Below are 57671 nucleotides of genomic sequence, written 5' to 3'. Positions count from 1 at the left end.
CGCTTCCGGCGTCAGGTTCGGTACGGCCCGTTCGGCGGGCACGATCACCTGATGCGCGGTGCCGTCCTGTTCGGGGTAGACGGTGCGCAGCGTCTCGTGCCTGCTCACCACATCCCCGACCGCCAGTTGCAGCGCTTCGACGTCCAGTTCGCCGGTGAGCCGCACGGCCACCGGGATGTTGTTCACCGCCGAGGCGGTGTCGAACTGGTTGAGGAACCACATGCGCTGCTGCGCCAGCGACAGCGGAATCCGCTCCGGACGCGGCCCGGCCACCAGCTCGCGACGGCCACCGGCGCCCGCGTGCTGCTCGGCCTTGGCGGCGAGTCCGGCCACGGTGGAGGCCTCGAACAACACCCGCACCGGGACACGAGCGTCCAACGCCGCGCCGATACGCGCCGCGACCTGCGTCGCCAGCAACGAGTTACCACCCAGCGCGAAGAAATCGTCATCCGCACCGACCCGCTCGACACCGAGCACCTCGGCGTACACCGACGCCACGATCTCCTCGATCGGAGTCGACGGCGCGCGGAAAGCCTGAACCTCGAACTCCGGTTCCGGCAACGCCTTGCGATCCAGCTTGCCGTTGACGTTCAACGGCAGAGCATCCAGCACCACGAACGCCGACGGCACCATGTACGACGGCAATCCGGCCGACAGTTCCGACTTCACCTGCGCCACATCGACACCGGCTTCGTCGGCAGCGACCAGGTAGGCCACCAGCCGGTCACCGGTCTTCGGATCCGACTTCGCGATCACCGCCGTCTGCGCGACCTCCGGCAGCGCCAGCAGCGCGGCCTCGATCTCACCCAGCTCGATTCGGAAACCACGGATCTTCACCTGGAAGTCCGTGCGTCCCCGGTATTCGAGTTCGCCCTTACCGTTCCAGGCGACCAAGTCACCCGTGCGATACATCCGCGCACCGGGCTGGAACGGGTTGGCCACGAACCGATCCGCGCTCAGATCCGCTCGACCGAAGTAGCCGCGCGCCAGCTGCGCACCGGCGAGGTACAGCTCACCGGAGACGCCGTCCGGCACCGGCCGCAAGCGGGAGTCGAGGACATAGACCTGGCTGTTCCACTCGGGAGCGCCGATCGACACCGACGTCTCGTCGGCGAGGGTGACCCGGTGGCTGGTGATCGACACCGCCGCCTCGGTCGGACCATAGAGGTTGAACAGTTCCGTGCGCGGGTTCTCCCGCAGGAACCGCTGCGCCACCGAACCCGGCAGAGCCTCACCGATGGCCAGCACCCGCCACAGCGAGTTCGGCATACCGGCCGTCAGCAGCGCGTCCAGCATCGACGGCACCACATGCAACGTGGTGACCCACTCGCGTGCCATCAACTCGTTCAGATACGCCGGATCCCGATGACCGTCGGGCGAAGCGATGACCAAACGGCCACCACACACCGCCGCCGACCAGAACTCCCACACCGACAAGTCGAACGTCGCCGCCGTCTTCAACAAAATCGCATCAGCCGCATCGAGACCGAACTCGACACTCTTCCACTGCAACTGATTCGCGATAGCGCCATGCGGAACAGCCACACCCTTCGGGCGACCCGTCGAACCAGACGTGAAAATCACATACGCCGTGTTCTCCGGACGCAACGGCCCAACCCGATCCGCATCCGTGATCGGGGTGGCATCGACCCCCGACAAATCCAGCTCATCGATGCGCACCACATCGGCCACATCGGTGCTGAATTCGGCGTCGGCATTGGTCAACACACACACCGGTGCCGCCGTCTCCAAGATGTAACTCGTCCGCTCGGCAGCCTGATCCGGATCCACCGGCACATACGCACCACCGGACTTCGCCACCGCGTACATCGCCACGACCAGATCCACCGACCGACGCAACGCCAGAGCAACCCGCGACTCCGGACGCACACCCATCGAGATCAGATGCCGCGCAACGCGGTTCACCCGGGCGTCGAGCGCGCCGTAGGTGATCGACTCGCCGTCCTCGGTGACGAGCGCGACTTCCTTCGGCCCGGCCGCCACCGTGGCGTCCAGCAGGGACACCAGCGTGGCCGAGGTGTCCACGGCCTGCTCGGTCGCGTTGCGCGCGGTGAGCAGCTGGGTCCGCTCGGTGGCGTCGAGCAGTTCGAGGTCGCCGACCGGAGTGCGCGGGGCGGCGACGATCTCGCCGAGCAGTCGCGCGAACCGGTCCACGAAGCCCTGCACCGTCGCGCGATCGAACATGTCGGTCGCGTAGGTGAAGAACCCGGTGATGCCCTCGGGAGCGCCCGCGTCGTCGTAGCGGTCGGTCGCGATGAGGTGCAGGTCGAACTGGGACAGCTCGGTGTCGATGTCCAGACCGGACACGCTCAGGCCGGGCAGTTCCAGCGCGGACTGCGCCAGGTTCTGGAACGACAGACCCACCTGGAACAGCGGGTGCCGGGCGGTCGAACGCACCGGGTTGAGCACCTCGACCAGGCGCTCGAACGGCACGTCGGCGTTGGCGAACGCCTGGATGTCGGTCTCGCGCTGGCGGGCCAGCAGGTCGGTGAACGCCTCGCCCGCCTCGACCCGGGTGCGGAACACCAGGGTGTTGACGAACATGCCGATCAGGTCGTCGAGCGCGGCTTCGCCACGGCCCGCCATCGGCGTGCCGATCGCGATGTCGTCGGTGCCCGACAGCCGGGCCAGCAGCACGGCCAGCGCGGTGTGCACGACCATGAACAGCGTCGCGCCCTCCGTACGGGCCAGCTCGATGAGCGCCTGGTGGGTCTGCGCGTCCACCCGCAGCTCGACCTTGCCGCCGGCGAAGGACTGCACCGCCGGACGCGGCCGGTCCGAGGGCAGGTCCAGCTGATCGGGCAGCTCGGCCAGCGCCTGGCGCCAGTAGGCGACCTGCTTGGCGGCCAGCGATTCCGGATCGTCCTCGTCACCGAGCAGTTCACGCTGCCAGATGCTGTAGTCCGCGTACTGGACCTCCAGCGGCGCCCAGTTCGGCGCCTCGCCCGCCGCGCGCGCGGCGTAGGCGATCATCAGGTCCCTGGTCAGCGGACCGACCGAGGAGCCGTCGCCGGAGATGTGGTGCACCACCATGGCCAGCACGTAGTCCACCGACCCGTCCGGCCCGGCCTGCGTGCCCTCTCCGGCGATCTGGAACAGCGCGACCTTCATCGGCACCTCGGTGGTGACGTCGAAGATCGTCGAGGTCAGCGCCACCACGGCGGACTCGATCTGCGACGGCGCGACCACCCGCACCTCCAGGCGCGGCACGGCCTGGGCGGGCGGCAGGATGACCTGCACCGGACCCGCCTCGGTCTGCGGGTAGACCGTCCGCAGGATCTCGTGGCGGCTCACCAGGTCCGCGATGGCGGCACGCAACGCGGCCACGTCCAGGGCGCCCGACAGCCGCACCGCGATCGGCACGTTGTAGGCCGCCGAGGCGGTGTCGAACCGGTTGAGGAACCACATGCGCTGCTGCGCCAGCGACAACGGAATGTGCTCCGGCCGCGGACCCGCCGTCAGTGCGCGGCGACCGCCCATGTCGGCGTGCTGCTCCACCCGCACCGCCAGCGCGGCCACGGTGGACGCCTCGAACAGCAGACGCACCGGCACCCGGGTGTCCAGCGCCTCGCCCAGCCGGGCGGCGACCTGCGTGGCCAGCAGCGAGTTGCCGCCCCAGGCGAAGAAGTCGTCGTCCAGGCCGAGCCGCTTGGACTCACCGTCGCGATCGGAGATCCGCAGCACTTCGGCGAAGGTGTTCGCCACGATCTGCTCGATCGGCGTGACCGGCGCGCGGAACACCGCCTTCTCGAAGGTGGGCCGCGGCAGCGCCTTGCGGTCCAGTTTGCCGTTGGCGTTGAGCGGCAACGCGTCCAGCTCGATCAGCATCGACGGCACCATGTACGACGGCAGCTCGGCCGACAGCGCGGATTGCAGCGCGCGCTTGTCGAGCGCGCCCGTCCGGGGCACCACATAGGCGACCAGCCGGTCGCCGATGCTGGGATCGTTGTGCGCGACGACGGCCGCCGCGCTCACCGAGTCCTGCCGCAGCAGCGCGGCCTCGATCTCGCCGAGTTCGATGCGGAAACCGCGGATCTTCACCTGGAAGTCGGTGCGGCCCCGGTAGTCCAGCTCGCCGGTGGCGTTCCAGGCCACCAGGTCGCCGGTGCGGTACATCCGGTCGCCCGACGCCCCGAACGGGTCGGCGACGAACCGGTCGGCGGTCAGATCGGGGCGGCCGAAGTAACCGCGCGCCAGCTGCGCACCGGCCAGATACAGCTCACCCGAGACGCCCACCGGCACCGGGCGCAGGCGGGAGTCGAGCACGTAGACCCGGCTGTTCCACTCCGGCGCGCCGATCGACACCGACGCCTCGTCGGCATCGGTGACCAGGTGGCTGGTGATCGACACCGCCGCCTCGGTCGGGCCGTAGAGGTTGTGCAGTTCGGCGGCGTTGTGCCTGCGCAACCGCTGGGCGGTGGCGGCGGGCAGCGCCTCACCGATGGCCAGCACCCGGCGCAGCGAGTCCGACAGGCGGCCACCGGATTCGGTGAGCAACGCGTCCAGCATGGACGGCACCACATGCAGGGTGGTGACGCCGGTGGCGCGCATCAGTTCGTTCAGGTAGGCCGGATCGCGGTGCCCGTCGGCGGCCGAGATCACCAGGCGGCCACCGGAAACCGCGGCCGACCAGAACTCCCAGACCGAGAGGTCGAAGGTCGCCGCCGTCTTCAGCAGCACCGCGTCCTCGGCGCCCAGCTCGAAGACGGAGGTCTCCCACTGCAACTGGTTGACGATCGCGGCGTGCGGGACCGCGACGCCCTTCGGCTGGCCGGTCGAACCCGAGGTGAAGATCACGTACGCGGTGTTCGCCGGGGTCAGCGCACCGGTGCGCTCGTCGGCGGTCACCGGAGCGGCGGTGTACTCGGTGAGGTCGAGCGTGTCGATCGGCACGACGTCGGCCGCGGCGGTGTGGAAGCCGTCCCGGCCGGTGGTCAGCACGCACACCGGCGCGGCGGTGCCGAGGATGTAATCGGTCCGCTCCGCGGGCTGGTCCGGATCGATCGGCACGTACGCGGCACCGGCCTTCGCGACCGCGTACATCGCGACCACGAGATCGGTGGAGCGGCGGATGGCCAGCGCGACGCGGTCCTCCGGGCCGACGCCGCGGCCGATCAGGTACCGCGCCAGGCGGTTGACCCGCGCGTCCAGCCCGGCGTAGGTCAGCTCCCTGCGGCCGGTGGGCTCGTCGGCGACCAGCGCCACGGCCGTGGGCGTCGCGGCCACCGTGGCGTCCAGCAGCGAGACCAGCGTCGCGGTGCGCGTGGATCCCGCGGAACGCGCCGCGAGCAGAGCGTCGAGATCGTATTCGGTGGCGTTCCAGGCCGTGAGGATGCGCTCGCTCTCCTCGGACGCGAGCAGATCGATCTCGCCCACCCGCACGGTGGCGTCGGTCAGCACGGCGTCGAGCACCCGCAGGAACCGGTCGGCGAAGCCCTGCACGGTGTCCTCGTCGAACAGGTCGGTGGCGTAACCGAATTCGGTGATGATCTCGGCGGGCGTGCCGTCCTCGGCGTACCGGTCATACAGCGTGACGTGCAGGTCGGTCTTGGCCAGCTGCGAATCGAAGTTGACCGCGCTCACGGTGAGGCCGGGCAGCTCGAAGGTGGTCTCGGCCAGGTTCTGGAACGACAGGCCCACCTGGAACAGCGGGTTGCGCGCGGTGGAGCGCACCGGGTTGAGCACCTCGACGAGACGCTCGAACGGCACGTCGGCGTTGGCGAACGCCTCCAGGTCGCGTTCCTTCACGTCGCCGAGCAGATCGGCGAACGAGTCACCAGCGTTCACTTCGGTTCGGAACACCAGGGTGTTGACGAACATGCCGATCAGGTCGTCGAGCTCGCGTTCACCGCGTCCGGCGATCGGGGTGCCGACGGCGATGTCGTCGGTGCCCGACAGCCGCGACAGCAGCACCGCCAGCGCCGCGTGCACCACCATGAACAGCGACGCGTTGTGCGCGCGCGCCAGCTCGTGCAGGCGGGCGTGCCGCTGCGGGTCGATCTCGAAGCGGATCGCCTTGCCCTGGAACGACTGCGCGGGCGGGCGTGGCCGGTCGGCGGGCAGCTCCAGCTGATCGGGCAGGTCGGCCAGCGCCGTGGTCCAGTACGCCACCTGACGGGCGGCCAGCGATTCCGGATCGTCCTCGGATCCGAGCACCGCGCGCTGCCACAGCGCGTAGTCGGCGTATTGCACCGGAAGCGGCTGCCACTGCGGCGCCTCGCCCTGCACGCGGGCCACGTAGGCGGCCATCACGTCACGGGCCAGCGGGCCCATCGACGAACCGTCGGCCGCGACGTGGTGCACGGTGAACGCCAGGACATGGTCATTGTCCGCGATACGGAACAGCGCCACCGCCAACGGCACCTCGACGGTAACGTCGAAGGTGGTCAGCGCGAAGCCGATGACCGCGCCGAGCAGATCCTCCTCGGCCACGTCGATCGGGGTGAGCGCCGCGGCGGAACGATCCGCCGGACGGATCACCTGGTGCGGCCCGTCCGCCGAGCGCGGGTAGGTGGTGCGCAGCACCTCGTGGCGGGCGAACACGTCGCCGATGGCCTGCTCCAGCGCGGCCACCTCCAGCGTGCCGAACAGCCGGACGGCCAGCGGGATGTTGTCCACCGCCGAGGTGGCCGTGTCGAACTGGTTGAGGAACCAGTACCGCTGCTGAGCGGGCGACAGCGGGATGCGCGCCGGGCGCTGCGCCGCCTCCAGGCGCGGCCGGTCCCGGCCGGACCCGGCGTTGTGCTCCACCCGGGCGGCAAGCGCCTGGACGGTGGACGCCTCGAACAGATCGCGCACCGCGAGCTTGGTGTCGAGCGCGGCGCCCAGCCGCGCGGTCACCTGGGTGGCCAGCAGCGAGTTGCCGCCGAGTTCGAAGAAGTCGTCGTCCAGGCCGACCCGCGCGACGCCGAGCACGTCGCCGAAGGTGCCCGCCACGATCTCCTCGATCGGGGTGGACGGGGCCCGGAATACCTTGGCCTCGAACACCGGCGCGGGAAGCGCCTTGCGGTCCAGCTTGCCGGAGGCGTTGAGCGGGAACTCGTCCAGCACGACGAACGCCGAGGGCACCATGTAGGCGGGCAGCTCGCCGCCGAGTTCCGCGCGCACGCCCTCGATGTCCACCGAACGACCGGCGGTCGCGATGACGTACGCGACCAACTGGTCGCCGAGCCGATCGTCCGAGCGCACCACGACCACGGCCTGGGCGATCGATTCCAGGGCCGTGAGCGCCGACTCGATCTCGCCGAGCTCGATGCGCAGACCGCGCAGCTTCACCTGGAAGTCGGTGCGGCCCAGGTACTCCAGCTCGCCCTTGTCCGTCCAGGTCACCAGGTCGCCGGTGCGGTACATCCGCTCGCCCGACGCCCCGAACGGGTCGGCCACGAAACGGTCGGAGGTCAGATCCGGACGCGCGACATAGCCGCGGGCCAGTTGCACACCCGCGAGGTACAGCTCACCCGCGACGCCCACCGGCACCGGGTGCAGCCGCGAATCCAGCACGTACACCTGCGTGTTGAACACCGGGGCGCCGATCGGCACCGACACCGTGTCGTCCTCGGTCACCTCGTGGTAGGTGACGTCGACCGCGGCCTCGGTCGGGCCGTACAGGTTGTGCAACCGCGCGCCGGTGAGTTCCTGCATCCGCTGCGCGGTGGCGGCGGGCAGCGCCTCACCGGAGGCGAAGACATTGCGCAGGCTGGTGCATTCGTCGGCGCGTTCCTCGGCCACGAACACCGACAGCATGGACGGCACGAAGTGCGCCGTGGTGACCTGCTCGCCGGTGATGACCTGCACGAGGTAGGCCGGGTCGCGATGACCGTCGGGCTTGGCCACCACGAGGCGGGCGCCGACCTGCAAGGGCCAGAAGAACTCCCACACCGACACGTCGAAGGTCGCGGGCGTCTTCTGCAACACCACATCGGTGTCGTCCAGGCCGTACTCGTCCTGCATCCACACCAGGCGGTTGACGATCGCGGCGTGCGAGACCGCCACACCCTTCGGGCGACCGGTCGAACCGGAGGTGAAGATCACGTACGCGGTGTTCGACGGACGCAACGGCGCGCGACGATCGGCGTCGATCAGCGGCTCGTCGGAGTACCCCGCCAGCGAGACCACATCGATCTCGACAGCCGGGGTCATGCCCGCGTCGAAACCGTCGCGCGCGGTGGTGAGCACGCACACCGGCTGCGCGGTGTCGAGCACGTAGCGGGTGCGGTCGGCCGGGTGGTCCGGGTCCAGCGGCACATACGCGCCACCGGCGACGCTCACCGCGTACATGCCGACCACCAGGTCGATCGAGCGGCGCATGCCCAGCGCGACCATCGAATCCGGGCCGACACCCAGCGAGATCAAGTGCCGAGCCAAGCGGTTCACCCGGCCGGCGAACTCGGCGTAGGACAGAGTCGTCCCCTCGAACGTCACCGCGGGCGCGTCCGGGGTGCGCGCCAGCTGCGCGGCGAACATCGACACCAGCGTGGCCGCCGGGTCCACCGGATGCGCCGTGTCGTTCCACCGCTCCAGCACCTCGGTGCGCTCGACGCTGTCGAGCAGCTCGACGTCGCCGATGGTCACGGACGCGTCCGCGGCGATCGCGGTCAGCATCCGCACCAGCCGCGACGCGACACCGGCGATGGTGTCGGCGTCGAACATGTCGGTCGCGTAGGCGAATTCGGCGGTCATGCCGTCGGCGGCGCCCCCGGCGTCGAACCGGTCGGCCAGGTTGAGGTGCAGGTCGAACTTCGCGGTCACCACGTCCAGCGGAACACCGGCCACTTCCAGGCCGGGCAGCTCGAAGGTGGCCTCCCCGGTGTTCTGGAACGACAGCATCACCTGGAACAGCGGGTGGCGCGCCTGCGAGCGCGCCGGGTTCAGGATCTCCACCAGCCGCTCGAACGGCAGGTCCGCGTGCGCGAACGCCGCGAGGTCGGTGTCCTTGGTGCGCGCCAGCAGTTCGGTGAACGGTTTCGCGGGGTCGACCGCGCTGCGCAGCACCAGAGTGTTGACGAACATGCCGATCGCGTCGTCGAGCACCGCTTCACCGCGGCCCGCGACCGCGGTGCCGATGGCGATGTCGTCGCTGCCGGACAACCGGGCCAGCAGGGCGGCGAACGCCGCGTGCACCACCATGAACAGGCTGGCGCCGTTCGCGCGGGCCAGCGCGTTCAGCTCGCGCAACAGCTGCGCGTCGAGCGAGAACTCGTACACGCCACCGCGGTTGGACGCCACCGCGGGACGCGAGCGGTCCGACGGCAGGTCCAGCTGATCCGGCAGTCCGGCCAGGGTGTCGGACCAGAACGCGACCTGCTGGGCGATCAGCGACGCGGGATCGCCTTCGGCGCCCAGCGTCTCGCGCTGCCACAGCGCGTAGTCGGCGTACTGCACCGGCAGCGGAGCCCAGGCGGGCGCCTCGCCGCGCGAACGCGCGGAGTAGGCCACCATCACGTCGCGCGCCAGCGGACGCACCGACCAGCCGTCACCGGAGATGTGGTGCACCACGAACACCAGCACGTGGGTGTCGGGCTGCGAGCCGTCCATCGAGCCCGCGATGCGGAACAGCTGGGCGCGCACCGGGACCTCGGCGGTGACGTCGAAGCCGGTCAGCACCAGTTCGCTGATCCGGTCGGAGATCTCGGCCTCGGACACCTCGATCGGGGCGAGATCGACGGCGTTGTGCCCGGCGGGCAGCACCACCTGTACGCCCTGGCCGTCGGCGGTCTCCGGGTAGACGGTGCGCAGCACCTCGTGCCGGTCGACCACGTCGGCGACGGCCTGGCGCAGCGCCTCGGTGTCCAGCGTTCCGGTGAGCCGGACCGCGAGCGGGATGTTGTTCACCGCGGTCTGGTTGTCGAAGCGGTTCAGGAACCACATGCGCTGCTGAGCCAGCGACAGCGGGATCTTGGACGGGCGCGGGCCCGCGACGAGCTCGCGGCGGCGGCCGGTGCCCTGGTGGGTCTCCACCCGGGCCGCCAGCGCGACCACGGTCGGCGCCTCGAACAGGGTGCGGACCGGGATCCGGGTGTCCAGCGCGGCGCCGAGCCTGGCCACCACCTGGGTGGCGATCAGCGAGTTGCCGCCCAGGTCGAAGAAGTCGTCGTCCAAGCCGACCGCGCGTTCGGCGCCGGCCTGCGTCAGGCCGAGCACCTCGGCGAAGACGTCGGCGACGATCTCCTCCACCGGAGTCGACGGTGCGCGGAATTCCCGTGCCTCGAAGACGGGCTCAGGCAGCGCGCGCCGATCCAGCTTGCCGTTCGGGTTCAGCGGCATGGCGTCGAGCACGACGATCGCGGCGGGCACCATGTACGACGGCAGGTGCGCGGACAGGTGAGCCCGCAACGCCTCGACATCCACCGTGGCGCCGTTCGCGGGCACCACGTAACCCACCAGCTGATCGCCGGTGTGCGCGTCGGAGCGCACCAGCGCGACCGACTGCGCGACCGATTCGTGGGCGGTCAGCGCGGTCTCGATCTCGCCGAGTTCGATGCGCAGACCGCGCAGCTTCACCTGGAAGTCGGTGCGGCCCAGGTACTCGATGGCGCCGGTGGCGTCCCGGGTGACCAGGTCGCCGGTGCGGTACATCCGGGCTCCGCCTTCGCCCCCGGACCCACCCCCCGCGTACGGGTTGGCCACGAACCGGTCGGCGGTCAGATCCGCGCGACCGAAGTAGCCGCGCGCCAGCTGATCACCCGCGAGGTACAGCTCGCCCGCGACATTCGGCGGCACCGGCTGCAGGCGCGCGTCCAGCACGTACGCCTGCGCGTTCCACACCGGAAGGCCGATCGGCACAGCGCCGTCCACCTCGTCGGCTACGGGTGCGTGGGTGGCGTGCACCGTGAACTCGGTGGGGCCGTACAGGTTGTACAGCGCCGCGTCGCTCACCCGCCGGATGGCGACGACCGCGTCGGCTGTGAACGCCTCACCGGCGACGAACAGCGTCCGCAGCGAGGCGAGCCCGTCCGCGTCGGCCGGGTCGATACCAGCCGCGAAGACGCTCAGCATGGACGGCACGAACGAGGTCATGGTGACCCGCTCGGCCGCGATCACCTCGGCGAGGTACTGCGGGTCGCGGTGCCCGTCCGGGCTCGCCACCACGATGCGCCCGCCGGTGCTCAGCGGGCCGAACAGCTCCCACACCGACACGTCGAAGGTGGCGGGGGTCTTGAACAGCACCACGTCGCCCGAGCCGATGCCGTATTCGCCCGTGATCCAGCGGATCTGGTTGACGACCGCCGAATGCGGCACGGCGACGCCCTTCGGACGTCCGGTCGAACCCGAGGTGAAGATCACGTACGCCGGGTGCTGCGGGCGCAGCGTCGCGATGCGCTCGGCGTCGGTGACGGGTGCGTCCGGGTAGCCGGACAGGTCCAGCTCATCGATGTTCAGCGTCGCGCGGCCCGCGCCGTCGAACGCGTCGCGCGCGGTGGTCAGCACGCAGACCGGGTCGGCCGAGTCGAGCACGTAGTGCACGCGGTCGGCGGGCTGGTCCAGGTCCAGCGGCACGTAGCCGCCGCCCGCGGCGTGCACCGCGTAGGCGGCCACGACCAGGTCCACCGAGCGGCGCATGCCCAGGGCGACCAGCGTCTCCGGGCCGACGCCCGCCTCGATGAGGCGGCGCGCGAGCCGCCGCGCGCGGGCGGCGAATTCGGCGTAGGTCAGAACCGTTCCGGTGGCCGGGTCGACCACGGCGACGGCGTCCGGCGTGGCCGCGGCTTGCGCGGCGAACTCCTCGACCAGCGTGGTCGCCGGGCCGAGGTCGCGGGCGGTGTCGTTCCAGCCGCGCAGCGCCTGCGCGGTCTCCTGCTCGTCCAGCAGCGCGATGTCGCCGATCGGCCGGTCCGGTTCGGCGGCGACGGCCTTCAGCAACCGGCCGAAGCGGCGGCCGAACTCGGCCATGGTGGCCGGGTCGAACAGGTCGGTGGCGTAGATCAGCTCGGCGGCGATACCCGCGCCGGTGCCGCTCGCGGTTTCGGCGTCGCGTTCGGACAGCACCAATTGCAGGTCGAACTTGGCGACGTCGATCGGCAGGTCGACACCGCTCACCGTCAGACCGGGCAGCTCCAGGCTGTTCTGGCCGGTGTTCTGGAACGACAGCATCACCTGGAACAGCGGGTGGCGCGCCTGCGAACGCGCCGGGTTCAGGATCTCCACCAGCCGCTCGAACGGCAGGTCGGCGTGCCCGAACGCGGCGATGTCGGTGGCGCGCACCGAACGCAGCAGCTCGGTGAACGACGCACCGGACGCGATCGGGGTCCGCAGCACCAGGGTGTTGACGAACATGCCGATCAGGTCGTCGAGCGCGCGCTCGCCGCGACCCGCGACCGGCGTGCCGATCGCGATATCGTCCTCGCCGGACAGCCGTGACAGCAGCACGGCCAGCGCGGTGTGCGCGACCATGAACAGCGTCGCGCCCCTGGTACGGGCGAGTTCGGTGAGCTGGGCGTGGGTCTGGGCGTCGATCTCGAAGACGTGCGTGGCGCCGCGACCGGAGGCGATCGCGGGGCGCGGCCGGTCGGCGGGCAGGTCCAGCTGCTCGGGCAGGCCGCGCAGGGTGTCCGACCAGAACGAGATCTGCTCGGAGATCACCGAATTCGGGTCGTCCTCGGCGCCGAGCACCTGGCGCTGCCACAGCGCGAAGTCGGCGTACTGCACCTCCAGCGGACGCCAGGCGGGCTCGCCGCCGTCGACGCGGGCGCCGTAGGCGGTCATCACGTCGCGGGTCAGCGGGCCCATGGAGAAACCGTCGGCCGAGATGTGGTGCACCACCAGGGCGAGCACGTGCTCGGTGGGGCTGATCTCGAAGAGCCGGGCACGGAACGGCACCTCGGCGGTGACGTCGAAGGCCGTGCCGATCAGCCGCGCGAGCTGCTCGGGCAGTTCGGCTTCGGTGACGTCGACCGGCGTGAGGTCGGGGATGACCTTCGCGGTGGCCACGGTCTGCTGGTACGCCGCGCCGTCCACCTCGGGGTAGAACGTGCGCAGCGACTCGTGGCGGGCCAGTACGTCGGCGACGGCGATCTGCAACGCCTGCCGGTCGAGCAGGCCGGACAGCCGTACCGCGGCCGGGATGTTGTCCACCGCCGAGTCGGGGTCGAAGCGGTTGAGGAACCACATGCGCTGCTGAGCCAGCGACAGCGGAACCAGCTCCGGTCGCTGCTGCGGCGCCAGCGGCGCACGGCCGCCCACGCCCGCCTTGGTCTCCGCGCGGGCCGCCAGCGCGACCACGGTGGACGCCTCGAACAGTTCGCGCACGCCGAGATCGGTGTCCAGCGCGGCCGACAGCCTCGCGGCGACCTGGGTGGCCGACAGCGAGTTGCCGCCGAGGGCGAAGAAGTCGTCGTCCAGGCCGACCCGCTCCAGGCCGAGCACGTCGGCGAAGGTCGCGGCGACGATCTCCTCGACCGGCGTGGTCGGGGCGCGGAACACCGCGGCCTCGAACACCGGCGCGGGCAATGCCTTGCGGTCGAGCTTGCCGGAGGCGTTGAGCGGGAACTCGTCGAGCACGATCACGACCGACGGCACCATGTACGCGGGCAACTGCCGCGCCAGGTCCTCGCGGACCAGGTCGGTGTCCAGCGCGGCGTCCGGCGCGGGGATGACGTAGGCGACGAGCTGGTCGCCCGCGTGCGCGTCCGAGCGCACCACGACGACCGCCTGTGCGACTTCCTCGAGGCCGGTCAGCGCCTGCTCGATCTCACCCAGCTCGATACGCAGACCACGCAACTTCACCTGGAAATCGGTACGACCCAGATACTCCAACTCCCCGTGCTCGGTCCACGCCACCAAGTCACCCGTGCGATACATCCGCGCACCAGGCTCCCCATACGGGTTGGCCACGAACCGGTCACTGGTCAGATCCGGGCGCGCGACATAGCCACGCGCGAGTTGGACGCCCGCGAGGTAGAGCTCACCCGCGACGCCCACCGGCACCGGACGCAGCCGGGCGTCCAGCACGAACACTTGGGTGTTGAACACCGGCGCACCGATCGGCACCGTCTCGGTATCGGCATCCACGACCTCATGGAAGGTGACGTCGACCGCCGCTTCGGTCGGGCCGTAGAGGTTGTGCAGCGCGGCACCGGTCAGCTCGCGCAAACGATGCGCGGGCTTGGGCGGCAACGCCTCACCCGAAGCGAACACCAACCGCAACGAACCACACCGCGCCGCAGCCGCATCCGCCACGAACACCGCCAACATCGACGGCACGAAGTGGGTAACCGTCACCTTCTCGGCGCTGATGATCTCCGCCAGATACGCCGGATCACGATGACCATCCGGCTTCGCCACCACCAGACGCGCACCGACCTGCAACGGCCAGAAGAACTCCCACACCGACACATCGAACGTCGCGGGCGTCTTCTGCAACACCACATCAGCAGCGGTCAACCCGTAAGCGGACTGCATCCACACCAAACGGTTCACGATCGCCGAATGCGAGACCGCAACACCCTTCGGACGACCCGTCGAACCCGACGTGAAGATCACATACGCCGTATTCGACGGACGCAGCGGCGCACGGCGATCCGCGTCGGTGACCGGAGCCTCCGACAGCCCCTTCAGATCCAGCAGGTCGATGCGCACCTGCGCGGTGTCGATGTCCAGATCGCTGCCGGAGGTCAGCACGCACACCGGATCGGCCGTGCCGAGGATGTATTCGGTGCGCTCGGCCGGGTGATCCGGGTCCAGCGGCACGTACGAGCCACCGGCGACGGCGACGGCGTACATGCCGACCACCAGATCGATCGAGCGCCGCATGCCCAGCGCCACATACGATTCCGCGCCGACGCCGCGCGCGATCAGCCAGCGCGCCAGCTGGTTCACCCGCCAGGAGAACTCGCGATATGTCAGCGTCGCACCGCGACTCGATGAGGGGTGGTGGTCGGGCGACGGGTGGGCCAGACTTGTCCCCTCGAACGTGATCGCGGTCGCGTCGGGAGTGCGTTCGACCTGGTCGTAGAACATCGACACCAGAGTCGCGCCGGTGTCGGTCGGGTGCGCGGTGTCGTTCCAACCGGACACCACGAGTTCGCGCTCGGCGGCGTCGAGCAGCTCGATGTCGCCGACCACCGCGTCGGGCGCGGCGGTGATCGCGGTGAGCACCCGGATCAGGCGGTCGGCGATGCGGCGCACCGTCTGCTCGTCGAACAGGTCGCGCAGGTAGCCCGCGCGCACCCGCAGCCGCGAGTCCAGCTGCGCGATCAGGGTCAGCGGGTAGTGCGTGGCGTCGGCCGCGTCCAGGCCGACCACCGCCATGCCGTCGATGTCCGCCGCCTGCGCCTGCAAGCCCGCCGCGTCCACGGGGTAGGACTCGAACACCACGAGCGTGTCGAACAGTCCGCCGATGCCCGCGACCGCCTGGATGTCGGCCAGGCCCACGTAGTGGTGGTCGAGCAGGTCGGCCTGCTCGCCCTGGGTGCGGACCAGCAGATCGCGCACGGACTCCGACGAGTCGAAGCGCACCCGCACCGGCACGGTGTTGATGAACAGACCGACCATCGCCTCCACGCCGGACAGCTGCGCGGGACGCCCGGAGACGGTGGTGCCGAACAGCACGTCGTCGCGGCTGGTCATCCGGCCGACGAGCATGCCCCACGCCGTCTGCAGCACGGTGTTCGGGGTGACGCCGAGCGAGCCGGCCAGCGCGGTCAGCCGCGCGGTGGTCGCCTCGTCCAGCTCGAAGAAGTACTCGCCGGACAGCGAGGTGATCTCGCGACCCGCGTCCGGCCGCGCCAGCAGGGTCGGCTCGCCGACGCCGCGCAGCGCGTGCGCCCACGCGGCCAGCGACGCCGCGTGGTCCTGCTGCCGGGTCCAGTCCAGGAAGTGCCGGTAGGAGCGCACGGCGGGCAGCGCGGCGGTATCCGCGTGCACGGCGTAGAGCATCAGCAGATCCCGCATGAGCAGCGGCATCGACCAGCCGTCGAGCAGGATGTGGTGGTTGGACACCACGAACTGCCAGCGGTCGGGCGCGACCTGGATCAGCGTGAAGCGGATCAGCGGCGGTGCGGCCAGGTCGAACCGCCGCATGCGGTCGGCCTCGATCAGGTCGTCGGCCGAACCGGATTCGATCCGGTCGTGCTCGGCCCACGCGACGCGCACGCTGTCCAGCACGATCTGCACCGGGTTGCCGTCGTGGTCGCTGACGAACGCGGTGCGCAGGTTCTCGTAGCGGTCCACCAAGGCCTGTGCGGCAGCGCGCAACCGGGCGGCGTCCACCCGGCCGGTGAGCGTCAGCACCGCCTGGGCGGTGTACACGTCCACCGAGCTCGCCGCGAGGCGGGCGTGGAACAGCAGACCGGCCTGCAGCGCCGACAGCGGCCAGACGTCGGCCAGTGTCGGGAAGCGCCGCTCCCAGACGTCGATATCCCTTTGCGTGCTGCGCACCAGCGTGAAGTCCGACGGAGTGTGCCCGCCCGCGCCCGCCGAATTGGCATGGCGCGCCACCGCTTCCAGCGCGGCGGTCCACAGCTCGCCGAACTCGCGCACATCGGCGGCCGACAGCAGGGTCGCCGGGTAGCCGATGTTGGCGGTCAGCTTGTCGCCGACCACGATCGCGTTGACGTCCAGCGGCGCCATCGCGGGCATGTCCGCGTCGTAGGCGCCGCCCAGCGCGCCGAGTTCCGGCGCGGGGATCCAGCCGAAGCCGCGCAGCGACTCCGGCACGTCACCCTCGGAGATCCGGCCGAGGTAGTTGAAGCTCACCTGGCCGGGCAGCTCGCGCGGCAGCTCGGCGGCGGTCTCGGCGTTCAGGTAGCGCAGCAAGCCGTAGCCGATGCCCTTGTCCGGCACCGAGAGCAGCTGCTCCTTGACCGCCTTGACGGCCGCGCCCAGCGCGGGCCCGCCGGTGAACGCGGCGTCGACATCGATGCCCGCCAGATCGAACCGGACCGGGTAGATCGCGGTGAACCAGCCGACGGTGCGCGACAGATCGGCACCCGCCACCACGTCTTCCTCGCGGCCGTGACCCTCCAGGCGGATCAGCAGCGAGTCCTCGCCCCGGGCGGCGACCCGTCGCGCCCGCCACTTCGCGGTGGCCAGCGCCAGCGCGGTGAGCAGACCGTCGTTCACGCCGCCGTGGAACAGCGCCGGAACGGTGGTGAGCAGGGCCTTCGTGACCTCGGCGGACACCTCGACCTGAAGTTTCTCGATGACGCCGGAAGTGTCGACGGCCGGATCCATCGGACGTTCGGTCAGCAGCGGATCGGGCGCGGCGACCACCGAACGCCAGTAGTCCAGCTCGGCCACCCGCTCGGGGCTGGCCGCCTCGCGCTCCAGCCCGTGCGCCCAGGCGCGCATCGAGGTGGCCGGAGCGACCAGCTCGGGCGTCTGCCCCGCGGTGCGCTGACCCCAGGCCGTCACGAAGTCCGGCACCAGGATGCGCCAGGAGACGCCGTCCACCACCAGGTGGTGAGCGACGACGATCAGGCGTCCGGCCCGTTCGGCGGAATCGGGTTCCAGCCAGACGAACCGGATGACCACGCCCGCGGCGGGATCGAGCCGGTCCAGCGACTCGTCCAGTGCGGCCGAGGCGATCGCGACCAACTCGGCATCGGTGGCGTTCGCGGCGAACTCGGTGCGGTCGATCAGCGCGTCCACCTCGACGGTGCCCGGCGCGGCGGTCTCGACGACCCAGTCGTCGCCGTCGCGGCGCAGGCTCGCGCGCAGCATGTCGTGCCGATCGATGACCGCGCCGACCGTCGCGGCGATGCCCGCCCGGTCGATGCCGACCGGCAGTTCCAGCGCCAGCGTCTGGTTGAACCGCCCGAACGAACCGCGCCGCTCCGCCATGAACCGCACCACCGGCGTCAACGGCATCGCGCCGATGCCGCCGCCGGGCGGCTCGGCCAGGGTGGTGGCCGACGCCTCGGCCGCCTCGGTGGTCTCGGCGACGGACGCCAGCCCGGCCACGGTGCGCTGCTCGAAGACGTGCCGCGGGGTGAACACCACGCCGCGCGCCTTGGCCCGCGAGACCAGCTGGATGGAGACGATGCTGTCGCCGCCGAGCGCGAAGAAGGAGTCGTCCACGCCGACCCGCTCCACGCCGAGCACCTCGGCGAACACCTCGGCGATGGTCTGCTCGACCGGGGTGCGGGCCGCGCGGAACACGACCTCGGTCGCGAACACCGGTTCCGGCAGCGCCTTGCGGTCCAGTTTGCCCACCGGGGTGAGCGGCACGTGGTCGATCACCATGATCGACGAGGGCACCATGTAGGCGGGCAGGCGATCCTCGACGTGCGCGGTCAGCGCGGCCACGTCGATCGAGTGTCCCTGCGCGGCGACGACGTACGACACCAGCGACACCGCGCCCGCGGCGCTCTTGTGGCCGACGGTGACCGCGAAGTCGACGGTCTCGTGCGAGGCCAGCGCTGCGTCGATCTCGCCGAGCTCGATGCGGAAACCGCGCACCTTCACCTGGAAGTCGGAGCGGCCTACGTATTCGACGACGAGCGAGTCGACTCCCCCAGCGGGCGCGGAGCCCGCGGAGTGCCCGACCCGGGTCCAGCGGACCACGTCACCGGTGCGGTACATCCGCGCGCCCGGCACGTACGGATTGGCGACGAACCGCTCCGCCGACAGTCCCGGCCGCGCGTGGTAGCCACGCGCCAGCTGGACGCCCGATAGATACAGCTCACCCGCGACACCCACTGGAACGGGCCGCAGCTGGGCGTCCAGGATCAGCGACTGCATGCCGCGGGTCGGGCCACCGATGGTGACCCGGTCGCCCGGCGCGAGCGCGTCGCTGATGTTGGTCATGATCGTGGTCTCGGTCGGGCCGTAGCCGTTGTGGAAGCGGCGGCCCGAACCGTCGGGCGCCCCACCCCACTTGGCGACCAGATCGGCGGGCACGGCTTCACCACCGGCCACGATCACCCGCATGCCGGCCAGCGCGGCCGAATCCAGCGAGGCGAGCACCGACGGGGTGATGAACGCGTGGGTGACCCGCTCGGCGCGGATCAGCTCGGACAGCTCCTCGCCGCCGTAGACGCCGGGCGGGCAGACCACCAGGGCGCCGCCGCGGCCGATCGCCAGCAGGAATTCCAGGATCGAGGCGTCGAAGCTGGGCGAGGCGAAATGCAGTGCGCGCGTGTCGGAATCGACGTCGTAGCGGGCGTTCTGCTCGTCGCGGAAGTTGGCAAGACCGGCGTGGGTGACCACGACGCCCTTGGGCACACCGGTGGAACCGGAGGTGTAGATGACGTACGCGGGATGCTCCGGCCGCACCGGGCGCACCCGGTCGGCGTCGGTGACCGGGGCGTCGTCGAATCCGTCGAGATCCAGTTCGTCGAGCACCAGCCATTCGACCGACTCGGGCAGCTCGGCGCGCACCGACGCCACGGTGAGACCGATCGGGGAGCCCGAATCGGTGACCATGTGCGCGATGCGGTCGGCCGGGTAGGCGGGGTCGATCGGCACGAACGCGCCGCCGGACTTGGACACCGCCCATTCGGCGAAGTACGACTCGTCCGAGCGCGGCACGGCGACCGCCACCAGGTCCTCGGTGCCGATGCCACGCTCGATCAGCAAGCGGGCCAGGCGGTTGGACCGCGCGTCCAGCTCGCCGTAGGACACACTTCTCCCCTGGAACACCACGGCGGGCGCCTCGGGATCGATGGCGGCGGCCTCGGCGATCAGGTCGGGCAGCGTCCGTGCGGGCGTAGCGGGCGCGCCGGTGCGCGCGACCAGGTCGGCCCGCTCGGCGGCGTCGAGCACGTCGATCGCGCCGACGGTGACCGACGCGTCGGCCGCCACCGCCGCGAGCACGCGTTCCCAGCGGTCCACGATGGCCGCCGCGGTGGACTCGTCGAACAGCTCGGTGGCGTAGGTGAGCGCCAAAGCCATGGCGCCAGAACCGGTGTCACCGCGTTCGGCGAGGGTGAATTGCAGGTCGAAGCGCGCGACGTTCTCTTCCAGGTCCAGCGCGGACACCGAAAGACCGGGCAGCTCCAGGGTGGTGCGCTCCAGGTTCTGGAACGCCAGCATCACCTGGAACAGCGGGTTGCGGGCCTGCGAGCGCTCCGGCGCGAGCAGTTCCACCAGCCGCTCGAACGGCACGTCGGCGTTGCCGTAGGCGTCCAGGTCGGTGCGGCGCACGCGGCCGAGCAGGTCGGCGAACGACTCTCCGGGATCGATGCCGGTCCGCAGCACGAGGGTGTTGACGAACATGCCGACCAGGTCGTCGAGCGCGGCCTCGCCACGGCCCGCGATCGGGGTGCCGACCGCGACGTCGTCGCTGCCGGACAGGCGCGACAGCAGCACCGCCAGCGCACCGTGCATCACCATGAACAGCGACGCGCCGCGCTGCCGCGCGACCTCCTCCAGCGCGGCGACCAGGTCGCCGGACAGCTCGCGGTGCAGCGTCGCGCCGCGGTGCGAGGCGACGGCCGGACGCGGGCGGTCGGTCGGTAGGGCCAGCTCGTCGGGGACGTCGTCGAGCGCGCGCCGCCAGTACGCGACCTGCTTCGCCAGCAGCGAGTCCGGATCCTCCTCGGAACCCAGGATCTCGCGCTGCCACACCGCGAAGTCGGCGTACTGCACCGCCAGCGGAGCCCAGCCGGGTGCGCTGCCGGTGCTGCGCGCGGTGTAGGCGGCCATCACGTCGCGGGTCAGCGGGCCCATCGAGAAGCCGTCGGCGGCGATGTGGTGCACCACCACGACGAGTACGTGCTCGTCCGGCCCGGCCGCGTACAGCCGGGTGCGCAGCGGAACCTCTTCGGCCACGTCGAATCCGGTGGTGACGAACTCGGTCACCGTCTCGATCAGCCGCTCCTGCCGCACCGGCACGGGGTGCAGATCCAGGACGATGTCCTCGGCGGGCACGATCACCTGGACCGGGGTGCCGCCGTGCTCGGGGTAGCGGGTGCGCAGCGATTCGTGCCTGCGCACCACGTCGGCGACCGCCAGGTGCAGCGCCTCGACGTCCAGCGCGCCGGTGAGCCGGATGGCGATCGGCAGGTTGTAGGCCGCCGAGGCGGTGTCGTACTTGTTCAGGAACCACATGCGCTGCTGCGCGAACGACAGCGGCACCAGTTCGCCCGCCGCACGCTCGCGCGCGACCAGCCGCTGTCTGGCGGCGCCGTCGGCGTGCGATTCCACCCGCGCGGCAAGCGCTTCCACGGTGGAGGCCTCGAACAGCGTGCGCACGGCGACGGTCGCGCCGAGCGCGGCGCCGATGCGCGCGACCACCCTGGTCGCGATCAGCGAGTTGCCACCCAGATCGAAGAAGTCGTCGTCCACGCCGACCCGCTCCAAGCCGAGCACGTCGGCGAACACCGCGGCCACGGTTTCCTGCACCGGGGTGACCGGCGCGCGGAAGGCGCGCGACTGCGCCGTCGGGGCGGGCAGCGCACGGCGGTCCAGCTTCCCGTTGACGGTCAGCGGGATCCACTCCAGCCGCACCACGGCCGAGGGCACCATGTAGGCGGGCAGCTGCTCGGCCGCGCCGTCGCGCACCGCGTCGAGCACCGGCTCGGCGCCGGGCTCGGACACCACGTAGGCGACGATCCGCTGATCGCCGGGCTGGTCCTCGCGCACGATGACCGCGGCCTGCGCGATACCGGGCTGGGCCAGGATCGCCGATTCGATCTCGCCGAGCTCGATGCGGAAGCCGCGCACCTTGACCTGGTCGTCGGCGCGGCCGAGGTATTCCAGCTCGCCGAACCGGTTCCAGCACGCCAGGTCGCCGGAGCGGTACAGTCGCCCGCCCGGCGCGTCGCCCATCGGGTCGGCGACGAAGCGGGTCGCCGACAGGTCGGGACGGCCGAGGTAGCCGCGAGCCAATTGCGGGCCCGCCACATACATCTCGCCCGCGACGCCGACCGGCACCGGACGCAGCCGGTTGTCGAGCACGTACACCCGCAGACCGGCGATGGCGCGGCCGACCACGCTGCCGGAGGCGGCGGCGATGGTCGCGGCGTCCAGCGCGCGGTAGGACACGTGCACCGTGGTCTCGGTGATGCCGTACATGTTGACCAGCAGCGGCCCGGCAGCGGACGCACCGGTGCCGTCGCCGTGGCGCGCCACCCAGTCCGACAGCCTGCGCAGTTCCAGCGCCTCGCCGCCGAACACCACGTAGCGCAGCGCCAGCGGCGCGGCGTCCGGCGTGGCGTTCCGGTCGGCCTCGGCCAGCTGGTAGAACGCGGACGGGGTCTGGTTGAGCACCGTGACGCGTTCGGCGCGCAGCAGTTCCAGGAACTGCTCCGGCGAGCGCGAGGTGTAGTAGTCGACCACCACGAGGGTGCCGCCGAACAGCAGCGGACCCCACAGCTCCCACACCGAGAAGTCGAACGCGTAGCTGTGGAACAGCGTCCAGACGTCGTCGGGCCCGAAACCGAAGTCACGGTCGGTGTTCGCGAACAAACGCACCACATTGCGGTGCGCGACCGCGACGCCCTTCGGGCGGCCGGTCGAGCCGGAGGTGTAGATCACGTACGCGACGTTGTCGGGGGTGAGCGCCGCGTTGCGGTCGGCGTCGGTGATCGGCGCGTCGTCGGCGTCCTCGATGTTGCCGGTCTCCACCGCGAACCCGTCCAGTACGACGGCGGGCAGCCCGGCGGGCACCTGGACCTGCACCGTGGAGTCGAGCACCACGCTGGTGGGCCGGGAGTCGGCGAGCACGTAGGCGATGCGCTCGGCCGGGTAGGTCGGGTCGACCGGGACGTAACCGGCGCCGGTCTTCACCACGGCCAGCAGCGCGACCACGAGGTCCAGCGACCGCGGCAGGATCACCGCGACCAGCGTCTCGGGCCCGGCGCCGTCGCTGATCAGCCTGCGCGCCAGCACATTCGCGCGCCGGTCCAGCTCGGCGTAGGTCAGCGTCTCCACGCCGAAGCGGGCCGCGATCCGGTTCGGGTGCGCGGCGACGGCCGCGTCGAACAACCCGACCAGCGTGAGGTCCGGATCGGCGAACGCGCCCGCGACGCTCTGGGCGCCGGAGGACACCCAGCGCTGCGACACGTCCAGCCGCTCGCCCTCGCCGAGCAGATCGATATCGCCGATGGCGACCCGCGGATCCTCGGCCACACCGCGCAGGATGCGCACGAAACGGTCGGCGAACGCGGCCACCGTCTCCGGGTCGAACAGTTCGGTGGCGTAGTTCCACGACAGCGTCAGCCCGCCCTCGGCGGACTCGCCGACGGTGAGCTGCGCGTCGAATTTCGATGTACCCGGGTCGAACTCGACGGCGGCGACGTCGAGGCCGCCGGGCAGCGCGACGGTGCCGAGATCGGCCGCCGAGGCGGCCTCGAAGGTCAGCGCGACCTGGAACAGCGGGTGGTGCGCCTGCGAGCGCACCGGGCTGAGCACATCGACCAGCCGCTCGAACGGCACGTCGGCGTTGGCGAAGGCGGCCAGATCGGTGCGGCGCACCTGGTCGAGCAACTCGTCGAAGCGAGCGCCCGGATCGACTTCGCTGCGCAGCACGAGCGTGTTGACGAACATGCCGACGACGTCGTCGAGCGCGCGTTCACCGCGGCCCGCGATCGGGGTGCCGATCGCGACATCGGTGCTGCCCGACAGCCGGCCCGCCCACACCGCCAGCGCGGCGTGCACCACCATGAACAGCGTCACGCCACGGGCGCGCGCCAGCTCCGACAGCGCTTCGTGCACTTGCGCGTCGACCGAGAAATCGTGCGTGCCACCGGCATTGGAGGCGCTCTCCGGCCGCGGCCGGTCGGCGGGCAGTTCGATCTGGTCGGGCAGGTCGCGCAGCTGTTCGGTCCAGTAGGCGATCTGCCGGGCCGCGACGGAATCCGCGTCGTCCTCGGCGCCGAGAACATCACGCTGCCACAGCGCGTAGTCGGCGTACTGCACCTCGAGCGGGGCCCAGGACGGCACCTCGCCGCGGGCGCGCTCGGTGTAGGCGAGCACGACATCGCGCAGCAGCGGCCGCAGCGAGAAGCCGTCCGCGCTGATGTGGTGCATGACCAGCACCGCCACGTGGTCGGTCGCCGACAACGCGAGCAGGCTCGCCCGGAACCCGATCTCGGCGGTCACGTCGAAACCGGCGCTCGCCAGCTCGACGATCCGCGCGGGCAGCTCGTCCGCCCCGACGGGTTCGGCGACCAGGTCGAACGCGACCTCGCTCACCGGCAGGACACGCTGGTAGCCGGTGCCCTCCACCTCGGGGTAGATCGTGCGCAGCGCCTCGTGCCGCGCGAGCACGTCGCCGATGGCCGCGCCGAGCGCGGCGATGTCCAGCTCGCCGGTCAGCCGCAGCGCGACCGGGATGTTGTTCACCGCGGTGCGGTTGTCGAACCGGTTGAGGAACCACATCCGCTGCTGCGCGAGCGAGAGCGGCACCAGCTCGGGGCGCTCCCGCGCGACCAGTGGCGTCCGGCCGCCCTCGCCGGCGGCCGATTCCACCTTCGCCGCCAGCGCGATCACGGTCGACGCCTCGAACAGCGCGCGCACCGGAACCTGGGTGTTCAGCGCCTCGCCGAGCCGCGCCGCCACCTGCGTGGCGACCAGCGAGTTGCCGCCCAGTTCGAAGAAGTCGTCGTCCAGGCCGACCCGCTCCACGCCGAGCACCTCGGCGAAGGTCTCGGCCACGATCTCCTGCACCGGCGTGGCGGGCGCGCGGAACACCTTGGCCTCGAAGACCGGGTCCGGCAGCGCCTTGCGGTCCAGCTTGCCGGAGGCGTTCAGCGGGAACTCGTCGAGCACCACGTAGGCCGCGGGCACCATGTACCCGGGCAGCCGCGCGCCGAGTTCGGCCTTGACCGATTCGACGTCGACCACCCGGTCCGGGTCGGTCACCAGGTACGCGACCAGCTGGTCACCGGTCCGCTCATCGGTGCGCACCACGACCACCGCCTGCGCCACCGACTCCAGTGCCGTCAGCGCCGACTCGATCTCGCCGAGCTCGATGCGCAGACCGCGCACCTTCACCTGGAAGTCGGTGCGGCCCAGGTACTCCAGTTCACCGTCTTCGGTCCAGGCCACCAGGTCGCCGGTGCGGTACATCCGCTCGGCGTCGCCGAACGGGTTGGCCACGAAACGCTCGGTGGTCAGGTCGGGGCGGCCGACATAGCCGTGCGCCAGCTGCGCGCCCGCGAGGTACAGCTCACCGGGCACGCCGACCGGAACCGGCCGCAGCCGCGAATCCAGCACGTACACCTGCGTGTTGAACACCGGGGCGCCGATCGGCACCGACACCGTGTCGTCCTCGGTCACCTCGTGGAAGGTGACGTCGACCGCGGCCTCGGTCGGGCCGTACAGGTTGTGCAACCGCGCGCCGGTCAGCTCGCGCAACCTCTGCGCGGTCACCGCGGGCAGCGCCTCACCGGAGGCGAACACGTTACGCAGGCTGACACATTCGGCCGCGCGCTCCTCGGCCACGAACACCGACAGCATCGACGGCACGAAGTGCACCGTGGTGACCTGCTCGTCGACGATCAGCCGCGCCAGGTACGCGGGATCGCGATGGCCGTCCGGCTTCGCCACCACCAACCGGGCACCGACCTGCAACGGCCAGAAGAACTCCCACACCGACACGTCGAACGTCGCGGGCGTCTTCTGCAACACCACATCGTAGGCCGCCAACCCGTATTCGGCGTGCATCCACACCAGGCGGTTGACGATCGCGGCGTGCGAGACCGCCACACCCTTCGGACGACCGGTCGAACCGGAGGTGAAGATCACGTACGCGGTGTTGGCCGGACGCAGCGGCTTGTGCCGGTCGGCGTCGGTCAGCGGGCCGTCGGCGAACTCCGACAGGTCGAGCTGATCGATGCGCACCTGCCTGGAGACGGTGGTCTCCAGGTCGGAGCCGGAGGTCAGCACACACACCGGGCGCGCGGTCTCCAGGATGTAGTCGATGCGCTCGGCCGGATGGTCCGGATCCAGCGGCACGTACGCGCCGCCCGCGGCGTTCACCGCGTACATGCCGACCACCAGGTCGATCGAGCGGCGCATGCCGAGGGCCACATACGATTCCGGCCCGACGCCGTTGATTTTGAGCCAGCGCGCCAACCGGTGCACCCGGCGGGCGAACTCGGCGTAGGACAGACTCGTCCCCTCGAACGTGACCGCAGGACTGTCCGGGGTGCGCGCGACCTGCGCCTCGAACAGCGAGACCAGCGTCGCGGCGGCGTCGCCGACCGGCGAGGTGAGCGCGGCGTCGACCGGGAACTCGGTGGCGTTCCACCGCTCGATCACCAAGGACCGCTCGGCGTCGTCCAGCAGATCGATATCGCCGACGGTGACCGACGGCTCGGCCGCGACCCCGCGCAGCACCCGCACGAAACGCTCGGCGAAAGTGCCGGCGAACACGCCGTCGAACAGATCGGTGGCGTAGACGAGTTCGGCGTCCATCGCCGCCTCGCCGCCGGGGACCTCGCTGAGCGTGAGCTGGAGGTCGAACTTCGCCGTCGGCTGGTCGATGCCCAGCTCGGAGACGGTGAGCCCGGGCAGCTCCAGCGCGGTGCGGCCGAGGTTCTGGAACGACAGCATCACCTGGAACAGCGGGTGGCGCGCCTGCGAGCGGGCCGGGTTGAGCACCTCGACCAGCCGCTCGAACGGCACGTCGGCGTGCGCGAACGCCTGCAGGTCGCGCTCGCGGACCCGGGCGAGCAGGTCGGCGAACGACTCGGCGGTGTCCACCTGTGCGCGCAGCACCAGGGTGTTGACGAACATGCCGACCAGATCGTCGAGCGCCTGCTCACCGCGACCGGCGACCGGGATGCCGACGGCGATGTCGTCGGAGCCGCTCAACCGTGCGAGCAGTGCGGCGAAGGCGCTGTGCACCACCATGAACAGCGTGCCGCCGTGCGTGTGCGCGACCCGGTTCAGGTCCTCGATGAGATCGCCCGGCACACGGAACCGGTAGGTGCCCGCGCCGTAGGAGGCGACGGCGGGCCGCGGACGACCGGCCAGGCGCAGTTCGTCGGGCAGACCGGCCAGCGTCTCGCGCCAGTAGTCGAGCTGCTCGGAGATCAGCGAGGTCGGGTCGTCCTCGGAGCCCAGCGTGTCGCGCTGCCACAGCGCGAAGTCCACGTACTGGACCGCCAGCGGCGGCCAGCCCGGCTGGGCCGCGGAGGTGCGCGCCACGTAGGCGGTCATCAGGTCGCGCACCAGCGGCCGCATGGAGAAGCCGTCGGCCGCGATGTGGTGCACCACGACGACCAGGACGTAGTCGTCCGGACCGAGCCGGTAGGCGCGCAGGCGCACCGGCGGCTGGCTGGTCACGTCGAAGCCGCGCTCGACGAATTCGTAGAGCACGCCGAGCAACTGCCCCTCGGCCACCTCGACCACGTCCAGCTCGGGGATGGCCCGGCCCGCGTTGAGCACCCGCTGGTAGGCCACGCCGTCACGCGACGGATAGATCGTGCGCAGCGATTCGTGTCGCGCGACCACGTCGGCGATCGCGCCGCGCAGCGCGTCCAGATCCAGCGCGCCTTCCAGCCGCACCGCGGCCGGGATGTTATAGGTGGCGGAGGCTGCGCCCGATGTGGTCGCTGCGCTCCCGATATCGAAGCGATTGAGGAACCACATGCGCTGCTGCGCGAGCGACAGCGGCGGGTGCTCGGGACGCACCTGTGCCGTGAGCGCTTGGCGCGCACCGCTTCCGGCGTGCGACTCGACCCGGGCGGCCAGCGTGGCCACGGTCGGAGCCTCGAACAGCACGCGCACGCCGACCTCGGTGTTCAGCGCCGCGCTGAGGCGGGCGACCACCTGGGTGGCCACCAGCGAGTTGCCGCCGAGTTCGAAGAAGTCGTCGTCCACGCCGACGCGCGGCACGCCGAGCAGGCCGGCGAAGATCTCCGCGACGATCTCCTCGATCGGCGTCGACGGCGCGCGGAAGATCCTGGCCTCGAACACCGGGGCGGGCAGCGCCCTGCGATCCAGCTTGCCGGAGGCGTTGACCGGGAAAGCGTCCAGCACGACCAGCGCGGCCGGGATCATGTAGCCCGGCAGTGCCGTGGCGAGCGCGGCCTTCACCTCGTCGATGTCGACGGCCACATACGGTTCGCAAACCAGGTAGCCCACCAGCTGATCGCCGGCGTGCGCGTCGGAGCGCAGCACGACCACCGACTGCGCGATCCCGGGCTGCGCCAGCAGCGCGGCCTCGATCTCGCCCAGCTCGATGCGCAGGCCGCGCAGCTTCACCTGGAAGTCGGTGCGGCCGAGATACTCGAGCTCACCGGCAGTGCCGGATCCGGCGCTCGCGCCGGTGGTCCAGGCCACCAGGTCGCCGGTGCGGTACATCCGGTCGCCCGGGGCGCCGTAGGGGTTGGCCACGAACCGGTCGGCGGTCAGGTCGGAGCGACCCAGGTAGCCGAGCGCCAGTTGCTCCCCCGCGAGATACAGCTCACCCGCGACACCCGGCGCGACCGGGTGCAGGCGGCTGTCGAGCACGAAGACGCGGGTGTTCCACACCGGGCGTCCGATCGGCACCGACACCGTGTCGGCTTCGGTCGCCTCGTGGTACGTCACGTCGACGGCGGCCTCGGTCGGGCCGTACAGGTTGTGTAGCCGGGCGCCGGTCAGCTCGCGCAAACGCTGTGCGGTCTGCGCGGGCAGCGCCTCACCGGAGGCGAAGACCTGCCGCAGCCGCGGCACGGGCAGCCCGTCGCCGTTCTCGTTGCCCAATGTGGAAACGAAGACCGAGAGCATCGACGGCACGAAATGCGCCGTGGTGATCTGCTCGTCGGCGATGATCCGGGACAGGTACACCGGGTCGCGATGCCCGTCCGGCTTCGCGACGACCAGCCTGGCCCCGGTCTGCAGCGGCCAGAAGAACTCCCACACCGACACGTCGAAGGTGGCGGGCGTCTTCTGCAGCACCGCGTCCTCGCGGCCGATCGGGTACTCGTGCTGCATCCACAGCAGCCGGTTGACGATCGCGGCGTGGCTGACCGCCACACCCTTCGGGCGACCGGTGGAACCCGACGTGAAGATCACGTACGCGGTGTTCTCCGGCCGCAGCGGGCGGGTGCGTTCGGCGTCGGTGATCGGCGCGCCGCTGGTCGCGGCGAAACCGGGCACGCCCTCGATGCCCTCCACCGACAGCGCGGTGACCTCCGGCTGCGGGTCCAGGCCGAAGCCGTCCGCCGAGCGGTAGAGGATCATCCGCGGACGCGCGGTCTCGACGATGTAGTTGACTCGGTCGGCGGGCTGATCCGGGTCCAGCGGCAGGTAGGCCGCGCCGGTCTGCACCACCGCGTACATCGCGACGACCAGTTCGGTGGAACGCCGCAGCGCCAGCGCCACCAGCGATTCCGGGCCGACGCCCGCGCCGATCAGCTGCCGGGCGATGCGGTTGGCCCGTTCCTGGAACTGGCGGTAGGTCAGCCGCTCGCCCTCGAAGTCCAACGCGATCGCGTCGGGCGTGGCCGCCGCCTGCGCGTCGAACAGCGAGACCAGCGTCGCGTGCTGGTCCACCGGGTGCCCGGTGTCGTTCCAATCGACCAGCACCCGCGCGCGTTCGTCGGACGCGAGCAGATCGATGTCGCCGATCGGCGCCTCCGGGTCGGCGGTCACGGCCGCGAGGATGCGGTCAAGGCGGCGGGCGAACGCCGCGACGGTCGGCTCGTCGAAAAGGTCCAGCGCGTAGGAGAACTCGGCCGACATGCCCGCCGAGTCGCCCTGTTCGTCCTGGGTCTCCGAGAGGGTCAGCTGCAGGTCGAACTTGGCCAGGCGGGCGTCGTAGTCGATGCCGTTGACCGAGAGGCCGGGCAGCTCGAGATTGGCCTGCCGGGTGTTCTGGAAGGTCAGCATCACCTGGAACAGCGGGTGACGCGCCTGCGAACGGGCCGGGTTGAGCACCTCGACCAGCCGCTCGAACGGCACGTCGGCGTGCGCGAACGCGTGCAGGTCGGTCTCGCGGGCGTGGGCGAGCAGATCGGCGAAGCTCGTCGCGCCGTCCACCTCGGTGCGCAGCACGAGGGTGTTGACGAACATGCCGATCAGGTCGTCCAGCGCGGCCTCGCCGCGACCGGCGACCGGGGTGCCGATCGCGATGTCGCTGGTGCCGCTGGCCCGGGCCAGCAACACCGCCAGTGCGCTGTGCAGGACCATGAACAACGACGCGTTGTGCCTGCGGCCCAGCTCGATCAGGGCGCGCTGGGTCTCGCCGGAGATCACGAACGGGTAGGTGCCGCCGCGGTAGGAGGCGACGGCCGGGCGCGGCCGGTCCGAGGGCAGCGTCAATTCGTCGGGCAGATCGGCCAGTTCGCGCGTCCAATAACGGATCTGGTTGGAGATCAGCGAACTCGGGTCGTCCTCGGAACCGAGCACCTCGCGCTGCCACAGCGCGTAGTCGGCGTACTGCACCGGCAGCGCCGACCAGGCCGGCGCCTCCCACGACGTGCGGGCGGCGTAGGCCACCATGACGTCGCGGGCCAGCGGGCCCATCGACCAGCCGTCGGCCGAGATGTGGTGCACCACCATGCCGAGCACGTACTCGGTCTCGCTGATCTCGAACAGCCGGGCGTGCAACGGCACTTCGTTGGTCACGTCGAACGCCATCGAGGCCAGCTCGACCAGGTGATCGATCAGATTGTGCTCGGTCACCGGCACCGGGGTCAGGTCCGGCACGATCTGCGCGGCGTCCAGCACCACCTGCACCGGGCCGGACTTGGTCTCCGGGAACACCGTTCGCAGCGACTCGTGCCGGTCGATCACATCGATGACCGCCACCTGCAACGCGGCGATGTCCAGATCACCGGACAGCCGGATCGCGACCGGGATGTTGTTGACCGCCGAGGAGGTGTCGAACCGGTTCAGGAACCACATGCGCTGCTGTGCCAGCGACAACGGCACCTGCTCCGGACGGTTCCTGGCGACCAGCGCCTTGCGCGCGCCGTCACCGGCGTGCGACTCCACCCGCGCGGCCAGCGCCGCGACGGTGGACGCCTCGAACAGCATGCGCACGGGCACCCTGGTGTCGAGCGCGATGCCGAGGCGGGAGGCGACCTGGGTGGCGATCAGCGAGTTGCCGCCGAGTTCGAAGAAGTCGTCGTCCACGCCGACGCGGGAGATGCCGAGCACCTCACCGAAGATCTGCGCGACGATCTCCTCGATCGGCGTGGTCGGAGCGCGGAATTCGCGCACCTCGAACACCGGGGCGGGCAGCGCCTTGCGGTCCAGCTTGCCGGAGGCGTTCAGCGGCAACGCCTCGAGCACCACGATCGCCGAGGGCACCATGTACGCGGGCAGCGTGCGGTGCAGGGCGTTCTTGATGTTGTCGATGTCGACCGGGCCACCGGTGCTGACCACATAGGCGACCAGCTGGTCGCCCGCGACGGTGTCCATCACCAGCACGACGGCCTGGTTGACGGCCGGGTGGTCCAGCAGTGCTGTCTCGATCTCGCCGAGTTCGATGCGCTGGCCGCGGAATTTCACCTGGAAGTCGGTGCGGCCGATGTACTCCAGCACGCCCGCGCTGCCCACCTCGGGATCGCGCGGCTGCACCCAGCGCACCAGGTCGCCGGTGCGGTACAGGCGGGAGCCGGGCGCGCCGAACGGGTCGGCGACGAAGCGTTCGGCGGACAGGTCGGGGCGGCCGTGGTAGCCGCGGGCGGTCTGCACGCCGCCGAGGTACAGCTCGCCGGGCACACCGACCGGAACGGGCGCGAGGCCCTCGTCCAGCACATAGGTCTGCGCGTTCCACACCGGGCGGCCGATCGGTACCGACGTGGGCGCGACCTCGTTGAGGTGCCAGGCGGTGGCGTGCACGGTGAACTCGGTGGGGCCGTACAGGTTGTGCACCGCGGCGGTGGAGAACTGCCGGAACGCGGTGACGGTCGCGGGCGGCAGCGCCTCACCGGCGACGAGAACCGCTCGCAGCGAGGCGCATTCGGCCGTGGACGCGGCACCGGCGAACACCGAGAGCATGGACGGCACGAACGAGGTCATGGTGACCCGGTGCCGTCCGATGATCTCCGAGAGGTAGATCGGATCGCGGTGGCCGTCGGGCGCGGCGATCAGCATGCGGGCGCCGACGGCCAGCGTGCCGAACAGCTCCCACACCGACACGTCGAAGGTGACCGGCGTCTTCTGCAGGATCACATCGGCGGGGCCGATCCGGTACTCGCCGGTGATCCAGGCGATCTGGTTGACCACCGACGCGTGGCTGACCGCGACGCCCTTGGGGCGGCCGGTGGAGCCGGAGGTGTACAGCACGTACGCGGTGTTGGTGGCACGCAGCGGCGCTCGGCGCTCGGCGTCGGTGACGGGTCCGTCGCCGAATTCGCTCAGGTCGAGCGTGTCCAGCGTCAGCACCGGGATGCCCGCGGCGGTGACGTTGTCGGCGGTGGTGGTGAGCACGCACACCGGCGAAGAGCTGTCGAGCACGTATTCGGTGCGCTCGGCCGGGTGGTCGGGATCGATCGGCACGTAGCCGCCGCCCGCGGTCAGCGTGGCGTAGATCGCCACCAGCATGTCCACCGACCGGCGGATACCGACGGCGACCAGCGTTTCCGGGCCGACGCCCGCGTCGATCAGCTTGCGCGCCAAGCGATTGACCCGCGTGGCGAACTCGGCGTAGGTGAGCTCGACCGGCAGGCCGAATTCGTCCGCGCCGCGCGAGCCGCCGTCGAACACGACGGCGGGGTCGTCGGGCCTGCCCCGCACCTGCTCCTCGAACAGCTCGAGCACGGTGGTGGCGGGCACGTCGTGACCGGTGTGGTTCCACTCGGTCAGCACCCGGGCGCGCTCGGCGTCGTCGAGGATCTCGATGTCGCGCACGGCGGTTCCCGGCGCGGCGACGGCCGCTTCCAGCACGCGCTGGTAGCGGCGGCCGAACTCGGCGACGGTCGGCGCGTCGAACAGGTCCGTGGCGAAGGAGATGACCGCGCCCATGCCCGCGGGCTCGCCGTCGGCGCCCCGCTCCTCGGTGACCGTCCACTGTAGGTCGAACTTGGCGATGTCGACCTCGAGCTCGTCGGCGGTGACCGAGAGGCCGGGCAGTTCCAGGGTCGCGTGCGACATCTCCTGGAACGACAGCATCACCTGGAACAGCGGGTGGCGCGCCTGCGAGCGGGTCGGGTTGAGCACCTCGACCAGGCGCTCGAAGGGCACGTCCGCGAACGCGAACGCGGCGAGGTCGGTTTCCCTGGTGCGGCCGAGGAATTCGGCGAACGGCTCGCTGCCGTCCACCTCCGAACGCAGCACGAGGGTGTTGACGAACATGCCGATCAGGTCGTCGAGGGCCTGCTCGCCACGTCCGGCGACCGGCGTGCCGATCGCGATGTCGCTGGTGCCGGACAACCTGGCCAGCAGCACCGCCAGCGAGGCGTGCATGACCATGAACAGGCTGACGCCCTGGGCGCGCGCCAGCGCGACCAGACGCCGGTGCAACTCGACGTCGATGTCGAAGCTCACCCGGCTGCCGTGGAAGCTCTGCACCGGCGGGCGCGGGCGGTCCGCGGGCAGGTCGAGCTGATCCGGCAGGCCCGCCAGAGCCCTGCGCCAGTAGGCGATCTCGCGTGCCGCCATCGACGCGGGGTCGGACTCCGCGCCGAGCAACTCGCGCTGCCACACGCTGAAGTCCTGGTACTGCACCGGCAGCGGCGCCCAGCTCGGCGCCTCGCCCGCGGTGCGGGACAGGTAGGCGGCGGCCACGTCGCGGGCCAGCGGGCCGAAGGAGAAGCCGTCGGCGGCGATGTGGTGCACGACGAACGCCACCGCGTAGTCGGCGACGCCGTTGCCGCGCCCGCCGGTGACCGCGAACACCCGCACCCGGATCGGCAGCTCGGTCGAGACGTCGAAGCCGCGCGCGGCGAATTCGGCCAGCGCGCCGTGCAATTCGGTCTCGTCGATCGGCTGCACCTCGATGCCGAGATCGACCTGGTCGACCGGGAGCACCTGCTGGTAGCCGCCGCCGTCGCCGGACTCGGGGAAGATCGTGCGCAGCGACTGCTGCCGCTCGACCACGTCCAGCAGCGCCGACTGCAACGCCGCCAGGTCCACCTGGCCGCGCAACCGCACCACGAACGGCAGGTTGTAGGTCGGCACGGTGGGGTCGAACTGGTTGATGAACCACATGCGCTGCTGCGCCAGCGACAGCGGCACCCGCTCGGGGAGCTGCTGGGCCACCAGCGGCGGACGCGATTCGCCTACGGGAGCGGCGTTCTCCGCACGCGCGGCGATACCGGCGACGGTCGGGGTCTCGAACAGCGCGCGCACGCCGATCTGGGTGCCGAACGCGGCGCCGATGCGCGCCACCACCTGGGTGGCGACCAGCGAGTTGCCGCCCAGCTCGAAGAAGTTGTCGTCGATGCCGATGCGCTCCTGGCTGAGCACGTCGGCGAAGATGCCCGCCACGATCTGCTCGGCCTGGGTGCGCGGGGCACGGAAATCACCGGCGTCGGCGCTGAACACCGGCTCCGGCAGGGCCTTGCGGTCCAGCTTGCCGCTGGTGTTCAGCGGGAAGGCGTCCAACACCATGATCGACGCGGGCACCATGTAGCTGGGCAGCTTCTCGGCGGCGAACCTGGTCAGCTCCACCGGTTCCACGGTGTGGCCGGGCGCGGGAACGACGTAGGCCACCAGCTGCTGGCCGGTGGCGGTGTCCACCACCAGCACCACGGCCTGGCTGACCGCGGGATGGGCGAGCAGATCGGTCTCGATCTCGCCCAACTCGATGCGCTGGCCGCGGAACTTCACCTGGAAGTCGGTGCGGCCGATGTATTCCAGCGTGCCCGCGTCGTTCCAGCGCACCAGGTCGCCGGTGCGGTACATCCGCTCGCCGCTGGTCGACAGCGGATTGGCCACGAAGCGATCCGACGTCAGGTCGGGACGGCCGCGGTAGCCGCGGGCGAGCTGGCGCCCGCCCAGGTACAGCTCACCCGGCGCGCCGATCGCGGCCGGGCGCAGCCGCGAATCCAGCACGTACACCTGGACGTTCCACTCCGGGATGCCGATCGGCACGGTGACCGTGTCGGCGGCCGTGGCCTCCCAGTAGGTCACCGAGACCGCGGCCTCGGTGGGGCCGTACAGGTTGTGCAGGCCCGCGTCGGTGATCGCGCGGAAACCCGCGGCGGTCTCCGGCGGCAGTGCCTCGCCGATCACGAAAACCGCACGCAGCGTGGCACATTGGGCCTGCGTGGCGTGCGCGACGAATACCGTGAGCATGGACGGGACGAAGTCGGTCACGGTGACTCCGTGCCGGGAGATCATCTCCGCCACGTACAGCGGGTCGCGATGCCCGTCCGGCGACGCGATGACCAGCTTCGCGCCCACCAGCAGCGGCAGGAAGTAGCCCCACAGCGACACGTCGAACGTGGTCGCGGTCTTCTGCAGGTACACGTCCGCCGCGGTCAGCCGGTACTCGTCGAGCATCCACAGCTGCTGGTTGACGATCGCGTGATGGGTGACCGCCACGCCCTTGGGGCGACCGGTCGAACCCGAGGTGTAGATGACGTAGGCGGTGTTGTCCGGCCGCAGCGGCGCGAGCCGGTCGGCGTCGGTGACCGGGTCCGGCGCGTACGCCGAGGTGTCCAGGGTGTCGATCTCTACCCGGCGCACCGCCTGCGGCAGTTCCAGCTCGTCGGCCGAGTGCGTCAGCACGCACACCGGCGCGGCGCTGTCGAGGATGTAGGCGGTGCGCTCGGCCGGATGATCCGGATCGATCGGCACGTACGCGCCACCGGCCTTCAGCACCGCGTGCATGCCGATCACCAGCTCCAGCGAGCGGCGCATGCCCAGCGCGACCAGCGACTCCGGGCCGACGCCGTCGGCGATCAGGAAGCGGGCCAGACGGTTTACCCGGGCGTCGAACTCCGCATATGTCAGCGTCGCGCCCTCGAAGTCGAGCGCGATGTTGTCCGGGGTCAGCGGGATCTGCGCGTCCAGCAGCGCCGCGAGCGTGGTCTCCGGGACGTCCTGCTCGGAGTCGTTCCACTCCAGCAGCGTCCGCTCGTGTTCGTCCGCGGTGGCGACCGGCAGGCTCCACACCCGCTCGTCCACGTCCGCCGTGAGGAAGCGGTCGAAGAACTCGAGGAAACGGCCGTGGTGACGGCGCGCCTCGTCCTCGGTGTAGAGGTTGGGGTTGGTCTCGAAGTCGATGTGCGAGCGGGTGCCCGCGACCGACTGGTAGAAGTTGACGCCCAGATCTTCGATGCTGCCGGTGGACAGCACGTGCATCTGACCAACGACCGACCCGAGCGCGATCTCGTCACCGAACAGCATGATGTTGACCCACGGCCCGAAGAACTCGGTGGTCACCACGCCGTCACCGGCCGCGTCGCGGCGGATGTCCTCGTGCCGGTAGCGCTGGTGGCGCAGCGCGCCGGAGACCTCGACCTGGACCTGCTTGAGCAGCTCCGACACCGTGGTGCCGTGGCCGACGTGCAGCCGCAGCGGCACGATGTTCGACGACACACCGCCGGAGCGGCGCATCGCGGCGGTGGTACGCGCGGTCACCGGCAGGCTGAGGATGACGTCCTCGACGCCGTTCCACTGCGCCAGGTACGCGGCGAAACCGGCCAGCAGCAGACCGGCGGGCGACGAATCGTGCCGCGCGACCGCCGCTTCCAGCTGGACGTTCTGCTCGTCCGACAACGCGGCGCTGGCGATCCCGTTGATCGCGGCCGGCGGCGCGGAACGGCCGGTCAGGCTGGTGCCTTCCTCCAGCCCGGCCACCCGCTGGGCCCAGTACTCCTTGTCGGAGGCGAAGCGGGTGCTGTCCCGGTAGGCGATCTCCTGCTCGTAGAGCGTGGGCAGATCGGTCGCTTTGGACGGCGCGGGTTCGGCGCCGGTGGCGTAGGCGGTGTACAGCTCGGCGATCCGGTTGACGTTCGTCATGGCGCCGAAGCCGTCGAGCGCGATGTGGTGCGAGCGGGAGTACCAGTACCAGTGATCGTCGGCCAGGCGCAGCGCCGCGGCCTTGATCAGGCGGTCGGTGGTCAGGTCCAGCGGGCGGCTGTACTCGGCGCGCATCCAGGCCAGCGCGGCGGCTTCCGGGTCGTCCTCGTCGCGCAGGTCGACGTACTCGACCCGGTCGTAGTCGGCGATCGAGTGGTCGACGAACTGCAACGGCTCGCCGTCGCGCTCGACGATGCGCAGGAAGCCGGAGCCGAGCTCATGCGAGGCATCGATGCTGGCCCGGTTGAGCAGCTCGACGTCCAGCTCGCCGCGCAGGTCGACATACTGCGCGATGTTGACCGGCACCTGCGGGTCCACATGCTGCGCGTACCAGATGCCCAGCTGAGCAGGTGACAACGGGAAGGCGCCGGACAGGCCGGGTTCCACCCCGGAACCAGCGTGTGCCCGTTCGCCACCAGTTTCGCCGTTTCCGCCGAAATCCAGCCGGTCCAACCGTAACCTCGCTTCCGGAACACCACGCAAGCGCTCCCCGACCACACCCGGAGGGGACGCGCACCTATCCGAGCGTGGCGCCTGCGTCTCCAGGTTGAGTTCTCACATCAAATCAGGCAAAAAATGTTCATTTGAACTATCTGTCCAACGGGCCGGGCTTGTTACATGGGCTCGACCGTGCCCAGCACCCACCGACCGGCTCCGCCGAGACCTTCTTTGCGAATCACCGGATCAATCTACCGTCGCCTCCGGCACCCGACCAACCATCGCTAATAGCCGTTGGACATCACCGCAGGCCCACGCGCCGCACGAGTTTGCCAGAGGGATGTTGCGGTTCTCACAGAGGTCACCGATGCGCCAGTCCGGCACTTTCGCGCCGAGCGAGGGCAGGCGCCTACGGCACCCGCCGTCATGGGAGCGACCGCTGCCGACCAAGATCACCGGGCCGGCACGGGCGCCCTCCGCGCCGAGCGCCACGGAGGCCGAGTCGAACCTTGCCCAGCCCGCTCGGGGCACGACTCGCGACTCGCCAACCGTTCCTCCGGGAACCGAATGCGATACCCGTAACGCCGCAGCTGGGTCACGGGCGGTTACCGAACCCCGCGGACCCACGCACTCGCGCGGGGTCGTAGAGATGGGATTCGGCGCACGACACCGCGGAGGTGAGCGCGCGGCCCACCAGGATCACCGCGGCCTGCCGCAGTCCGGCGGCCTCGACCTGGTCGGCGATGTCGGCCAGGGTGCCGCGCAGGACCACCTGCTCAGGTTGGCTGGCGCGGTAGACGACGGCGACCGGGCAGTCCGGTCCGTAGTCGGCGGCCAGTTCGGCGGCCAGGGGACGGATGCGGGTGATGGCCAAGTGCAGCGCGAGCGTGGCGCCGGTCGCGGCGAAGTTCGCCAGCGCTTCGGACTCGGGCATCGCGGTGGAGCGGGCCTGGGTGCGGGTCAGCACCACGGACTGCACCAGTTCAGGCACCGTCAGCTCCGCGCCGAGCACCGCCGCCGCGGCGGCATAGGCGGGCACGCCCGGCGTGACATCCCACGGCACCCCGTGCGCGTCGAGTCTGCGGGTCTGCTCGGTCAACGCCGAGTACAGCGACGGGTCGCCCGAGCACAAGCGGGCCACGTCCTGGCCCGCGCGATCCGCGCGCACCAAGCGCTCGATGATCTGGTCGAGGTCCAGGTGCTGCGTATCGACCAGTTCGGCGTCCGGCGCGCAGTGCGCCAGTACGCCGGGATCGAGATAGGTCCCCGCGTACAGGCACACCGGCGAAGCGCGCAGCAACTCGACCGCGCGCACCGTCAGCAGATCGGCCGCGCCCGGCCCGGCCCCGATGAAGTGCACGGTCATGCGCGCGAGTGTATTGACCGCCGCACACCGCCCACCCGGCGACCGACACCGAGCACCCAGCACCCAGCACCCAGCACCCAGCACCCAGCACCCAGCACCCAGCACCGAACACCGAACACCGAACACCGAACACCGAACACCGAAGCCTGCGGCCCGACAGCGGCAGCGTCCACAGCGAATCGGCTCGAGCACCGGGCGCGCTGGGACCGGCACGGTCGGCGAGCGGCGGCCCGCGGCCCGATCGTCATCGGGCGCACTCGGCGAAGTGGCCGCTATCCGTACTCGGAATCCGGTGTGGCGGAGGATGCGGCGGGGCGCAGGCAAGAACTGGGGTTCATCGCGCCACGGTGATGTTCACTCGATACCCCTGTCCGCCGGACAGTTGTGCCAGACGTTCGGAACGGCGACGCCCGACCGGCCGCTCAGGCGGTGGCGTCGAAGTGGGCGATCACCTTGTCGGGCCGGAGGCGGACGACGAGTTCGCCGGGGACGCCGTTGCGCTTGCCGAACTCCTCGGCGCGGTCGGCGCCCATGTAGCGGCCGCCGATCTCGGTGGCGGTGCGCAGGAGTTCGTCCGGGTCTTCCGAGAGCGTGACCGTGCCCCGCAACTGGACCGACGCGTAGGGCGGCTCCTCCAGGTCCACGCACACCGAGACTCGTCCGTCCCTGGCGAACGCCTTGCCTTTCGCGGTGGATCTGCCGGTGTTGAAGACCAGCTCGTCCCCGTCGATGACGAACCACACCGGCGTCACCATCGGACTGCCGTCGGCGGCCACGAACGCCACCTTGCCGGTACGGGTGCCATGGGACAGGAAGTCGCGCACTGCGGGATCGGAGAGAGAGGCCATCCGCTCACCTTAGGTCGCGGCCGACTAACGAGCACGCGACGAATCGCCGAGACGCTCACGCACGCCATCCCACGGCAGCGTTGTCAGTCGGTCCCGTCCAGCGGGCTGTAGGCGCGTAGTCCGTCATCGAGTGTCCAAATGGTAGCCGGAATTCGCGAACGCATCTCGAAACTTTGACGCTCGGCCAGCACGCACAAATCCCCCATTCCCACCTTATTCTGAGCGTGTGTCACGTAATCAGCCCCAGAATCGGCACCCTCGAGCAATTTCTCCAGAAACCCCCGGTTCCATGGCACGTCATGCAGCACCCAAGGAGACTTTCCCTCACATATCAATCTCAGAATATTTTCCAGTCGTTGCGCCGTTTGCCTACGAAGCCCGCCCTTGGGTATTTGCGCGATGAAGTTCCCAGTTTCTATCACAGCAGTGATTGGCAGAATAAACCGCTCATCCCGGGACATTCGATTCTTCAGCTCTTCCAGCACCAGCCCCGCAGCCTCGTCGCGCCCAGGTACAGGAACGAGATTGCAGAGAACACTGGTATCGATGAACACGACCTGACGCATCAACGGATACCCAGCAATCTCTCGAACTCGCCGAAGTCGCCCGCATCTTCGTCAGTTCCGCCGACCAGCTTCCCCCCGCTCACCGCGTCCCCGAGCGATCCTTCCGCAAGCGCTGTTGTGTACCCGGGTACATCCATCAACCGTGTCAGAAGGCTATAGCCCGTATTCGGGTCTCGATGGCAGACCACGACGTTTTCGTTGAGTGACCCTTCGGCGGCATCGAGGATCGCCGGGCTGTGTGTCGTCACGAGCACGCTTGTCCCCGGCGTATCGCTGCTCGTCCTGACTAGGTCGAGCACCCGTCGAGCCTGCGAAGGATGCAGGCCGTTTTCGAGCTCTTCGATGACGATGAGCACACCGCCACCGAGTTCTTCGTCTTCGGCCGACTCGGGGCGTGCTCGAACCAAAGAATCGACGTCCAAGCCGTATCGGGATGATAATAGCGCAGTCGCAATTGCGGTGAACCGCAAGAGGCCGTCACTCATCTCACGAGCGGGAGTCCGTTCGATCGTTCCTTCTTTCCCATGCTTTTCATCGAGCGCCAGCATGACGTCACCCAACTCCGACGAAACGAAACTTATACTCTGCACCCCGTCGTCGTCAGAAACGGATCGAACCAGACTCTGAACACGACCGAACGCGGCCGAATCGCGGTGCTGCAGCGTTCGCAGAGCGGCTGAGAGATTTTCACCCGTCCGCCGCAACTCCGCGTCTCTCTCAGGCACGAACCCACGCATGAGATGAGGTACGGGGTCGAGGTGAAAAATCCCCCTCAGCGCGAGTAACACCGCCTCCACTCCCCTGATGACAGAAAGTTCAGCGCCGTTCGTACCGGCAAGCGCCAGCGGGACCTGGCCGATAACCAACCGGCTGTCCCGAAAAGTATATGGGGTGTTCGGGCCGCGCTTACCGTTGTGCACCTCGGCCACGATCCCGGTGCCAGGCGCACCGGCTTCGCGGGTCTCGATAAGCGATCCGTAGCCGACCCTGCCGCTTCTCACCGCTTTCGCCGGACCGGACAGCTTCTCCGCTACCACACGTAAGTCGGGCCGGACCTCGACCGCGAGATCGTAGTCGTATCGATTGCCGTCGAGTTCGACAGAGCATCCGAGCTCGAAGCGCTGCGTCCCATGTGGCGGACAACCCGCCGATCCCCCCCTCACCGTTCCCCCCTCGCGCCTGCGTCCGTCCAGCGCATCCGCTAAGTCTTCGCCTTCGGCGAGACGTGCCAGCACCTCCAATCCGTCGAAGGCGTTCGACTTGCCGGAGCTGTTCCGGCCGATCAAAATCGTCGTGCCTTTCAGCGGCAAAGTCGCACCGCGAAACGACTTGAACGCGGTTAGGCGCAGCTCGATAAGGCGGGATGGCATCACTACGTCAGCATATGCGGCCAGGATTCGCTAGGGCCTCTACTTTCCGCCGAGTCCAGTTCCCCGCATACGCATTCGACCGCTCCGCCGATATCGTCGGTGACCAGGACCTGACACCCCACGCCGCCACGCATCCGTAACCAGCGACCGAACGCAGATCTCGATCAGCGGCCAGGGTGCTCCGGGGATACCCGATAAGCGACCACAGCGCAAGGCGATCAGCACACCCGACCCCTCCCCGGCTACCCACAGGCTTACGGAGCGACCTCGCCCTGGACCCCGAACGCGGCGCAGCCGTGAAGCGGCCTGATCGTCGCGGCAGGCGAACACGCGACCGCCGCCCTCCTGGTCACCCACGACCGCACCCATCCGCACCGGATGAGCGCGCCTACCGCATGGCCGACGGACGGCTCACCGCCGAATCCGCTCCGACCCAGCACGCGGCACTCGCGCCCGAACCGGACTGCCCGCACCTGACATTCCCGCCCGAGGATGCCCATCGGCGGCCACCCATTGGCAATTTAGTAAGCAAATGCATATCATCTACTAATGCTTACTAACTCTTCCGATCATCAAACCGACGACCGCTCCAGCGGGACCGGCGAACAGCCGTTTTCCGCTGGGACCGTGCTGATGCCCTGGCAAGCCGGGCCGCGACACGACACTCCGGGGCCGGTGTTCGTCAGCGTGACCGACTTTCTCGCCTCCTCCGAGGAGGACGTTCAAGAGATCTACAAGACAGGGATGCGGCTGGGCCGGACCTGGCCCGTGATGCACGGCGCGGTCGGCCTCTGGCTTTGGGGTAGGCCGTCGGAGGCGCGCGGCGGCTCGATCTCGGTGTGGGAAACCGAGCAGGACATGCGACGGTTCGTGCGCTGGCCGGTGCACACCGACATCATGCGGAAATGGCGCGGCCGGGTCCGCGTCGCCACCGACTCGTGGCAAGCCCCTGAATTCGACGTGCGGGAGGTGTGGGCACGGGCAAGCAACACGATCGACTTGCGCCCGCACCCACAGGCAGGATGACCAGTACAGCTGCCATGCGCCGATGGGCGAGGAGACCGAGCGCTCCGGAGAAATACTCCGCCGCTGGTGCGCGGATCAGGGCGGCAGCACCCTGGCATCGGCTGGGATCATGCCGAGTTCTCGTATCTTCTCCAGCCGTGCCACCGCGCCATTGATGGCGTTGTCGTGCAGACCGGCGTCGCCGAGCGCCGCCCGGAAGCGGTCCATATCGACCCCCTCGACTCCGCGCAGCACATCGTCCTCGAGTCGCACGCCCTTCTGCGCCATGGCGAAGTCGGAATCGATATTCACTTCCAGCGGTCGAGTCGACAGGGGAAATGATCGACCGTGATCTATGGCGACCACTTCGAGCTGCCCGTCGCGTTCGACGGTGCGGTAGTTGCCGGGATGACGATCGAGCGCCCCGATCACGTAGTCGAGCACCGCGACCTGCTGTTGCTGGACTTTCGGGTAGTCGCCGACCGCCCGCGCGGGTTTGGACTCGACGAACTGCTGGATCATGCCCGGCCCGGAGGCCCGGCCGTCGGGTCCGATGACACCGTCCGTCCGAGCGGTCGGCGGCACCCTGCCGAAACCGAGTAGTTCGTCGACTCGATATGCCGCGATCTCGCGACTCGTCAACGCACCGGGAGCATGCACGAAAGGTAGCCCCGCGTCGTACTCCTCACCATGGATCGGTTTGTAGATGTTCAATTCGCCGTCGTCCGAGCGCATCCTCCGTACTGTGGTGGAGCTTTTCGCCACGACTTCTCTCATCTCGCCGTCGAACCCGACATCCGTGGTCAGCCGGCGCGCACGCATGGCGGATTCGGCCGCACCGGGCTGGTAATCCCACGTTCGCTGCCGAGCCGCCCGCGCCGGATGCGCCTGTATCCGGGTGCGCGTTTCTTCCAGCAGATGCGACGATCGCTCGTCGGCCTCCCGGAATTCGCGAGCGCCGAGGTCCAGCGTGCTACCGGTGCGCCGATAGGTGCCCGCGGCCGTCCGCGTCCCCAGATCCAGGGTTCTGGTCAAGCGCCGGGTGATGTTGCGAAGTAAAGGGGTGACACTGTCTCTCACCGAGAGGGCGGCGCCGACGCGCCATCCGAGCCCGACGCCGGGCGCGCCGACCACGGGGTGCGAGCGCTGAGCCGCTTCGGCTCGTCCGGGCTTTCATCGACGACGCGGTAGTAACTCATCGCCCGCGACTCGAGCAGCGCACGCAAGAAGAGCGGGCCGTCGTCCGGCATGATCCGCGCGGGCCGGTCGAAGACCTCGACACCGCGCTCGTAGAGCCTTTCGGCCATCAGGCATCCGTCGCGATCGGCCACGGTGAGCGTCACGCCACCGCCGGGATCCAACCTGAATTCGGCTACTCGGCGCGCTTGCGGATAACCCACGTCATAGATTGCGACCAGAGTCGGCGTGCCCTCGGCCATGAACCCTCACCTTCACCCGCGACGAACCGCCCGGCAGCGGTCCGACATCCGACCGGCGAAAAGCTCCCGGATCGGAATGTCGACGTCTGATGAGGAATTTACTACTGGACGGTCTGTTCCTCGCGGCAAGGCCGCACAACCACGCCTCCGGATACACCGCGGTCCCAACTCGAGGTGACTGGATGGGTTCGGGCGGTGGTGCTGTGCCGTCGAATGCGGCGTCGACGGACTCGACGGCACGACGATCCTCACCACCCGATACCGCTATCAGGGGAGCCTTACCGACCGCCGTCACGCAGCGGCCGGCCGACTCCTCGCGCGGATCAGCGCTGCCAGGGAAGGCAGCCCGCGGCGCGCAGGCGGGTCGCCAAGCCGGAGCCGATCGTGGTGCTGGAACCGTTCCCCGCGGTAAGGGCAAGCAAGAGGTCGACGCCGAGTCCGGCGCCGAGCGAGCAGCCGAGCAAGTTGATGTCGACCGAGATGATCTCGTCCTTCGGCGCACCGGGCAGGTTCTCCTCGGCATGCGCTGAACTCGCTCCTATCACGACACCGGCGGCCAGTGCCGTGACGAGGACTCCTGCTTCGATGGATCGCACTCAATTCTCCTTGCACGCGTTTTCCCGGCGCAGTTTTGTTGCCGGGCAGTTGATCTCGTGTGTCGCGGGCGTCGACCGTCCGACGACCCGCTGTCGATTGTTGCCTGATCGAGAAGGGCGGAAAACACCGGATGTCACGTCGATCGTCGGCAAGGGAATCAGGAATGCGGTGGACGATACCCGGAATCGAGGGTGATCAGCGCACACACCGCCATGATCTCGTCCGCACGGAATTCCACATGGTTCAGCGCTGGAGTGAGCACCGCGACCGCGCCGACGCGACGCACCACGGTGAGCAGCGCCGCGAGCGACGCGGGCGCGGTCGGGCCGGCGACCAGCGTCCGCGCCAGATCGAAACCCGACGCCTTCGCCAGTGCCCGGATCTCCATTTCGTGCCTGCGCACGCGCCGCCCGGAGATGTCGCGGCGCAGGTATCCGACCACTTTCGGCTTCATGATCACCTCTCGTTCGATGGGAGCGCCCGCCGCCGGGGGCTTTCGCCACCGTTCGCGGCTCACCGCGTCCGGAGTGTCGTGCCGACACGACATCGCCCCGGCGGCGCGCGCCCCTAGAGCCTCGAGGAACGCGGAGCGCACGGCGACGCTGTCAAGCGCGCGAGACCAGGTGTGCGATATCTGCCGTTGCCCCTCCCCACCTGGGAACGTGTGCTTAAAGTTCGCTCATCACAGTGAATTTCGGGAACAGGGGGCCGGAAATGATCGACCACGAGATGGACGGCGTGTGGACAACGCCGCGATTCCGCGAGTTGCTCGCCGAAGGCCGGCCCGGACAAGCCCTCGCCCTCGTCCGCAAAGAAATGGGACTCTCCCAAGCCGACTTCGGAGCCCTCCTGCATTGGGACCGCACCCACGCGGGCCGGGTGGAACGCGGAGAAGTGGGGACCATCTTCGACATCCGCGAATTGGCCCGCGCCGCCGACGCACTGGGCATCCCCCGCTCCGCGCTGCTGCCGCTCTTGCTCGCGACACCCGATCCGGGGACCATCGACTACAGGGGCGGCGAAGGAGTCGATGACGTGGACCGCAGACAATTCGGCCTGGCAGCGACGATTACGGCAGTGGCGGGTGTCTCCATGCCGCCGACCGGGGCGGCTGAACCGATCCGAGTCGGCACCGGGCATGTCACTTATATCCGTGTGCTCACGCAACGGCTGTGGGAGCACGACAACCATCACGGAGGCGGCGGGGCCTTCGACTACGCATCGCGGCAATACGCTGCCGCGCGGCGGTTACTCGACTCCAAGTCATACGGCCACCGCACAGGTGCCGAATTACTGAGTGCCACGGGATGGCTGTCGAATACCGTCGCCTGGCTGGCTCGCGACTGTAATCAGCCGGGTACTGCTCGGCGGCACCTGACGGAATCGGTTCTGCTTGCCGAACAGTGCGGCGACAACGCCCTGTTGGCCGCCGCCCTCGGAGACCTCGCGAATCTGGCCGCCTCCTCCCGCGCCTCGTTCGCCGAGCCCGTACGCCTAGCCCGGCGCTCGGCCGAACTCGTCAGCAACATGCCGTCGGCTCGCATGAACGCCCTGAAAGCCGCTGAAGAGGCAACCGCGTACGCGGCCGTCGGTGACGAACAGGAATTCGACCGCGCGATGGCACGAGTCTGGCGCGAAGCCGATCGCGGTCTCGACAGCCCGGACGACCCGGCGTGGTTGGCGCACGTCAACGAGGCCGAGCTGCGCGCTCACGAGGCGCGCGGACTCCGCATGCTCGGACACCACGCGCGAGCGGCCGGGCTGTGCCAGGAGATCGTCGCCCACGATAGCTGTTTCCCGCGTGACGAAGCGTCGTACCGCACCTATCACGCCGCCGCCCTCGCCGGACTCGGCGACACCACCTCGGCGATCACCGAAGCCCACACGGCCCTCACCCTGCTGGAAGGCCCGGTCACCTCACCGCGCCTCCTGACCGAACTACGCCCCGTCCGCATAGCCGCCAACCGCACACCCGGCGACGACGCCGAACACTTCCGACTTCGATTCGACACCCTCGCCCGCACCGCATGACCCGTCGACCCGAACCGTTCCACGCCGGGCGTTTCAGCCACCGGCCGCAGCTCACAGCGCCGATCCTGAGCCGGGTCCTCGGCTTCGGCCACCCAGCACCTGAAATCGAGGTGACGGCGGCAAGCTTTCGGCCGCTGTTCGCGACGCTGGCAGGTCTCAGGCCGGTCGTCGTTGCACGACGTCGGAGATGACCGCTGCGACGAATTTTTCGACCGCTGCCGTAGTCGGTGGGCCGGGGTCGCGGTCGGTGAACAACAGGTGGGCGCCACCGACCAGGGAGAGGGTTAGTGAGTCGATGTCCGCGTCGGCTGCGATGCGGCCCCGTTCGCGCTCGTCGGTCAGATAGGCGGAGATCGCGGTGGTCGCCTCGGCGAGGATCGCCATGCCGCCGCCGGGCCTGGCTTGCCGCAGTCGGGCGCGCAGTTCGTCACGGAAGGTGATGAGCGGGATGATCGCCAGCGGCACGGGGCCGAACAGAATGGTCAGAGCGCTGGTCAGATTGGCGGCCACCGTGCCGGAGCCCGCGGAGGCGCGTAGCGCACCGGCCTGCGCTTCGAGCCGCGCGGCCCGATCGAGCACGAGATCGGTGAGGAAAGTATCGAAGTCGGTGAAGTGCCGGTGCAGAACGCCTTTGGCGCAGCCCGCCTCGTCGGTGACAGCCCGGCTGGTCAGCCCGTTCGGCCCGTCGCGCAGCAGCACGCGCTCGGCAGCGTCGAACAGTTGCTGCCGCGCGTCGCGAAGGTGCATCCCAGTCGGCACTCACAATCCTTTCGTGCGTCGATCCAGCGGCATTATTGCTCAGTGGGCGTATGCCCACTAAGGTGGGCGTATGCCCACAATGCCACAGGAGCAACCAGCACCGTCCCCAGCGCAGCCGGGACAGTTCCAGCAGATAGCCGTGTCGTTCGGCGTGGACACACAGCGCTACGACCAGGCCCGGCCCGCCTACCCGGACGCATTGGTGGCGCGAATCGTCGCCGACGCGCCGGGGGCGGACGTGCTCGACGTGGGCTGCGGTACCGGTATCGCCGGTCGCCAGTTCCAGGCGGCAGGGTGCACGGTGCTCGGCGTGGAACCCGATGCGCGGATGGCCGACTTCGCGCGAGCCCGCGGGCTGCGGGTCGAGGTGGCGACCTTCGAGGCGTGGCAGCCGGGCGACCGGATGTTCGACGCGGTCGTCGCCGCTCAGTCGTGGCATTGGGTGGACCCGGTCACCGGCGCAGCGAAGGCGGCAGGCGCGCTGCGTCCAGGGGGACGGCTGGCGATCTTCGGTCACGTGTACGAGCCACCCGCCGAGGTGGCGGAACCGTTCGCCGACGCCTACCGGCGGGTCGCGCCGGACTCCCCGTTCAGCGGCCAACCGGCTCGGCGTCCCCTCGAGCTCTACCAAGCGGGATACGCGAAATTCGCCGACCAGATCCGCGAGACCGAACAATTCGGCGATCCCGAACAGTGGCGATTCGACTGGCAGCAGTCCTATACGCGCGACCAATGGCTCGAGCTGCTCCCCACCACAGGCGGCCTCACCCGACTGGGTGCTGATCAGCTGGCCGAGATACTGGACGCGGTCGGCAACGCCATCGACTCCCTGGGCGGATCCTTCACGATGGACTACACCACTCTGGCCGCGACCGCCATTCGCGCAGGCACTCCCTGACATTCGCGCTCGGCACCGCGCGAAGCCGCTTCGCGGCTCGGGCCGGCTTCAGGATTCCGGGGCCGCCACGCGGGCGGCCCCCGTCCGCGTAGCCGCCGACCGCGCACGCGGGCGACGACGCCGAGCACTTCCGATGGCTTGCGCGCCGCGAGTCTCAGCGCGGGCGGCCGAGCAGGGTGTCGCGCTGGTCGGCCACCATGGCGCGGATCGCCGCGACGACGGCGGCCGCTTCGGGGCGGCGGAGGGTTTCGGTGCGGGCGACGAGCCAGTAGCCGAGCGTGACGGTCACCGAATCGGCGAGGACGCGAACGAGATCCGCGTGACGGTCGGCCATGAAGCAGGGCAGCAGGCCCAGACCGGCCGAGGCGCGGGTGGCTTCCACGTGCACGAAAACGTTGGTGGAGGTGACCGATTCGCGCATCGCGGGTACGAAGCTGGAGGCCAGGTCGAGATCGTCGACTTGCAGCATGGAATCGATGAAGTACACCAGCGGATACCGCGCCAGATCGTCGATGGTGGCGGGCGCGCCGTGTTCGCGCAGGTATTCGTGGGAGCCGTACAGGCCGAGGCAGTAGTCGGCCAGATGCGTGGCGGTGGCGCGGTGCACCTGCGGCTCCCCCACGACTATCTCCAAGTCCAGGCCCGAACGCTGCTGCGACGCGCGCCGGGTGGTCGCCACGATCTCGACCGAGATCTTCGGATGCCGCCGCTGCACCTCCGCGGCGGCGGGCGCGGCGATGTAGGCGCTGAAGCCGTCGGTCGCCGAGATCCGGACCACGCCCTCCAGTACCCGGTTGCCACCGGCGTCCGCGGCCAGCGATTTCACCGCCGACTCCACCGCCTCGGCCGCGGCAAGGGCCGCCCTGCCCAGATCGGTCAGTTCCCAGCCACCGGTCACCCTGCTGAGCACTCGGCCGCCGAGTGTCTGCTCCAGCGCGGCGATGCGCCGGGAGATGGTGGTGTGGTTGATGCCGAGTTCTTCGGCGGCCGTGACGAATCGGCCCGACCGCCCCACAGCCAGGAGTACGAGGAGGTCGTCGGCGCTGGGACGACCAGGCGACGCCGGGCGCATATCTGCATCTTTGCAGAGACGCACTGCACAAATGGTCATTGCGGCGCGATTCGTCTGCACTAATACTCGGTGCAGCCAAGCATTGTGGGGGCCGTCACATCGAGAACGAAGTGTGGCCCCTGGCACGAAGGAGAAGTGCGATGAGGGAGCACAGCGCCGCACCGACAGCGGCGGCGGATTCGGGCGCGACGACCAGCGGCTTGCGTCGCGTGGTGGCCGCGTCGATGGCGGGCACGATCGTGGAGTGGTACGAGTTCTTCCTCTACGGCACCGCCGCCACGCTGGTGTTCAGCAAGGTGTTCTTCGCCAAGGACACCAGCGACCTGGACGCCATCCTGGCCGCGTTCGTGACCTACGCGGTCGGCTTCGCGGCGCGTCCGCTCGGCGGCGTGGTCTTCGGGCACTTCGGCGACAAATACGGCCGTAAGAAGCTGCTGCAATTCAGCCTGGTGCTGGTGGGCAGCGCGACCTTCCTGATGGGCTGCCTGCCCACCTTCGGACAGATCGGCTACTGGGCGCCCGCGCTGCTGGTCGCCCTGCGCTTCATCCAGGGTTTCGCGGTCGGCGGCGAGTGGGGCGGCGCGGTGCTGCTGGTCGCCGAACACAGCCCGAGCCGCAGCCGCGGATTCTGGGCGAGCTGGCCGCAGGCGGGCGTGCCCGCGGGCAACCTGCTGGCGACCGTGGTGTTGCTGGTGCTGACCTCCACGCTGTCGGACGAGGCGTTCCTCGGCTGGGGCTGGCGGGTGGCGTTCTGGCTGTCCGCGGTGGTGGTGCTGATCGGCTACTACATCCGCACGAAGATCACCGACGCGCCCATCTTCGTCGCGGCGCAGCGGGAGGCCGAGCAGATCGAGGCGACCTCGCTGAGCGTGGTCGAGGTGCTGCGCCGCTACCCGCGCGGCGTGCTCACGGCGATGGGGCTGCGTTTCGGCGAGAACGTCATGTACTACCTGGTGGTCACGTTCACGATCACCTATCTCAAAGTCGAGGTGCACGCCGATACCCAAGTGATCCTGTGGTGGCTGCTCGCCGCGCACGCCGTGCACTTCGTGACGATCCCGCTGGTGGGCAACCTGTCCGACCGCTTCGGCAGGCGACCGGTCTACCTGGTCGGCGCGCTGGCCGCGGGCACCTGGGGCTTCTTCGCCTTCCCGATGATGGACAGCGGCCACAACGCGGTCATCATGTCCGCCATCATCATCGGCCTGATCTTCCACGCCTTCATGTACGCCGGGCAGCCCGCGATCATGGCCGAGATGTTCCCCACCCGGATGCGCTATTCCGGCGTGTCCCTCGGCTATCAGGTGACCTCGATCGTGGCCGGTTCGCTCGCGCCGATCATCGCCGTCCGGCTGCTGAACACCTATCACTCCGCGGTGCCGATCGCCTGGTACCTGGCGGGCGCCGCGGCCGTGAGCGCGATCGCCGTGCTCGCCGCACGAGAGACGAAGGGGCTGACCTTGGAAAGCATCGATCACGCCGACGCCGAGACCCTCGGCGCGCGGACCGAAGTGACTGTGCGATGAGCGATTTGGCCGGGCGCAGCGCCCTGGTCACCGGCGGCGCGAGCGGCATCGGCGCGGCCTGTGCCCGCGTGCTCGCGGCGCGCGGCGCGACGGTGACGGTGGCCGATGTCGACGATGTCGGCGCGAAGGCGGTGGCCAGGGAACTGGGCGGCAAGTCGTGGGCGGTGGATCTGCTCGACGTCGCGTCGCTGGAAGAGCTGGAACTCGACACCGACATCCTGGTGAACAACGCCGGGGTGCAGCACGTCAGCCCGATCGAGGACTTCGCGCCGCAGCGGTTCCGCGATCTGCTCACCCTGATGGTCGAGGCCCCGTTCCTGCTGGTGCGCGCGGCGCTGCCGCACATGTACCGGCAGGGCTGGGGACGCATCGTCAACATCTCCTCGGTGCACGGCCTGCGCGCCTCCGAGTACAAGGTCGCCTACGTGACGGCCAAACACGGGCTCGAGGGGCTGTCGAAGGTCACCGCCCTGGAGGGCGGCCCGCGCGGCGTGACCAGCAACTGCGTCAACCCGGGCTATGTGCGGACACCGCTGGTGGACAAGCAGATCGCCGACCAGGCCAGGGCGCACGGCGTGCCCGAGCAGGAGGTGGTGGAGAAGATCCTGCTCACCGAGAGCGCGATCAAACGCCTCGTCGAGCCGGAGGAGGTCGCGTCGCTGGTGGGTTGGCTCGCCTCGCCGGAGGCGAGCATGGTCACCGGCGCGGCCTACACGATGGACGGCGGGTGGAGCGCGCGATGAGGGCGCGCTCAGCCCAGCGCGGTCAGCGCCATCCCGCGCAGCACCGGCCGGGCCCGGGCGGCGGTCGCCTCGCCCGCGCTGTGCGGGGTGGAGTTGATCAGGCCGAAGACGGCGTGGGCCTGCACTCGCGCCGTCTCCTCGGGTAGCTCCGGATGCAATTCGCGCAGCACGCCCACCCAGATCTCCACGTACTGGCGCTGGGTGCGGCGGATCTCCCTGCGGGCCGGGGCGGGCACGTTGTCCAGGTCGCGATCCTGGATGCGGATCAGCTCCGGTTCGCCGAGCGCGAAGTCGAGGTGGTGATCGACCAGTCCGGCGAGCGCCAGCTCGGCGGAGTTCGTGCCCGCCACCACCGCCTTGCCGCCGTCGAGCAGGCGCTGACTCACCCCGACCAGCAGCTCCACCAGCAGCGCCTCTTTGTTCGGGAAGTGCCGGTAGACCGCGGGACCGCTGATGCCCACGGCGGCGCCCAGGTCGTCCAGGCGCATGCCGAGGAAGCCGCGATCGGCGATCAACCGCGCTCCGGCTTCCAGCAGCTGCGCCCTGCGTTGCGCCTTCAGTTGCTCGCGACGGGTGGGCGCGACGGGTTCGGCACTGGTCACACGCGTTCCTCTCCACCGACCTGGACATCTCGGTTAATCAACACTAACCTGAATTCCAGTTATCGTCGACTAACTGGACGACAGGATGGCGTGATGACCGTTACCGAAGAGGCCGTCGGAAACCGGGCCGCGCACGCGGCGCTGGTCGACGACCTGCGCGCCCGGCTGGATGCCGCGGCGCTGGGCGGGCCCGCGAAGGCGCGCGAGCGTCACATCGCGCGGGGCAAATTGCTGCCTCGGCAGCGGGTGGACCAGCTGCTGGACCCGGGAAGCCCGTTCCTCGAACTCTCCCCGCTGGCCGCGACCGGGATGTACGGCGACGACTCCCCCGGCGCCGGGATCATCACCGGGATCGGACGGGTGTCCGGCCGGGAATGCGTGATCGTGGCCAACGACGCGACGGTCAAGGGCGGCACCTACTACCCGATGACGGTGAAGAAGCATCTGCGCGCGCAAGAGATCGCGTTGCAGAACCACTTGCCGTGTGTGTACCTGGTCGATTCCGGCGGCGCGTACCTGCCGCACCAGGACGAAGTGTTCCCCGACCGGGAGCATTTCGGGCGCATCTTCTACAACCAGGCGACCATGAGCGCCAAGGGAATTCCGCAGATCGCCGCGGTACTCGGCTCGTGCACCGCCGGTGGCGCCTACGTGCCCGCGATGAGCGACGAGGCCGTGATCGTGCGCAACCAGGGCACCATCTTCCTCGGCGGCCCGCCGCTGGTGAAGGCCGCGACCGGTGAGGTGGTCACGGCCGAGGAACTCGGCGGCGGCGAGTTGCATTCGCGCACCTCGGGCGTCACCGACCACTTGGCCGAAGACGACCAGGACGCGCTGCGTATCGTGCGCCGCATCGTGGCCACCCTCGGGCCGCGCACGCCGGTCCCGTGGAACGTCCGGCCCGTCATCGCGCCCGCCGCGCCGGAATCCGAGCTCTACGACGTGGTGCCGGTCGATCTGCGCACCCCCTACGACGTGCGCGAAGTGATCCACCGCCTGGTCGACGGGACTCCGGAGGGCGAGAGCGGCTTCCACGAGTTCAAGACCGAATACGGCAAGACGCTGGTCACCGGGTTCGCGCACATCCACGGGCACCCGGTGGGCATCGTCGCCAACAACGGCGTGCTGTTCGGCGAATCCGCCATGAAGGGCGCGCACTTCATCGAGCTGTGCGACAAGCGCAGCATCCCGTTGTTGTTCCTACAGAACATCACCGGCTTCATGGTCGGCCGCGACTACGAGGCCGGCGGCATCGCCAAGCACGGCGCGAAGATGGTCACCGCGGTGGCCTGCGCGCGGGTGCCGAAGCTCACCGTTGTCATCGGCGGTTCCTACGGCGCGGGCAACTACTCGATGTGCGGGCGCGCGTATTCGCCACGGTTCCTGTGGATGTGGCCGAACGCCCGCATCTCCGTGATGGGCGGCGAGCAGGCCGCGTCGGTGCTGTCGACGGTGCGCGGTGACCAGCTCGACAGCAGCGGGCAGCCCTGGTCGCCCGAGGACGAGGAAGCGTTCAAGGCCCCCATCCGGGAGCAGTACGAAAGCCAGGGCAACCCGTATTACTCGACCGCCCGGTTGTGGGACGACGGCGTCATCGATCCCGCCGACACCAGAACCGTCCTCGGACTCGCTCTCTCGGTGTGCGCGCAAGCCCCACTCGAACCCGTTTCCTACGGCGTATTCCGGATGTGATGGCGATGCTGAACAAATCCGTTCCCGTCGGGTTCGACACCGTGCTCGTCGCCAATCGCGGCGAGATCGCGGTGCGGGTGATCCGCACGCTGCGCGCGCTGGGCATCCGCTCGGTGGCCGTCTACAGCGACGCCGACGCCGACGCCCGCCACGTCCGCGAAGCGGACACGGCGGTGCGCCTCGGCCCGGCCCCCGCCCGAGAGAGCTACCTCGCCATCGACCGAGTGGTGGCCGCCGCCGTGCGCGCCGGCGCGCAAGCGGTTCACCCCGGCTACGGGTTCCTCTCGGAGAACGCCGCTTTCGCCGCGGCGCTGGCCGAGGCGGGCATCGTCTTCCTCGGCCCGCCCGCCCGCGCCATCGAGGTGATGGGCGACAAGATCACCGCGAAGAACACCGTGGCCGCGTTCGGCGTCCCGGTGGTGCCCGGCATCGCCACGCCCGGCCTGACCGACGACGACCTGATCGCCGCGGCCGCCGAAGTCGGCTATCCGGTCCTGGTCAAGCCGTCGGCGGGCGGTGGAGGCAAGGGCATGCGCCGGGTGGACGATCCGGCCCGGCTGCCGGAGGCGCTGCGCAGCGCCCGGCGCGAGGCGGCCGCCGCGTTCGGTGACGACACGCTGTTCCTGGAGCGTTTCGTCACCCGGCCGCGGCATATCGAGGTGCAGGTGCTCGCCGACCAATTCGGCAACGTGCTGCACCTGGGCGAGCGCGAATGCAGCTTGCAGCGCCGCCACCAGAAGGTGATCGAGGAGGCGCCCTCGCCGCTGCTGGACGCGGCGACCAGGGCCAGGATCGGCGCCGCCGCCTGCAACACCGCGCGCAGCGTGGACTACGTGGGCGCGGGCACCGTGGAGTTCATCGTCTCCGCCGACCGCCCCGACGAGTTCTTCTTCATGGAGATGAACACCCGCCTACAGGTGGAGCATCCGGTCACGGAACTGGTCACCGGCGTCGACCTGGTGGAATGCCAGGTCCGGGTAGCGGCCGGGCAGAAGCTGGCGGTGGCGCAGGACGACATCCGCATGGTCGGGCACGCGATCGAGGCCAGGGTGTACGCCGAGGATCCCGGACGCGGGTTCCTGCCGACCGGCGGCACGGTGCTCGACCTCGACGAGCCGGAGGGCCCCGGTGTCCGGGTCGATTCGGGTCTGCGGATCGGCACGCGCGTCGGCAGCGACTACGACCCGATGCTGTCGAAGGTCATCGCACATGCCGGTGATCGCACCGCCGCGCTCGCGAGACTCGATCGGGCGCTGGCCGACACCGTGCTGCTCGGGGTGACCAGCAATATCGAGTTCCTGCGCTTCCTGCTGGCCGATCCGGACGTAGCCGAGGGACGACTGGACACCGACCTGCTGGACCGGCGGGTCGCCGACTTCCGTCCCGCATCCGTCGGCGACGACGAGTTCGCCGCCGCCGCTGCCCGGCATTGGCTGCGTCGCTGGCCCGCCACCCCGCGCGATCCCTGGGAGATCCCGTCCGGCTGGCGAATCGGAGCCGACGCGCCCACACCGATCCGGCTCGCGGGCGGGGAGCGGGTCGAGCACGTCCAGCTCTCCGGTACGCCCGGCGACGGCGCGGTTCGAGTCGGCGACAATGGTGAGACCCGCTCGCTGACAGCCGAATTCACCGGTGACCGATCCGCGGGCGTGCTCACCCTCACACTGGACGGCCTGCGCCGCACCTACCGGGTCGCCGAGCAGGACGGCCTGCTGTGGGTGGCCGGACCGTCCGGTATCGCGGCGCTGCGCGAGGTGGCCGAGGTCAACGTGCGCGGCGGCGACGAACACGTGGGCGACGCCGAGATCCGCTCCCCCATGCCGGGTTCGGTGATCGCGGTGCCGGTCGCTTCGGGCGCCGCGGTCGCCGCGGGCGATCCGGTGGTCATCGTGGAGGCGATGAAGATGGAGCACTCGCTCACCGCGCCGGTCGCCGGAACCATCGAACTACTGGTCGAGCCGGGCGCGCAGGTGCGCCTGGACCAGGTGCTGGCGCGCGTCGTCGCGCAGGCCGAAACGAATGACGCCGAACGAGAAGGAATCCCCACATGACCGACTTCCTGTCCACCGGCACGCTGCCGGAGGAGTACCGGGATCTCGCGCTGACCGTGCGAGACTTCGCGCGGTCGGTGGTCGCTCCGGTGGCGGCCGAGCACGACGCGAACCACACCTTCCCGTACGAGGTGGTCGCGGGGATGGCCGAGATGGGCCTGTTCGGCCTGCCGTTCCCCGAGGAGTACGGCGGCATGGGCGGCGACTACTTCGCGCTGTGCCTGGCGCTCGAGGAGCTGGGCAAGGTCGACCAGAGCGTCGCGATCACGCTGGAGGCGGGGGTCTCGCTGGGCGCGATGCCGATCTACCGCTTCGGCAACGACAAGCAGAAGCTGGAATGGCTGCCGCAGCTGACCAGCGGCCGCAACCTCGCCGCGTTCGGGCTCACCGAACCGGGCGCGGGCAGCGACGCGGGCGGCACCAGGACCACCGCGGTCGCCGACGGCGGCGAGTGGATCATCAACGGCAGCAAGCAGTTCATCACCAACTCCGGCACCGACATCACCAAGCTCGTCACGGTGACCGCGGTGACCGGGCAGACCGGCGGCAAGAAGGAGATCTCCACCATCCTGGTGCCCACCGACACGCCCGGTTTCGTCGCCGAGCCGGCGTACAACAAGGTCGGCTGGAACGCCTCCGACACCCATCCGCTGAGCTTCACCGACGTGCGCGTGCCCGAGGAGAACCTGCTCGGCGAGCGCGGGCGCGGCTACGCGAACTTCCTGCGCATCCTCGACGAGGGGCGCATCGCCATCGCCGCGCTCTCGGTCGGGGCCGCGCAGGGTTGTGTGGACGAGAGTGTGCGCTACGCCAAGGAGCGCGAGGCGTTCGGCCAAGTGATCGGGCGCAACCAGGCCATCGCGTTCAAGATCGCCAGGATGGAAGCGCGGGCGCACGCCGCCCGGGCCGCCTATTACGACGCGGCGGCGCTGATGTTGGCGAACAAGCCGTTCAAGAAGCAGGCGTCCATCGCGAAGCTGGTGGCCAGCGAGGCCGCCATGGACAACGCCCGCGACGCGACGCAGATCTTCGGCGGCTACGGGTTCATGAACGAATACGCGGTGGCCCGGCACTATCGCGACAGCAAGATCCTGGAAATCGGCGAAGGGACGACGGAGGTGCAGTTGATGCTGATCGGACGGGAGCTGGGCCTGTGACCCGGCGCGCGGTCGTGCAGCGCGGCCTGTGGTTCGAGGAGTTCGACACCGAGGTGGTCTACGAGCACCGCCCCGGCCGCACCATCACCGAGGCGGACAACGTCCTGTTCACCACGCTGACCATGAATACCCAGGCGTTGCACCTGGACGCGGCGTTCAGCGACCGGCTGCCGCCGTTCAACCAGCGGCTGGTGAACTCGATGTTCACGCTGTCCACCTTGATCGGGCTGTCGGTGGCGCAGCTGACCCAGGGCACCATCGTGGCCAATCTCGGCTTCTCCGAGGTCGCGTTCCCCAAGCCGGTGTTCCACGGCGACACCATGTACGCCGAGACCGTGGTCACCGACAAGCGCGAGTCCAAGAGCCGTCCGGGCGAGGGCATCGTGACCTTCGAGCACACCGGGCGCAACCAGCACGGCGACGTCATCGCCACGGCCGTCCGCAAGACGCTGGTCCGCAAAGCCCCGGAGGGCTCGGCGTGAGCGGTCAGGGCCGGAGGCGGCAGCGCAGCGTGACCACGCAGGCCCCCGCTCACGCCGACAGCAGACACAGCGTGAGCGGTCAGGGCCGGAGGCGGCAGCGCAGCGTGACCACGCAGGCCCCGCTCACGCCGACAGCAGACACAGCGTGAGCGGTCAGGGCCGGAGGCGGCAGCGCAGCGTGACCACGCAGGCCCCGCTCACGCCGACAGCAGA

Annotated in this window: 21 protein-coding genes (1 of these 21 only partly in view); 9 read left to right on the top strand and 12 right to left on the bottom strand. The window is 69.8% G+C overall.

Going from position 1 to position 57671, the window contains the following annotated elements; translation table 11 throughout:
* From ACGF7Y_RS14245 to ACGF7Y_RS14225, 5 genes are all read right to left on the bottom strand, one after another.
* Nucleotides 1-37269 carry the 5' portion of a non-ribosomal peptide synthase/polyketide synthase gene (locus ACGF7Y_RS14245; RefSeq protein WP_393233450.1) on the bottom strand. Its footprint begins 6630 nt before the window's first position, so the window shows 37269 of its 43899 coding nt (coding positions 1-37269); it begins with the start codon at nt 37267-37269; its stop codon lies beyond the left edge, outside the window.
* A gap of 580 nt (nt 37270-37849) precedes the next feature.
* The gene (cobM, locus tag ACGF7Y_RS14240) at nt 37850-38620 is read right to left on the bottom strand and encodes a precorrin-4 C(11)-methyltransferase (protein WP_393233447.1); all 771 of its coding nucleotides are present in this window, start codon (nt 38618-38620) and stop codon (nt 37850-37852) included.
* A 422-nt stretch (nt 38621-39042) separates the two neighbouring features.
* Entirely contained in the window at nt 39043-39468 is a 426-nt protein-coding gene (locus ACGF7Y_RS14235) for a PPOX class F420-dependent oxidoreductase (protein WP_040870050.1), read from the bottom strand.
* An 83-nt stretch (nt 39469-39551) separates the two neighbouring features.
* On the bottom strand, nt 39552-40034 hold the full coding sequence (locus tag ACGF7Y_RS14230; protein WP_393233444.1) for a hypothetical protein: 483 nt from the start codon (nt 40032-40034) through the stop codon (nt 39552-39554).
* Nucleotides 40034-41404: an AAA family ATPase gene (locus ACGF7Y_RS14225; RefSeq protein WP_393233981.1), complete on the bottom strand. Its 1371-nt coding sequence runs from the start codon at nt 41402-41404 to the stop codon at nt 40034-40036. Before ACGF7Y_RS14225 ends, ACGF7Y_RS14230 begins: the two co-directional genes overlap by 1 nt.
* 549 nt (nt 41405-41953) lie before the next feature.
* Here ACGF7Y_RS14225 and ACGF7Y_RS14220 point away from each other — a divergent pair.
* Nucleotides 41954-42430, top strand: coding sequence for a hypothetical protein (locus ACGF7Y_RS14220; RefSeq protein ID WP_393233441.1), 477 nt, complete (start codon nt 41954-41956; stop codon nt 42428-42430).
* Between the two features lie 75 nt (nt 42431-42505).
* Here the strand turns inward: ACGF7Y_RS14220 and ACGF7Y_RS14215 are convergent, their stop codons facing one another.
* The 4 genes from ACGF7Y_RS14215 to ACGF7Y_RS14200 form a co-directional block, all read right to left on the bottom strand.
* Nucleotides 42506-43444 carry a hypothetical protein gene (locus ACGF7Y_RS14215; protein WP_393233438.1) on the bottom strand — a complete coding sequence of 313 codons (939 nt, stop codon included), beginning with the start codon at nt 43442-43444 and terminating at the stop codon, nt 42506-42508.
* A gap of 41 nt (nt 43445-43485) precedes the next feature.
* Nucleotides 43486-43848 carry a hypothetical protein gene (locus ACGF7Y_RS14210; protein WP_393233435.1) on the bottom strand — a complete coding sequence of 121 codons (363 nt, stop codon included), beginning with the start codon at nt 43846-43848 and terminating at the stop codon, nt 43486-43488.
* A 323-nt stretch (nt 43849-44171) separates the two neighbouring features.
* Nucleotides 44172-44444 (bottom strand): hypothetical protein, encoded by a 273-nt coding sequence (locus tag ACGF7Y_RS14205; RefSeq protein ID WP_393233433.1) that lies wholly within the window; start codon nt 44442-44444, stop codon nt 44172-44174.
* A gap of 158 nt (nt 44445-44602) precedes the next feature.
* A complete protein-coding gene (locus ACGF7Y_RS14200; RefSeq protein WP_393233430.1) occupies nt 44603-44899 on the bottom strand; it encodes a hypothetical protein in 297 nt (98 codons plus the stop codon).
* A gap of 260 nt (nt 44900-45159) precedes the next feature.
* Here ACGF7Y_RS14200 and ACGF7Y_RS14195 point away from each other — a divergent pair, with 260 nt between their 5' ends.
* Nucleotides 45160-46476, top strand: coding sequence for a helix-turn-helix domain-containing protein (locus tag ACGF7Y_RS14195; protein WP_393233427.1), 1317 nt, complete (start codon nt 45160-45162; stop codon nt 46474-46476).
* 156 nt (nt 46477-46632) lie between these two features.
* On the opposite strand, the gene ACGF7Y_RS14190 is transcribed toward ACGF7Y_RS14195, so the two are convergent.
* Entirely contained in the window at nt 46633-47235 is a 603-nt protein-coding gene (locus ACGF7Y_RS14190) for a TetR/AcrR family transcriptional regulator (RefSeq protein WP_393233424.1), read from the bottom strand.
* 70 nt (nt 47236-47305) lie between these two features.
* On the opposite strand from ACGF7Y_RS14190, the gene ACGF7Y_RS14185 reads away from it, so the two are divergent.
* Entirely contained in the window at nt 47306-48133 is an 828-nt protein-coding gene (locus ACGF7Y_RS14185; RefSeq protein WP_393233422.1) for a class I SAM-dependent methyltransferase, read from the top strand.
* A 154-nt stretch (nt 48134-48287) separates the two neighbouring features.
* Here ACGF7Y_RS14185 and ACGF7Y_RS14180 read toward each other — a convergent pair whose 3' ends face one another.
* On the bottom strand, nt 48288-49205 hold the full coding sequence (locus tag ACGF7Y_RS14180; protein ID WP_393233420.1) for a LysR family transcriptional regulator: 918 nt from the start codon (nt 49203-49205) through the stop codon (nt 48288-48290).
* Nucleotides 49206-49345: 140 nt separating this feature from the next.
* Here ACGF7Y_RS14180 and ACGF7Y_RS14175 point away from each other — a divergent pair, with 140 nt between their 5' ends.
* Together ACGF7Y_RS14175 and ACGF7Y_RS14170 are read left to right on the top strand one after the other, a co-directional pair.
* Nucleotides 49346-50731: an MFS transporter gene (locus tag ACGF7Y_RS14175; protein WP_393233417.1), complete on the top strand. Its 1386-nt coding sequence runs from the start codon at nt 49346-49348 to the stop codon at nt 50729-50731.
* The gene (locus ACGF7Y_RS14170; RefSeq protein WP_393233414.1) at nt 50728-51474 is read left to right on the top strand and encodes a 3-hydroxybutyrate dehydrogenase; all 747 of its coding nucleotides are present in this window, start codon (nt 50728-50730) and stop codon (nt 51472-51474) included. Before ACGF7Y_RS14175 ends, ACGF7Y_RS14170 begins: the two co-directional genes overlap by 4 nt.
* Nucleotides 51475-51482: 8 nt before the next feature.
* On the opposite strand, the gene ACGF7Y_RS14165 is transcribed toward ACGF7Y_RS14170, so the two are convergent.
* Complete coding sequence (locus ACGF7Y_RS14165) at nt 51483-52076, bottom strand: TetR/AcrR family transcriptional regulator (RefSeq protein ID WP_040870070.1); 594 nt, start codon at nt 52074-52076, stop codon at nt 51483-51485.
* Nucleotides 52077-52169: 93 nt separating this feature from the next.
* On the opposite strand from ACGF7Y_RS14165, the gene ACGF7Y_RS14160 reads away from it, so the two are divergent.
* Genes ACGF7Y_RS14160 through ACGF7Y_RS14145 form a run of 4 tightly spaced genes read left to right on the top strand, consistent with a single transcriptional unit; the run spans nt 52170 to nt 57458 of the window.
* Nucleotides 52170-53768, top strand: coding sequence for a carboxyl transferase domain-containing protein (locus tag ACGF7Y_RS14160; RefSeq protein WP_393233412.1), 1599 nt, complete (start codon nt 52170-52172; stop codon nt 53766-53768).
* Between the two features lie 5 nt (nt 53769-53773).
* Complete coding sequence (locus tag ACGF7Y_RS14155) at nt 53774-55819, top strand: acetyl/propionyl/methylcrotonyl-CoA carboxylase subunit alpha (RefSeq protein ID WP_393233409.1); 2046 nt, start codon at nt 53774-53776, stop codon at nt 55817-55819.
* Nucleotides 55816-56976, top strand: coding sequence for an acyl-CoA dehydrogenase family protein (locus ACGF7Y_RS14150; protein WP_393233406.1), 1161 nt, complete (start codon nt 55816-55818; stop codon nt 56974-56976). The genes ACGF7Y_RS14155 and ACGF7Y_RS14150 overlap by 4 nt, the downstream gene beginning before the upstream one ends.
* Entirely contained in the window at nt 56973-57458 is a 486-nt protein-coding gene (locus ACGF7Y_RS14145) for a MaoC family dehydratase (RefSeq protein WP_393233404.1), read from the top strand. Before ACGF7Y_RS14150 ends, ACGF7Y_RS14145 begins: the two co-directional genes overlap by 4 nt.
* Nucleotides 57459-57671: the final 213 nt, after the last annotated feature.

Origin of the sequence: Nocardia sp. NPDC047654, assembly GCF_043205035.1 — a bacterium.
In the GTDB taxonomy this organism is placed as follows: domain Bacteria; phylum Actinomycetota; class Actinomycetes; order Mycobacteriales; family Mycobacteriaceae; genus Nocardia.
The sequence above is the reverse complement of the archived record's forward strand: the minus strand, read 5'-3'. Positions and strand labels throughout refer to the sequence as shown.

Bases quoted from the DNA above. Each gene is read 5' to 3' on its own strand.
- cobM (WP_393233447.1), bottom strand. From the start codon at position 38,620: ATGACCGTGCACTTCATCGGGGCCGGGCCGGGCGCGGCCGATCTGCTG.
- ACGF7Y_RS14235 (WP_040870050.1), bottom strand. From the start codon at position 39,468: ATGGCCTCTCTCTCCGATCCCGCAGTGCGCGACTTCCTGTCCCATGGC.
- ACGF7Y_RS14230 (WP_393233444.1), bottom strand. From the start codon at position 40,034: ATGCGTCAGGTCGTGTTCATCGATACCAGTGTTCTCTGCAATCTCGTT.
- ACGF7Y_RS14225 (WP_393233981.1), bottom strand. From the start codon at position 41,404: ATGCCATCCCGCCTTATCGAGCTGCGCCTAACCGCGTTCAAGTCGTTT.
- ACGF7Y_RS14220 (WP_393233441.1), top strand. From the start codon at position 41,954: ATGCTTACTAACTCTTCCGATCATCAAACCGACGACCGCTCCAGCGGG.
- ACGF7Y_RS14210 (WP_393233435.1), bottom strand. From the start codon at position 43,848: ATGGCCGAGGGCACGCCGACTCTGGTCGCAATCTATGACGTGGGTTAT.
- ACGF7Y_RS14200 (WP_393233430.1), bottom strand. From the start codon at position 44,899: ATGAAGCCGAAAGTGGTCGGATACCTGCGCCGCGACATCTCCGGGCGG.
- ACGF7Y_RS14195 (WP_393233427.1), top strand. From the start codon at position 45,160: ATGATCGACCACGAGATGGACGGCGTGTGGACAACGCCGCGATTCCGC.
- ACGF7Y_RS14185 (WP_393233422.1), top strand. From the start codon at position 47,306: ATGCCCACAATGCCACAGGAGCAACCAGCACCGTCCCCAGCGCAGCCG.
- ACGF7Y_RS14180 (WP_393233420.1), bottom strand. From the start codon at position 49,205: ATGCGCCCGGCGTCGCCTGGTCGTCCCAGCGCCGACGACCTCCTCGTA.
- ACGF7Y_RS14175 (WP_393233417.1), top strand. From the start codon at position 49,346: ATGAGGGAGCACAGCGCCGCACCGACAGCGGCGGCGGATTCGGGCGCG.
- ACGF7Y_RS14170 (WP_393233414.1), top strand. From the start codon at position 50,728: ATGAGCGATTTGGCCGGGCGCAGCGCCCTGGTCACCGGCGGCGCGAGC.
- ACGF7Y_RS14160 (WP_393233412.1), top strand. From the start codon at position 52,170: ATGACCGTTACCGAAGAGGCCGTCGGAAACCGGGCCGCGCACGCGGCG.
- ACGF7Y_RS14155 (WP_393233409.1), top strand. From the start codon at position 53,774: ATGCTGAACAAATCCGTTCCCGTCGGGTTCGACACCGTGCTCGTCGCC.
- ACGF7Y_RS14150 (WP_393233406.1), top strand. From the start codon at position 55,816: ATGACCGACTTCCTGTCCACCGGCACGCTGCCGGAGGAGTACCGGGAT.